Origin of the sequence: Syntrophotalea carbinolica DSM 2380 (assembly GCF_000012885.1) — a bacterium.
Lineage (GTDB): Bacteria > Desulfobacterota > Desulfuromonadia > Desulfuromonadales > Syntrophotaleaceae > Syntrophotalea > Syntrophotalea carbinolica.
Genome location: NC_007498.2, coordinates 3506801 through 3562943, shown reverse-complemented (window position 1 = coordinate 3562943; position 56143 = coordinate 3506801). Strand labels below are relative to the sequence as shown.

Annotated in this window: 59 protein-coding genes and 1 pseudogene (1 of these 60 only partly in view); 40 read left to right on the top strand and 20 right to left on the bottom strand. The window is 54.5% G+C overall.

Annotated features, from left to right (window positions below):
- The 19 genes and pseudogenes from PCAR_RS16485 to PCAR_RS16395 all read left to right on the top strand — a co-directional run.
- Positions 1 to 28, top strand: partial view of a hypothetical protein gene (locus PCAR_RS16485; protein ID WP_011342845.1) — the final stretch only. It extends 422 nt beyond the left edge of the window; 28 of the gene's 450 nt are visible here — the last part of the coding sequence; its start codon lies off the left edge, out of view; it ends in the stop codon at positions 26 to 28.
- Positions 29 to 136: 108 nt separating this feature from the next.
- On the top strand, positions 137 to 505 hold the full coding sequence (locus PCAR_RS16480; RefSeq protein ID WP_011342844.1) for a hypothetical protein: 369 nt from the start codon (positions 137 to 139) through the stop codon (positions 503 to 505).
- A gap of 93 nt (positions 506 to 598) precedes the next feature.
- Positions 599 to 1279 carry an REP-associated tyrosine transposase gene (locus PCAR_RS16475; RefSeq protein ID WP_011342843.1) on the top strand — a complete coding sequence of 227 codons (681 nt, stop codon included), beginning with the start codon at positions 599 to 601 and terminating at the stop codon, positions 1277 to 1279.
- A gap of 33 nt (positions 1280 to 1312) precedes the next feature.
- The gene (locus PCAR_RS16470; protein ID WP_148204373.1) at positions 1313 to 1951 is read left to right on the top strand and encodes a hypothetical protein; all 639 of its coding nucleotides are present in this window, start codon (positions 1313 to 1315) and stop codon (positions 1949 to 1951) included.
- Between the two features lie 128 nt (positions 1952 to 2079).
- A complete protein-coding gene (locus PCAR_RS16465) occupies positions 2080 to 2520 on the top strand; it encodes a VOC family protein (RefSeq protein ID WP_011342841.1) in 441 nt (146 codons plus the stop codon).
- A gap of 72 nt (positions 2521 to 2592) precedes the next feature.
- Positions 2593 to 3339 carry an SAM-dependent methyltransferase gene (locus PCAR_RS16460; protein ID WP_011342840.1) on the top strand — a complete coding sequence of 249 codons (747 nt, stop codon included), beginning with the start codon at positions 2593 to 2595 and terminating at the stop codon, positions 3337 to 3339.
- A 53-nt stretch (positions 3340 to 3392) separates the two neighbouring features.
- Positions 3393 to 4496, top strand: coding sequence for a putative bifunctional diguanylate cyclase/phosphodiesterase (locus tag PCAR_RS16455; protein WP_011342839.1), 1104 nt, complete (start codon positions 3393 to 3395; stop codon positions 4494 to 4496).
- Between the two features lie 186 nt (positions 4497 to 4682).
- Positions 4683 to 4982, top strand: a complete 300-nt coding sequence (locus PCAR_RS16450) for a hypothetical protein (protein ID WP_011342838.1) — start codon at positions 4683 to 4685, stop codon at positions 4980 to 4982.
- A 78-nt stretch (positions 4983 to 5060) separates the two neighbouring features.
- The gene (locus PCAR_RS16445; RefSeq protein WP_011342837.1) at positions 5061 to 5738 is read left to right on the top strand and encodes a DUF1847 domain-containing protein; all 678 of its coding nucleotides are present in this window, start codon (positions 5061 to 5063) and stop codon (positions 5736 to 5738) included.
- A 461-nt stretch (positions 5739 to 6199) separates the two neighbouring features.
- Complete coding sequence (locus PCAR_RS16440) at positions 6200 to 6448, top strand: hypothetical protein (RefSeq protein WP_011342836.1); 249 nt, start codon at positions 6200 to 6202, stop codon at positions 6446 to 6448.
- 85 nt (positions 6449 to 6533) lie between these two features.
- Positions 6534 to 6884 (top strand): hypothetical protein, encoded by a 351-nt coding sequence (locus tag PCAR_RS16435; protein ID WP_011342835.1) that lies wholly within the window; start codon positions 6534 to 6536, stop codon positions 6882 to 6884.
- Between the two features lie 150 nt (positions 6885 to 7034).
- Entirely contained in the window at positions 7035 to 7457 is a 423-nt protein-coding gene (locus PCAR_RS16430) for a hypothetical protein (RefSeq protein ID WP_011342834.1), read from the top strand.
- Positions 7458 to 8056: 599 nt separating this feature from the next.
- Positions 8057 to 8449, top strand: a complete 393-nt coding sequence (locus PCAR_RS16425) for a hypothetical protein (protein WP_011342832.1) — start codon at positions 8057 to 8059, stop codon at positions 8447 to 8449.
- 667 nt (positions 8450 to 9116) lie between these two features.
- Positions 9117 to 9596: a GIY-YIG nuclease family protein gene (locus PCAR_RS16420; RefSeq protein ID WP_011342830.1), complete on the top strand. Its 480-nt coding sequence runs from the start codon at positions 9117 to 9119 to the stop codon at positions 9594 to 9596.
- Positions 9597 to 9678: 82 nt separating this feature from the next.
- Positions 9679 to 10167 (top strand): DUF2321 domain-containing protein, encoded by a 489-nt coding sequence (locus PCAR_RS16415; RefSeq protein ID WP_011342829.1) that lies wholly within the window; start codon positions 9679 to 9681, stop codon positions 10165 to 10167.
- Positions 10168 to 10251: 84 nt separating this feature from the next.
- A complete protein-coding gene (locus PCAR_RS16410) occupies positions 10252 to 10845 on the top strand; it encodes a hypothetical protein (RefSeq protein WP_011342828.1) in 594 nt (197 codons plus the stop codon).
- A gap of 126 nt (positions 10846 to 10971) precedes the next feature.
- Positions 10972 to 11439: a hypothetical protein gene (locus tag PCAR_RS16405; protein WP_011342827.1), complete on the top strand. Its 468-nt coding sequence runs from the start codon at positions 10972 to 10974 to the stop codon at positions 11437 to 11439.
- A gap of 176 nt (positions 11440 to 11615) precedes the next feature.
- Complete coding sequence (locus PCAR_RS16400) at positions 11616 to 13166, top strand: transposase (RefSeq protein WP_011341110.1); 1551 nt, start codon at positions 11616 to 11618, stop codon at positions 13164 to 13166.
- Between the two features lie 203 nt (positions 13167 to 13369).
- Positions 13370 to 14067, top strand: a pseudogene (locus tag PCAR_RS16395) (HEPN/Toprim-associated domain-containing protein).
- A gap of 69 nt (positions 14068 to 14136) precedes the next feature.
- Here PCAR_RS16395 and PCAR_RS16390 read toward each other — a convergent pair.
- Positions 14137 to 14811: an HAD family hydrolase gene (locus PCAR_RS16390; RefSeq protein ID WP_011342826.1), complete on the bottom strand. Its 675-nt coding sequence runs from the start codon at positions 14809 to 14811 to the stop codon at positions 14137 to 14139.
- Between PCAR_RS16390 and PCAR_RS18855 the strand changes: the two genes are divergently transcribed.
- Both PCAR_RS18855 and PCAR_RS16385 read left to right on the top strand, forming a co-directional pair.
- On the top strand, positions 14810 to 15151 hold the full coding sequence (locus PCAR_RS18855; RefSeq protein WP_158447438.1) for a hypothetical protein: 342 nt from the start codon (positions 14810 to 14812) through the stop codon (positions 15149 to 15151). The genes PCAR_RS16390 and PCAR_RS18855 overlap by 2 nt on opposite strands.
- On the top strand, positions 15108 to 15470 hold the full coding sequence (locus PCAR_RS16385; RefSeq protein ID WP_011342825.1) for a hypothetical protein: 363 nt from the start codon (positions 15108 to 15110) through the stop codon (positions 15468 to 15470). Before PCAR_RS18855 ends, PCAR_RS16385 begins: the two co-directional genes overlap by 44 nt.
- 129 nt (positions 15471 to 15599) lie before the next feature.
- Here PCAR_RS16385 and PCAR_RS16380 read toward each other — a convergent pair whose 3' ends face one another.
- The gene (locus tag PCAR_RS16380; RefSeq protein WP_011342824.1) at positions 15600 to 16847 is read right to left on the bottom strand and encodes a hypothetical protein; all 1248 of its coding nucleotides are present in this window, start codon (positions 16845 to 16847) and stop codon (positions 15600 to 15602) included.
- A 665-nt stretch (positions 16848 to 17512) separates the two neighbouring features.
- Here PCAR_RS16380 and PCAR_RS18850 point away from each other — a divergent pair.
- Both PCAR_RS18850 and PCAR_RS16375 read left to right on the top strand, forming a co-directional pair.
- Entirely contained in the window at positions 17513 to 17662 is a 150-nt protein-coding gene (locus PCAR_RS18850) for a hypothetical protein (RefSeq protein ID WP_158447437.1), read from the top strand.
- A gap of 439 nt (positions 17663 to 18101) precedes the next feature.
- Positions 18102 to 18614 carry a hypothetical protein gene (locus tag PCAR_RS16375; protein ID WP_011342821.1) on the top strand — a complete coding sequence of 171 codons (513 nt, stop codon included), beginning with the start codon at positions 18102 to 18104 and terminating at the stop codon, positions 18612 to 18614.
- A gap of 284 nt (positions 18615 to 18898) precedes the next feature.
- On the opposite strand, the gene PCAR_RS16370 is transcribed toward PCAR_RS16375, so the two are convergent.
- The 5 genes from PCAR_RS16370 to PCAR_RS16350 form a co-directional block, all read right to left on the bottom strand.
- Positions 18899 to 20020, bottom strand: coding sequence for a hypothetical protein (locus PCAR_RS16370; protein WP_011342820.1), 1122 nt, complete (start codon positions 20018 to 20020; stop codon positions 18899 to 18901).
- A gap of 178 nt (positions 20021 to 20198) precedes the next feature.
- Positions 20199 to 21344, bottom strand: a complete 1146-nt coding sequence (locus PCAR_RS16365) for a MalY/PatB family protein (protein ID WP_011342819.1) — start codon at positions 21342 to 21344, stop codon at positions 20199 to 20201.
- Positions 21337 to 21999 carry an L-fuculose-phosphate aldolase gene (locus tag PCAR_RS16360; protein WP_011342818.1) on the bottom strand — a complete coding sequence of 221 codons (663 nt, stop codon included), beginning with the start codon at positions 21997 to 21999 and terminating at the stop codon, positions 21337 to 21339. The genes PCAR_RS16365 and PCAR_RS16360 overlap by 8 nt, the downstream gene beginning before the upstream one ends.
- 25 nt (positions 22000 to 22024) lie before the next feature.
- Positions 22025 to 22609 (bottom strand): MarC family protein, encoded by a 585-nt coding sequence (locus tag PCAR_RS16355; protein WP_011342817.1) that lies wholly within the window; start codon positions 22607 to 22609, stop codon positions 22025 to 22027.
- 92 nt (positions 22610 to 22701) lie between these two features.
- Positions 22702 to 23178, bottom strand: coding sequence for a YiiD C-terminal domain-containing protein (locus PCAR_RS16350; RefSeq protein ID WP_011342816.1), 477 nt, complete (start codon positions 23176 to 23178; stop codon positions 22702 to 22704).
- Positions 23179 to 23596: 418 nt separating this feature from the next.
- On the opposite strand from PCAR_RS16350, the gene PCAR_RS16345 reads away from it, so the two are divergent.
- The 4 genes from PCAR_RS16345 (at position 23597) to PCAR_RS16330 (ending at position 26832) form a co-directional block, all read left to right on the top strand.
- Positions 23597 to 24223, top strand: coding sequence for a MarC family protein (locus PCAR_RS16345; protein WP_011342815.1), 627 nt, complete (start codon positions 23597 to 23599; stop codon positions 24221 to 24223).
- Between the two features lie 101 nt (positions 24224 to 24324).
- Positions 24325 to 25233, top strand: coding sequence for a metal ABC transporter solute-binding protein, Zn/Mn family (locus tag PCAR_RS16340; RefSeq protein WP_011342814.1), 909 nt, complete (start codon positions 24325 to 24327; stop codon positions 25231 to 25233).
- 1 nt (position 25234) lies between these two features.
- A complete protein-coding gene (locus tag PCAR_RS16335) occupies positions 25235 to 25978 on the top strand; it encodes a metal ABC transporter ATP-binding protein (protein WP_041531429.1) in 744 nt (247 codons plus the stop codon).
- A gap of 8 nt (positions 25979 to 25986) precedes the next feature.
- Positions 25987 to 26832, top strand: coding sequence for a metal ABC transporter permease (locus PCAR_RS16330; RefSeq protein WP_011342812.1), 846 nt, complete (start codon positions 25987 to 25989; stop codon positions 26830 to 26832).
- A gap of 74 nt (positions 26833 to 26906) precedes the next feature.
- On the opposite strand, the gene PCAR_RS16325 is transcribed toward PCAR_RS16330, so the two are convergent.
- From PCAR_RS16325 to PCAR_RS16290, 8 genes are all read right to left on the bottom strand, one after another.
- Entirely contained in the window at positions 26907 to 27410 is a 504-nt protein-coding gene (locus PCAR_RS16325) for a M48 family metallopeptidase (protein ID WP_011342811.1), read from the bottom strand.
- Between the two features lie 54 nt (positions 27411 to 27464).
- Positions 27465 to 28445 carry a hypothetical protein gene (locus tag PCAR_RS18175; RefSeq protein WP_011342810.1) on the bottom strand — a complete coding sequence of 327 codons (981 nt, stop codon included), beginning with the start codon at positions 28443 to 28445 and terminating at the stop codon, positions 27465 to 27467.
- Between the two features lie 33 nt (positions 28446 to 28478).
- The gene (locus PCAR_RS16315) at positions 28479 to 29072 is read right to left on the bottom strand and encodes a phospholipid scramblase-related protein (RefSeq protein ID WP_011342809.1); all 594 of its coding nucleotides are present in this window, start codon (positions 29070 to 29072) and stop codon (positions 28479 to 28481) included.
- A gap of 201 nt (positions 29073 to 29273) precedes the next feature.
- Positions 29274 to 29696 (bottom strand): universal stress protein, encoded by a 423-nt coding sequence (locus PCAR_RS16310; protein WP_011342808.1) that lies wholly within the window; start codon positions 29694 to 29696, stop codon positions 29274 to 29276.
- A 27-nt stretch (positions 29697 to 29723) separates the two neighbouring features.
- Positions 29724 to 31007 (bottom strand): TRAP transporter large permease, encoded by a 1284-nt coding sequence (locus PCAR_RS16305; protein WP_011342807.1) that lies wholly within the window; start codon positions 31005 to 31007, stop codon positions 29724 to 29726.
- Positions 31008 to 31022: 15 nt separating this feature from the next.
- Positions 31023 to 31538, bottom strand: a complete 516-nt coding sequence (locus PCAR_RS16300; protein ID WP_011342806.1) for a TRAP transporter small permease — start codon at positions 31536 to 31538, stop codon at positions 31023 to 31025.
- Positions 31539 to 31550: 12 nt separating this feature from the next.
- Positions 31551 to 32645: a TRAP transporter substrate-binding protein gene (locus PCAR_RS16295; protein WP_011342805.1), complete on the bottom strand. Its 1095-nt coding sequence runs from the start codon at positions 32643 to 32645 to the stop codon at positions 31551 to 31553.
- 339 nt (positions 32646 to 32984) lie between these two features.
- A complete protein-coding gene (locus PCAR_RS16290) occupies positions 32985 to 33239 on the bottom strand; it encodes a TIGR03905 family TSCPD domain-containing protein (protein ID WP_011342804.1) in 255 nt (84 codons plus the stop codon).
- 171 nt (positions 33240 to 33410) lie between these two features.
- Between PCAR_RS16290 and PCAR_RS16285 the strand changes: the two genes are divergently transcribed.
- From PCAR_RS16285 to PCAR_RS16275, 3 genes are read left to right on the top strand one after another with little or no spacing between them, the layout of a single operon-like run.
- Positions 33411 to 34199, top strand: coding sequence for a TatD family hydrolase (locus tag PCAR_RS16285; RefSeq protein ID WP_011342803.1), 789 nt, complete (start codon positions 33411 to 33413; stop codon positions 34197 to 34199).
- Between the two features lie 31 nt (positions 34200 to 34230).
- Positions 34231 to 34989 carry a tRNA threonylcarbamoyladenosine dehydratase gene (locus tag PCAR_RS16280; RefSeq protein WP_011342802.1) on the top strand — a complete coding sequence of 253 codons (759 nt, stop codon included), beginning with the start codon at positions 34231 to 34233 and terminating at the stop codon, positions 34987 to 34989.
- Entirely contained in the window at positions 34986 to 35741 is a 756-nt protein-coding gene (locus PCAR_RS16275) for a sulfite exporter TauE/SafE family protein (RefSeq protein WP_011342801.1), read from the top strand. Before PCAR_RS16280 ends, PCAR_RS16275 begins: the two co-directional genes overlap by 4 nt.
- A gap of 197 nt (positions 35742 to 35938) precedes the next feature.
- Here PCAR_RS16275 and PCAR_RS16265 read toward each other — a convergent pair whose 3' ends face one another.
- Genes PCAR_RS16265 through PCAR_RS16255 form a run of 3 tightly spaced genes read right to left on the bottom strand, consistent with a single transcriptional unit; the run spans position 35939 to position 38836 of the window.
- A complete protein-coding gene (locus PCAR_RS16265) occupies positions 35939 to 36154 on the bottom strand; it encodes a dodecin (RefSeq protein ID WP_011342800.1) in 216 nt (71 codons plus the stop codon).
- A 53-nt stretch (positions 36155 to 36207) separates the two neighbouring features.
- A complete protein-coding gene (locus tag PCAR_RS16260; RefSeq protein ID WP_011342799.1) occupies positions 36208 to 38388 on the bottom strand; it encodes a PEP/pyruvate-binding domain-containing protein in 2181 nt (726 codons plus the stop codon).
- A gap of 1 nt (position 38389) precedes the next feature.
- Positions 38390 to 38836, bottom strand: a complete 447-nt coding sequence (locus tag PCAR_RS16255; RefSeq protein WP_011342798.1) for a pyridoxamine 5'-phosphate oxidase family protein — start codon at positions 38834 to 38836, stop codon at positions 38390 to 38392.
- A 907-nt stretch (positions 38837 to 39743) separates the two neighbouring features.
- Here PCAR_RS16255 and PCAR_RS16250 point away from each other — a divergent pair.
- From PCAR_RS16250 to PCAR_RS16210, 10 genes are all read left to right on the top strand, one after another.
- Positions 39744 to 41000, top strand: coding sequence for a hypothetical protein (locus PCAR_RS16250; protein WP_011342797.1), 1257 nt, complete (start codon positions 39744 to 39746; stop codon positions 40998 to 41000).
- A gap of 153 nt (positions 41001 to 41153) precedes the next feature.
- The gene (locus PCAR_RS18845; RefSeq protein ID WP_158447436.1) at positions 41154 to 41324 is read left to right on the top strand and encodes a hypothetical protein; all 171 of its coding nucleotides are present in this window, start codon (positions 41154 to 41156) and stop codon (positions 41322 to 41324) included.
- Positions 41325 to 41493: 169 nt separating this feature from the next.
- Positions 41494 to 42504, top strand: a complete 1011-nt coding sequence (locus PCAR_RS16245) for an SHOCT domain-containing protein (RefSeq protein ID WP_041531426.1) — start codon at positions 41494 to 41496, stop codon at positions 42502 to 42504.
- A gap of 420 nt (positions 42505 to 42924) precedes the next feature.
- Positions 42925 to 43890, top strand: coding sequence for an OmpH family outer membrane protein (locus PCAR_RS18170; RefSeq protein ID WP_011342795.1), 966 nt, complete (start codon positions 42925 to 42927; stop codon positions 43888 to 43890).
- A gap of 105 nt (positions 43891 to 43995) precedes the next feature.
- Complete coding sequence (locus PCAR_RS16235; protein WP_011342794.1) at positions 43996 to 45837, top strand: UbiD family decarboxylase; 1842 nt, start codon at positions 43996 to 43998, stop codon at positions 45835 to 45837.
- A 110-nt stretch (positions 45838 to 45947) separates the two neighbouring features.
- Positions 45948 to 46874 carry a PLP-dependent cysteine synthase family protein gene (locus tag PCAR_RS16230; protein ID WP_011342793.1) on the top strand — a complete coding sequence of 309 codons (927 nt, stop codon included), beginning with the start codon at positions 45948 to 45950 and terminating at the stop codon, positions 46872 to 46874.
- A 316-nt stretch (positions 46875 to 47190) separates the two neighbouring features.
- The gene (locus PCAR_RS16225) at positions 47191 to 47610 is read left to right on the top strand and encodes a MarR family winged helix-turn-helix transcriptional regulator (protein ID WP_011342792.1); all 420 of its coding nucleotides are present in this window, start codon (positions 47191 to 47193) and stop codon (positions 47608 to 47610) included.
- Between the two features lie 73 nt (positions 47611 to 47683).
- Entirely contained in the window at positions 47684 to 50134 is a 2451-nt protein-coding gene (locus PCAR_RS16220; RefSeq protein ID WP_011342791.1) for a TolC family protein, read from the top strand.
- A gap of 4 nt (positions 50135 to 50138) precedes the next feature.
- Entirely contained in the window at positions 50139 to 51242 is a 1104-nt protein-coding gene (locus PCAR_RS16215; protein ID WP_011342790.1) for an efflux RND transporter periplasmic adaptor subunit, read from the top strand.
- Positions 51239 to 54316, top strand: a complete 3078-nt coding sequence (locus PCAR_RS16210; protein ID WP_011342789.1) for an efflux RND transporter permease subunit — start codon at positions 51239 to 51241, stop codon at positions 54314 to 54316. The genes PCAR_RS16215 and PCAR_RS16210 overlap by 4 nt, the downstream gene beginning before the upstream one ends.
- Here the strand turns inward: PCAR_RS16210 and PCAR_RS16205 are convergent.
- Together PCAR_RS16205 and PCAR_RS16200 are read right to left on the bottom strand one after the other, a co-directional pair.
- On the bottom strand, positions 54297 to 54833 hold the full coding sequence (locus PCAR_RS16205; protein WP_011342788.1) for a methylated-DNA--[protein]-cysteine S-methyltransferase: 537 nt from the start codon (positions 54831 to 54833) through the stop codon (positions 54297 to 54299). The two genes, PCAR_RS16210 and PCAR_RS16205, sit on opposite strands and share 20 nt — an antisense overlap.
- Positions 54834 to 54891: 58 nt before the next feature.
- The gene (locus tag PCAR_RS16200) at positions 54892 to 56058 is read right to left on the bottom strand and encodes a radical SAM protein (RefSeq protein ID WP_011342787.1); all 1167 of its coding nucleotides are present in this window, start codon (positions 56056 to 56058) and stop codon (positions 54892 to 54894) included.
- Positions 56059 to 56143 lie beyond the last annotated feature (85 nt).

Below are 56143 nucleotides of genomic sequence, written 5' to 3'. Positions count from 1 at the left end.
TATCAATAATCAAACACAAAGCCGGTAGAGACTGCTCATAACAAGTAGGTCCAGGGGCCAGCAAAAAGCGTCGCTCGTTCCTCGCTCTGCTTTACGCTGCCCCTGAGCTAAGTCGTTAAATTTTCTGGAGCCTTATATGGATCTTAAAGATTTTATTAAGGAAACAATAAAGGATATATCCGAAGCAATTTCAGAATCAAACTCTGAACTTTCATCTTTTGGCACAATAGTAAATCCAAAAGATGTACATCCCACTGACAAGAAAGTCGATGTTTACGGCTTTTTACTGAAAAAAGATGAGAGTGCTGATTACAGGCGCCCTGTCCATTTAGTAAATTTTGACATTGCTGTTTCCAGTACAACAAAAAAAGACGGTAAAGAAGGCATAGGAGTCAATGTAGTAGGAATCAAACTTGGAAAAGATGGCGGTCACGCTGATGAGAGCAACATGAGCAGTAAATTGAGGTTCTCAATTCCAGTAGCATTGCCTGTTGGTGAAAAGTAATTTAAGGATAAAATCAACCGGAACAAATAGGGACACTCCCCATATTTCAAAAAATTAATTGCCTCTTAAGTTTCTTTCTTATACTCTGGCTCTATGCCTCGAATAGCTCGCATAGTCGCCCCTGGATACCCGCACCATGTAACCCAACGTGGCAATAATCGCTCGACGACCTTTTTCGATGATGAAGATCGCCTGAGATATCTGAACCAACTCAAAAAATACTCTACACGACACTCTCTACATATATGGGCCTACTGCCTGATGGACAACCATGTCCATTTGCTGGTGGTTCCTGAAAAAGAAGATTCACTGTCTCGTGGGATCGGACTGACAAATCAGGTCTATACCCAGTACTTGAATCGGAAATTGAAACAAAGCGGTCGCGTATGGCAGAACCGCTTTTTTTCGTGCATCGTTGAAGACGATGCGTATCTTTGGAGGGTGGCGCGGTATATTGAAAAAAATCCGTTAAAAGCCGGGATGACCAATCGGGCAGAAAACTATCGTTGGTCCAGTGCCAAGGCCCATATAAAAGGCTCGGATGAAGATCTGCTGGCAGAGTATTGTTGGCTGCCTCTTGAAGACCGGGCGCGTTATGCTGAATTTATGTTGCAAGAGGATGATCAGGCGGACAACATGTTGCGTAAAGCTACATGTACAGGACGGCCTTACGGATCAGAAGCCTTTATCTCCAAAATGGAATTAAGACTGAATAAAACCTTGAAGGCGCAAAAACCCGGAAGGCCAAGAAAGAAAACAGGGGAGTGTCCCTAGTTTTTCTAGTTTTTCCTCGAGAGGAACTCATTGGTGAATCTAGAGCTAGACCACTTTTTTATACTTACAGACAATCCAAAAGAAGCTGGCGATCTTTTAGTCTCTATGGGCCTAAATGAAAGCTTCAGTCGGGACCATAAGGGTCAAGGCACTTCAAATCGACGCTTTGAATTTTCCAATGGGATGATCGAAATACTATACGTGCGTGATAGTGAAGAGGCTGATAACGGTCCGGCTAGAAATCTGAGATTCCCTGAAAGGGTTCAAAAAAAGAGCGCTTCACCGTTTGGAGTAATTCTAACTCGAACAAATGATTCAAGTATGAGCACGCCATTTAGCGGTTGGAAATATCAACCCGCTTATTTTGAGCCACCACATGCACTTCATGTTGGAAATAATTCTGAAATCTTAGAAGAACCCTTATGCATTTACGTGCCTTTCATTGGCCCGGTTAGTAGAAAGGAAGAAATCGGGAAATTTAAGTTTATTAGTAATGTTCAAGTATCTGTCCCACTAGGCGACATTTCAGAAACACTACGCATAGCCCAAACGGCAGATAGACTTCAAATAGAGTGCGGCAGTGAGCATTTAGTGGTGGTGACGTTGGATAATGGCGTTATTGGTTTATCTAGAGACTTTCGCCCAGATTTGCCATTAATCATCAATTGGTAGGTGAGAAAATATAACCAACCGATGAACCGGAGCGATTAACTCGGCGCGCTTCTCGAAAAGCTCGCTGCTGGTTTTACCTGAGCCACGCGCCCGGTTCTCTCAACGTTATGTTACAAAAAGGTGTGCAAATGAAAATACCTAGAATCACAATGGTCTCTCTTGGCGTAAATAACCTAATTCAGGCAACTGAATTCTACAAACAAGTATTGAATACCTCCCCTAATACTTCATCGGATGCCATAACTTTTATCGAACTTCCTGGTGTGTGGTTGGCACTTTACCCACTGGACAAACTCGCTGCAGACATTTCTCCCGATGTCCCTACTACACGCAATGCGTTCAGCGGAATTACGTTAGCCCACAATGCTCAAAGCAAAGACGAAGTCGTTGCCATAATGGAACGCGCTAAAGCAGCTGGCGCCCAGATAGTAAAAGAAGCACAAGATACATTCTGGGGTGGTTTCAGTGGCTACTTCTCTGATCTTGATGGTTACTATTGGGAAGTTGCTTGGGGGCCGATGTTTGAATTTGACGACAATGGAAATATGAAGCTGTCAGAAAGCGTATAACCAATCATCGCGTACCGCGCCCGCTGAATTCACTCGTTAGGTCTTTGCCGAATTCACTAGGAAATTTTCACAATGGACATTCCACGGATATTCAATATTACCGAGAGCGCTCACCGCATCCACAACCCGTTCACAGCCGATAAGTTCGCCACTCTTGGTGCGGCGCTGCGTCTGGAATCGGGGGCCCGAGTGCTTGATCTCGGAAGCGGCTCCGGTGAGATGCTGTGTACTTGGGCACGCGATTATGGCGTCATTGGTACCGGTGTCGATATGAGCCAATTGTTCAGTGAGCAGGCCAGACTCCGAGCCGAAGAACTTGGCGTGGCCGAACAAGTCAAGTTCATCCATGACGATGCAGCAGGCTATGTCTCTGACGAGAAAGTCGATGTGGCGGCCTGTGTGGGCGCCACTTGGATCGCCGGGGGAGTTGCCGGCACGATTGAGCTTCTGGCACAGAGCCTGCGCACTGGCGGAATCATTCTCATCGGTGAGCCCTACTGGCGGCAGTTGCCGCCAACGGAAGAGGTTGCCAAGGGGTGTCTTGCCAACTCCATCTCTGACTTTCTCCTGCTTCCTGAATTTATCGTGTCTTTCGGTCGTCTTGGCTACGATGTCGTTGAAATGGTTCTGGCTAATCAGGATGGCTGGGATAGATACGAGGCGGCTAAATGGCTCACGATGCGTCGATGGCTTGAAGCCAATCCCGACGATGAGCTTGCGAGAGATGTCCGAGCCCAACTGACTACGGAACCGGAACGCTATGCCACTTATACGCGCGAGTATTTGGGCTGGGGCGTGTTCGCGCTGATGCCGCGGTGAAGCGCGATGACGAGTAGTTTGTGTGAGACCTGACACCCTGGGAAAACAGGGGAGTGTCCCTAGTTTTCGCGCGCCTGTCCCACTGTGTCAGCGAATGCGATACCATTGCGCGCATGGGTGGGGATGAATTCGCCATTCTACTGGCTGAGAGCCAAGGCAGTGATGAGGCCGGCCAGGTCGCGGCTCTGATTCTCAGCACACTGGCCCAGCCTTTTTTCATCGAATCTCAGGAACTGTTCATCTCCGGCAGCATCGGCATCGCCTTCTTCCCCCATGACAGCGCCAATCTCGACGAGTTGTTCACCTACGCCGATACCGCCATGTACAGCGCCAAGCACAAGGGGCGCAACAATTTCCAGTGCTACGATCACGAACTCACCCTCCATGTCACCGAGCGGTTGTCCCTTGGCGCCGCACTGCGTTATGCCTGTGCCAACCATGAACTGCAGCTTTACTACCAGCCCAAGGTTCAACTGAAGGATGGGCGGGTTGTCGGCGTGGAGGCTTTGCTGCGTTGGTGGCATCCCGTGCTGGGCATGTTGACGCCGGATCGCTTCATCTCCATTGCCGAGGAGACCGGCCTGATTGTCGAAATCGGCGAATGGGTATTGAAAACCGCCTGCCAGGCGGCGGTTGATTTCAACCGGGATGTTGCGGCCTCGTTCAAGGTTGCGGTCAACCTCTCCTGCCGGCAGTTTCTGCAGAATGATCTGGCGGCTACCATCGAGGCCATTTTGAAAACCACCGGCTGTCGGGGGGAATGGCTGGAGTGCGAGATCACCGAAAGCCTGATGATCGAGGACAACCCCCAGGTAGCGAACACTCTCGAAGCCCTGCGCGCTCTCGGCATCACCATCGCCATCGATGATTTCGGTACCGGGTATTCGGCCTTGAATTATCTCTCCCGATTTCCCATCGACGTCCTTAAAATAGACCGCTTGTTTATCAACCATATCGACACCGACCCCTGCAAGGTCGGCCTGGTCAAGGTCTTCATCGCCCTGGGAACCAACCTCGAAATGCAGATTGTGGCGGAAGGCGTGGAGACCGTATCCGAGTCGGCCTCTCTGCAAAAACTGGGTTGTGGCCTTGCCCAGGGCTATCTTTTCGGCAAGCCCCAGCCTTTCGACGTCTTGATGACAACCCTGTCGCTTTGAAAGTCCTCATCAGTCTCTGACTGCCGTCGATCCCGGAACCCGCTACGCGAAATGAAAAGAATTGGGCGCTTTGTCGACGGATATCCCTGGAACCTGCCTTTTTAACTGTTGTTAGCCGAGCTGTTTATGTATTCTTCATGAATACTTATCCTTGACTAAACCCTCTTTGCCGCCGGGAGAACAGACATGGAGCCTCTTGACAGAGACACAGCCAAGAAACTCTACAAACATTACCGCAAAAACCTGGACGGGATTCGGAATTGCCCGGAGATGGCCTCCATCTGCCTGATCTGTGAATCGATCCATATCGTTCCCGTGGAGGGCAACCCCTACAAGCGGGTCTGCCGCAACTGCGGCTTTGCTTTTTTCCGTTACAAGTGCAGCGCCTGCGGTGCCACCATCGACGGTCGCGATCCCAAAAATCCCCCCTGTGAGACCTGCGGCTTAAGGGTCTGCACCTGTGGGGCCTGCGATTGCCCGACGTAGCCTGAACCGACCGATTCCCTGTAGTGAGTAACAACGGCTGAAACAGCCTCTGGTAAGAAACCGTAAAAGGAAACTTTCATGACTGATAAAGATCCCCGTTGCGCCAGCTGCCCCTATGAATCTTCCGACCGGATCTGTCGGAACAAAGATGGCAAGGCTCCGGCATTCTGCCCGACTTTGAATATGCCCGATCTGGCGCAGGAGAGCCTGAAGCAATACAACGATGACCCGGCTATCAGCAACTTCGCCAAACAAGCCTCCATCCAGGAAGCGGACGGATACATCAATCGCGAGCTTGGTCATGCAGCCGTCCGGGGTTCAAAAACCCGTATCGAAGAGATCATGGAGTTTGCCGCCAAGATGGGCTACAAACGCCTCGGCCTGGCCTTTTGCATGGGGTTGAGAAAAGAGGCCCAGGTGGTGGAGAAGCTCCTATCCTCCCGAGGTTTCGAGGTGGTTTCGGCCATCTGCAAGGTCGGCGGGATCTCCAAAGAGTGCATCGGTCTGAGCAAAGAACAACAGGTCGATCCCAAGGGTGCCGAGATCATGTGCAATCCCATTATGCAAGCCATGATTTTGAACGAGGGCAAAACCGATTTCAACGTGTTGTTGGGGCTGTGCGTGGGACATGATTCCCTGTTCTTGAAATACGCCGAAGCCCCCTGCACCGTGCTGGCCGTCAAAGACCGTGTGCTCGGCCACAATCCCCTTGCGGCCATCTACAATGTGGATAGCTATTACCGATCTCTGAAGTAATACAGGAATCGGGATTCATGGTCTGATATCCATACATGGAAGGGAGTTGAGAGACTCGTATAAACATTAGAATATTTGACAAACTGTTGTATTTGTAGGTATTTATGAAGTGCCTTTTGTTTTTCTGCGGCTAAGGGACATGCCGGGGCACCATCATACCGACAGCAGATAACTAGAGCCGCTCAGCTGAAACAAAATCGCTGGGCGGCTTTTTTTGTTTTTTCAGAAGTCGGTAGTTTGGTGGATGTGGCTTGATTAGGATACGGGTAGTGGTTTTGGGGCCCTACTGTAATTAGAGTACGCTTACTAAAAGCACATGGAAAATACCAGGGGCAATTTTCCACTTTTACCCCTTTAATAATGCAATAAGTGGAAAATTTTGCCTGCTATAAGGGTGTTATGCTGGAAAGTTTTCCACTTAACCACAATGTTATGCTTCCAAATGAAATGGGGTCTTTACGATGAGTAGAGAATATTTATTAATGATAGCTATCTTTGTTGTTGGCACAGGTTCTATCTGGGGATTTTTCAAAACGAAAACAGAGGGCTTTGGCCGTTTTACCACCAGCACACTACTAATCCTTCTTGTTTTAACCATTTCCAGTCTTCTTTATGCTACGGGAAAATTGCAAGGTGACGTTATGGCCAATGTCCTTTTCGCAGTATTTGGTTTCGCAGGAGGTTTATTTACAAGCAAAAATGACAACTAACAATTATATAAACATTAAGTTGAAACTTTAAATCCAGATCCCGACGTGTATCTCCCCAATGCAGGTCGAGAAAAATGAGGACAATATGTCATTCTTGAAAAAAATCTGTGTAATATTCATTCTTATTATGTCAACAAGCAGCATAGTAAACGCTGAAAACTTAACAAATGAGGAGGCTACTAAAATAGCAATTCAGCATTACAGAAATCTAGAAAATGAATCAACTCAGGTAATGATGAAAATTATTCAGCTTAACGACAAGGAATATATATACAATAAACTAAAAACTGCAGAAACAAGAGCAGAGCTAGACGCTGTATTCTCAAGTCTCGAAAAAGATTTTGAAGAAGCAAATGGTGAGCTCTTATTACTAAGTGAAAAAATGTACTTTGTTAAAATACGTGCATTCGCAGCTGGTATCGACCTAAATAAATAATATTAATTTTATCTATAAAAAAGCATATTAATTCAATCAACCGGACGGGGAATTGCAGCGCAGATATTCGAATACTTTGGTGGTACACGCAAGTTCGCGTCGCCGCCGGTTATCAAAACCGTTATGGTTTACGAAAATTGAGGTAATCATATGAGAGATGCGATTATTGCTGGCATATTGTCGGGCTTGCTATCTCCATTAGTGCTTTCTTGGTTGCAACACAAGATAATATGGAAATCACAAAAAAGAGCAGAAATCAAAATGAAGATTTTTGAGGATGCGCTGACTGCTCTAGGTTCACTTGAGACAGATGCCTTGGATGCTGGCCTTCAATCAAGCAAAAAAGAGTATAAAGGCCTAACGCGAATTGTTGAGTTCAGGCCAGAGACCATTGTCTTAAAAGAACGCGCCCGCGGAATGGTTCGAGCCTTTTTCTCACAAGAGACATTCAATAAAGTTGATGAAGCAATGAGAGCACCTATCTCAATTGAAAATACCCCGAATGTAGAATTCGAAGAGTATCGAACACTTGCAATCGCAGCCATGGCAACTGAATTAGGTATAAAAAACTAATTTAAGAGGCATGCCATAACAAAAAAGTCAACCGGACTGTTGATATAGGGGCAATTCACGAAAACTTTTTTAGTATTTTGAGTCATATCGATGCAGCCGGTTACAAAAATCGTTAGCTGGGGTATTATTTGAATGGGCGAGCTCGTAAAAAAATACAATTCAAGAGTACTCTTGGGAGTGATGTTAATACTATCAGGTTCTTACTATAAAAAAACCGGATGGAGTCTACAATATAATCAGCCCGTTTTTAAATGGGTCGGCTGGTTCTGGATTGCTTGTGGTGTTTTTGTTTTAGTCTATGAATTTTACACATTCATGAAAACAAAATACGGTAATTAGAAAAACAATATGTATAAAGCCTTTTACTCAATTTGGAAAATAACATTATATCTATCAAGCCAGATGGGTCATGTGTTTGTGGCTATGGCGACATCAGAACCCCACGAAGAGTGTAACCCATATGCCCGTACCGTACCCGGGACGGCTGCTAACCACACGCTGCACTCGGACGGGGTAGAGAGCGGCGGTTCCCGTTTAGGTCTCTACGAGGCCGGAACGTCCCGTCGCCGCCGGTGACCTTTACGTTGTGCAGCAAGACTATGAGCATCCAAGAAATTATTGATTTTTTGATTAACGGTCATGACGTTAATGCTCAATTGATAGCGTTTGAGCAACTCAAGGCGTCCGCTACCGAAGAGGATTTGCAGCTTTTGTTGCAGACCATCAAGTCTGAATCGTGCGGTTTCTGGGTGCGGGAGCTTTTATCAGAGCCAATTATTGACCTTGCGGGCGCGAAAGCCCTTCCGGATTTATTGGCAGCATTACAGAAAAACTACGAAGAGGGGCATGACAACGATAGCTTTACCGCTGTTTTGATGGACCTGGCCGAAAGTGACCCGATTGGCGTCAAAGAACAACTGGTCAAAATGGCAAAAACCGCTTCACTTTCTGAACTTAAAGAGATCAATTGGCTTCTTGAGCACTGCCAGTAGGGTTGCACAACCAGTCGCTGCACTCGGACGGGTTAGACAGGGGCGGTTCTCGTTTAGTTCTCTACTGGGCCGGCCCGTTTCGACGCCGCCGGTGACCTCAATCGTTAGGGTGCATAGATGCGATTTTGCAAACTTGTCACTACAGTGTTTATTTGGGTCGCCATCCCCCTTGCCGGCTGTAGTGCTATTTATCGCGATGTATCTTCCGTTTCCCCCTATAAAGAACGTATTGGTCAAGTGTGTGAGGTAGTCACACCTATTAGGGCCCACGGATACACGTTTAAGCTGGGGCGCAATAAGGAGACTGACGCGATCTCCATATGGAACCCAGGCTTCAGCGGTCCTGAGGTGACATTTGTTCTCTCAATTCAGCCTGGTACCAAAATCACTCTTCTTGAGGCCCGCGAGTGTGTTAACTGCCCGTTTGACAGATACCCTGAGTATCTGGTTCAGGTCAGCCCTGAGCCACAACAATTCAGCGGTAAACCGGCATATTTGCGCGACACCTCGCTCACTCCCAGGTACCTTCGGTGCGCGAGTGGCGCTAATTTACCCTAACCATCGAGTCCAGCGGACGGAAAACCTGCGGCTGTTTTCGTTTGGGTCAGTGCGGCGCCACTGTCCGCGCGCCGTCCGCTGACCCAAGTCGTTGTGTGTAAAAGAAATCATGATCTACATAATTGAAGAAGGTGAAAATGGACCATTAAAAATTGGATTTGCCGCCGACATCGAAGGAAGAATAAAGACATTACAAGTGGGCAACTCTCAAGAGCTAAATCTTGTCATGTCTTTTGAAGGTAGTTCTGATTTAGAAAATAAAATACACAAAAACCTTTCAAGGCACAGAATTAGGTCTAATGGCGAATGGTTTTATAATAATGCTGCTGTCTGGGAATATCTCAAAACCCTATCAACAGTTGAGCCTGATACTGAGTTTATAGGCCAGACTGAATATCTCGTATTAAAAAGAGAAGCTGTAGATTCAAAGGCAGAGAATTGTCCATTCTGTGGTATTCGCCATACTCATGGAATTGGAGATGGACATAGGGTGGCACATTGTTCAACTAACAACAACGTATTTATCAGAAAATCGGATGGTAAATGCTTTGAACAGAAAAAAGGTTATATCATAAAAACAATAAAATAAATCACACAACCAGGCGTTTGAAGGGACGCGCGTGATCGCGCGCCCCTCAACTTACCGTTATGTTTTTTGCGAAGGAGGTTTGATGAGCGATAGCTATTATGATGTTGCCCAAATCTGCATTAACGGGCATGTGATTAACTCGATGGCAAAGGATTATCCGCAGTCAAATCAGAAGTACTGTTCTGACTGTGGGGAAGAAACAATAACTGCTTGTCCGTCGTGCGGGAGCAACATACGTGGTCATTACCATGTGCCAGGAGTTATCAGTTTTTCCAACTTTCACGCCCCTTCATACTGCTTCAACTGCGGAAGCCCTTATCCGTGGACCGCAATTCGTCTTGAAGCAGCGGCCGAATTAGCAGATGAGTTGGACGGATTGACGACTGATGAAAAAGAAAAATTGAAATCAAGCCTTCCCGATCTTGTTAAGGATGGGCCAAAAACGGTGGTGGCCGAAACGCGCTTCAAGAAGATCATCAAGAAAGCCGGGGCTGACGCCTACGAGGGTATGAAAACGATTCTGGTCGATGTCGTAAGTGAAACAGTAAAGAAGTCAATGTTCGGGGCATGACATAACCAGGCTCTTGCAGCGGATCGCAAAAGGCCGCGCCCGCTGAAGAGCAACGTTAGGCAGAAATTCTGAAAGGACCGTCCCATGGCGGAAGACCAACAACCGCAATCGAATGGCGCTAATAGCTTAACGCACATAGTCGGTAAAATGTGGCGGCTTTCTGCTTCAAATGACGAGCTATTCGCATTGTTAGTTCCAATTTCATTTGTGTTTCTACTTATCTTAGCCCTTTTGGGGAAAGCTGCCGAAATGGGAATTTTTGCCGGTTTTTCAGCTGTTTGCATGGCATTCCTGAAACTTGAAAGATTTTCAGAGTTTAGTGGAATCGGTTTTTCCGCAAAGCTTCGCGATACGGTCCGAAAGGTTGAAGCCATGGAGGTTAAAGAAACAGAGGTCGACCCAGAGGATCTATCCAATCAACCAGTTAGTGAATTCTCCTGGGTTCGTATTTCTGAGATAGAAAGAAGTGCTTTACAGGCTATTGAAGACAGTCCTTTTACTTTTAGAACTGCGACTGGACTTGCGCAAAATCTGGGCATTTCGGTTTCCTCCGTTCGCCAACTCATGGCGGGCTTAGAAGATAAAGATATGGTGGCTCAAATAGTTACGTCACGCAGGACGACTGCTTGGAACATCACAGCCCTAGGGCGTACCTACCTCGCAAGCAGTCCAAGTTGATGGATTCGCCTAACAATGTAATTAACGCGGACGGAAAATAGCTCTGCAAATATTTGAATATTGCGGTGGTACTCGCAAGTTCGCGTCGCCTCCGGTTATCCAAGCCGTTAGGCATCGGGAGAAGTCATGAGTTTTGAACCAGCCGTAGTAAGTGCTGTCACTGCCTTGGTTGCAGTTATAGTTGGACCGTTAGTAAGCATCTTTGTTGCCAAAAATCAGATCAATGCCTCTGTTGTATCAGCAAATCGGCAAACTTGGATTAATCGGCTTCGTGATGAATTGGCAACGTTGGTTGGTATTGTTCATCATTTACCAAACGCCCACGCTAACGGATCAGTTTCCACAAACGAAGCTATCGCAGAATACGGAAGATTTGCAGAGAAATTCCAAGTAATAAAGCTCCTCATCAACCCCAATGAAGCAGACCATCAAGAGATAATTCGTTTAATTAAAATCGCAGATAAAAAACTAATTGAATCAATTAACAAGAAGCAGGCCAGCGCGTCTGAGTTTGAGACAGTAGGTCAGCGTATTGTTGATCAATCTCAGATTGTTCTAAAAAGAGAGTGGGAGCGTGTTAAAAACGGCAAGTAAATATGCCTAACAATAAAATCAAGCCGACGGGTGACAGCGCTGCGGGTTTCGTAAAGCTTTCTACAATCTCGAATTGTCTCTGCGCCGCGGCTTATCAAAACCGTTGAGGCTGTAGGAAAACCCAAAAACGTGTTAGAATGCGAAAAAATTCATGAAATGCTAAAGGGGTTTTTCTCATGGCTCGTTTCAAACCCTACGACTACAAGCAAACCGTTATGTTGCCGGTGGATTTCGAACAGCAGATCCTGCCCGGCACCTTCGAGTATTCCCTGCACTACCTGGTCGACAACGAACTCGACCTGAGTATTTTCAACAGTAAATTCAACAACGACGAAGCCGGCCGTCCCGCCTACGATCCGGCCATTCTGCTGAAGATTGTGCTGCTGGCCTATTCGCGCGGGGTTACTAGCAGTCGCAAGATCGAAGCACTGTGCCGTGAAAACGTGATCTTTATGGCCCTGTCCGCCGACAGCCGTCCGCATTTCACCACCATTGCCGACTTCATCTCCGGGTCTGCCAAACAGATTGCCGATCTGTTTCATCAGGTGCTGATGGTTTGCGATGCCCTGGGGCTGATTGGTCATGAGATGTTCGCCGTCGACGGTTGCAAGATGCCATCGAACGCCTCCAAGGAGTGGAGCGGCACCCACGACGATTTGAAAAAGAAAGCCAAGAAGATCGACCGGGCCGTACGCTTTCTGCTCAACAAGCACCGCGAAGAAGATAAAAAGGGGCCGCCCGATCCGACCATGCGGCAGCGGGAGGAAAAGCAGAAAGAGACTCTGACCAAGGCCAGTCGTAAGATCAAGAAGTTCCTGACCGAAAACAAAAAACGCCAGGGTCGTCGCGGCAAGGAAGTGAAAAGCAACATCACCGACAACGACAGCGCCAAGATGAAGACCAGCCACGGCGTGCTTCAGGGCTACACTGGCGTCGCCGCGGTCGATGCCGAGCATCAGGTGGTGGTGCATGCCGAAGCCTTCGGTACGGGACAGGAGCATGGGTTGCTCGAACCGATGCTTGAGGGCATCCGCAAGGCCTTCAACGGTAACTATCATAACTGTGGTGACGAGATTCTTAGCGAGGCCAAAATCCTGGCCGATAGTGGTTTTCATAGCGGACAGACTCTGGAGCATCTGGAAGCAGAAGGCATAGACGGCTATATCGCCGATCCTGGTTTTCGCTCCCGCGATCCCCGTTTCAAGACCGCGTCACGTCACAAGCCCCAAGACTCCGGTGCGTCAAAGAGCCACCCAAAAAAACGCTTCAGCGTCAGCGACTTTCAGGTCGATCTTGCCAACAAGACCTGCGCCTGTCCGGCCGGTAACCCTCTGTGGCTCAAGTGCGCCAAAGCCAAGATCGGCGAGCGTTTATTCATGCAATTCATGGGCTATCAGGCTGATTGTGATCGCTGTGCAAAGCGGAGCCAATGCTTGCGAGACATCCGCCAAAAAGGAGCCCGCCAGGTCAACGTGCTGCTGGAGACGCTATCGAGTCCCAAGATCGGCATCATCGAGCGGATGAAACAGAAGATCGATTCCGTGTTCGGTCGCCACATTTACGGGCAACGCCTGGGCATCGTCGAACCTGTCTTTGGCAATCTGCGCGAAACGCTTGGGCTGCGACGGTTTTCCCTGCGTGGTCGCACCAAAGTCGATGGGCAATGGAAATTGATGACAATGCTCCACAATATCGGCAAGATTCATCGGTATGGATGGACTTTGTAGGGTAAAAGCGGGAAATCCGGGTCTAGATGGAGTAAAAGCTTCTTCTTTGTACGGTTTGTGGAGTCGTTTTAGAGAGAATAAGGCGAAGGAAACCGAAGAGAACTTAAAATAGGAATCGGGGCCGAGAAGAATAGATTGACGGAAAACAGGTTCAGTCAAAATGGTTTTTCTACAGGCTCGTTAGGCGTTCGAGAGGAGACTACGTGGGTACGGAAATCACGCTTGATTGTGGCGGGGCATCAGTCACTTACAGCAAGAATCATCGTGGAATTGATCACGGGTCTCTTTTTCAGGAGAAAGACCGGAAGCAATAAAAAGCGATCAACTTAACTACGATTGGTACAAAGAAGAGGGGGAGGATCCGACACCTTCTGAGATGGCATTTACTCGCCCACTCAAGGACATCGTCCCGCGTCTAGAACTCCTAGGTTTTAATCTGGAACGTGTTCGCCGTGAGTATGAGTTCGTTGCACAAGACTGGTTGGAGGAGAGGCGGTCACTTCAAGAAGACGATGATGAGCCTACTCCTGAGCTGATGAACTTTGATGAGTTTCGAGAGTTTGCCAGCGCGCACCCGCTCGCGGAGCTCGATGACACCTTCATATCGGGTTTTGACGAAGCAAGCGAAAGGAAGATTCTAGGGCGATTCATCGGATTTCAGCTTGAGCGGATTCCCCTTTACCAATCTTATGATATCCAAGCCTATTCTGAGCGAAGCTTTTTCACCGCTTTGGTGGATATCCTTCACCCATATTCGCTTCTGCGCCTCTTCGCAGAAGCAAAGGCGAATAAGGAGGCCTCCGTAGATTGGCAATATGGGCCTTTGGTGCAAGCGGGGTGGGCAACAGAGAGTGAGTTCATGCCTAATGCTCGGCGAACGGAGACATTCCTCATGAAGTAGGGGACGCCCATGCGATTATGCGTTCCTAAAAAACTAAGTAGAAACACTCCCGAATAGCGCTAATTTCCCTCATCCGTGGTATTCGCTTGCCAGCCAATGATAAAAACTATGAGGATCGGTAAACACTTTATCGGGATTTTCACTTTTTAGGTCAGCGGGATGCTCGGCTCCCCATAGAGCGCCAAGGCTGGCTACTTTGTAGGATGAACTCTTGGCAGCGAGGATATCCGATTTGTTGTCGCCTATGAAAAAGTGTGATCCCGCTTGGGCATTCAAAGACTCTACGGCAAAGTTGATACTATCGGGTGCCGGTTTTTTGTGGGCAACCATGTCTCCACCGACGACAAAATCGATGAGATGCCCCCATTCGAGATCGTAAGCCATATTCGCTCTTTTCAAGGTGCGGGTTGTGACAATGCCGATTTTCATGTACTTGTCATGCTTGAGAAACTCTAAAACTTCTCGGATTCCTTCGTAGGGTTTGACATACTTCGCATGATTTTTTATGTACCAATCTTCATAAAATGAAAACATTGCATCAATCTTGCGGCTGCTGTATTTATTTGCACGTTTGGCAAATCTTGTAAAAATCAAATTTATATCCAATCCCCACAAGTCAATATATTCTTCTTTCGCTACGTTTATACCGAGAAATTCTTTGATGACATGAGGTATGCCTTCAAAAAGCAAATCGCTGGTATCAATGAGTGTCCCGTCAAGATCAAACATCGCCAGATTTTCCATGAATATTACCTTGTTTTTAAGGAGGATTGGGCAAAATGCAATTTTGGCTGTGTCGGGAATTGCACCTGGGAAAAAATTGTTACCCATCATTGATGGGGTATTAAGCTGCTTTAGAGTCAACTCCTTTTTATGTTCCGGCGAGTTAACCTTTTGTTGGATTAATGTAAAACGCCCCTGCGATTATGCGTTTCTAAAAAATCAAATAGGGACACTTCCGAATAGTGCTGGTTTTCTAAAACAGATTGCGTTACACGCGTCCGCTCATCACAACCGTTATGCTTTTGTAGGAGAAGAAAATGGGCGGAATAAGAAAAATCCACAAGGAAATGACTGTCGATAAATCTATTCTTGAAGCTAAGGAAATCGTTTTGTCAAAGCTTCAGCTCCTTAAAGGGAATATTATAAAGTCAGAAAACGATCATATAGAGTGCGGCTTTGGGTCTCTTTTGAAATCAAGATTTCTGGGTGAATTTTTTGTCTCAAAAACCACTCTTCCCAAAAAAGCCGACATTAACTTTACCGATATCGGCAATGGCAACACATTGGTTACCTTAGAAGTTATAGAGACAGATACATATGTTGTAAAAATCGGGATAGTTAAAAAATATGAGGAAGCATTGGAAGAATTATCGGAATCCATAATGTCATGTTTGGAATAGCTGGGGACAACTATGGATTGAAACAAACACAAGGGGCCAATAATTTGCCACGGCAAACTATTGGCCCCTGTGCAGTTGATCCGCATGCACAAAAAATGTGATTAATCCCTTCTGTTTTGTTTGTGCCTGTTACTGTTTGAGAAGAGGGGCTGGTTTCAACATCACCGGCGCAGGATCCAGCACCTCTGTCCGTTTATTATTACGTTCATCGGTTTCCGTAAAGTTGGACAGCGAATCGATCACCGCGGATACCCGGGTTTTCTTTTTGACGGTATAACCGCAGGTATAGGAGGCCGTGCCTCCGGGACGGCGCAGTTTCCGGTCCGGGTCAATAGCGGCCAGCGTCGCTCCGCCCCAGGGCTTGCCGTTGATTTTCAGACTCAGGGAACAGGCGTTTTTCTTTGTGGCCTTCCAGAACATCGGATCTAGGCGGTCGGTTCCGGTATTCTCCACGGTGACGACAATATGGTTCTCTGCGTCCAGGGCCAGTGCGCTGACGGCAAGGTCATTGTTTCTCCCCTGGCCCGGGTCGAGAACCTTGGTCAGCTCATTGTTGTCCTTGCTTCTTTCTCTGACTCCCCCGGAGATGCGGGCGGTCAGGCGGGTCTTTTTGCTGACCCGATAATTCATCACAAAACTGACAGGTTCCCCAACCTTGCGTAATTTTTTCTCCGGGTCAAAAATTTTGAGTCCCGCTCCTCCCCAGAATTTACCATCAACAAGCAGTCCCAGGGTCTCCGCTGCCCTGCCCTCCACCTTCCAGGCTTTTGCAGGAACACCTTCCCTGCCGCTGTTGACCAGGGTGATCACCACGTTGTTTTTCTTGTCGAGGGTCATGTCGGTAATCCGCAGGTCCGGGTATTTGCCGAAAGGGGTGTTCCTGTTTTTTGCCGCCTCTTCCCTGGAACCGGGGTAGCTGAGCTGATAATCCCCCTTGAAGGTGCCGTCGGTAAAATTTGAGATCATCAACTCATATTTGCCGTTGAGCCTTTCCAGCTCGGGGTCGTCGATAAAGTACTCCAAGCGCGCTTTTTTCTGGTCACCGAAACGCATATTTTTCAGCATAAAACTTTTGTTAATTTTTCCGGGCTTTGAATGATTCTTGTATTCAGGATCCAAAAGAAGAAAACGGAAGGGACCGTTCATCACTCCAGTGATTTTCCCCTTCCCGAGGCGGGAAACGTCCATGGCCAGACTGATCCTCCCCGTGTATTTGAGATCCAGGGGGATAACAACGGAATAAGGGTTGTTTTTGCTGACTCTGGGATGAAGGGTCAGAGGTTTAACGACGGTCACTGTATGCCCCTCTGTTGCATAGGTTCCAGCGGCGGAGAAGACAAACAACAACAGAAGCATGAGAACAATTCTCGGGCGCATAAATTCCCCCTTTTTTGGAAAAGATATTTAACGACTTCCCTGCATAATATTCGTGAAAAATATGTCACAAAAAAATGACGAGAAAATTGGGGGCTGATTTGATCCGTGTTGCAACATGCCCCCTGCAATGTCATATGCGGGCAGTTTATTTCCCCCTCTTTTATGTGCTTACCCGCAACAAATCATTACAGATCTATCATATTTTAGAATTTTCTACAAATGCCTGCGGGGCGCGTACTTATCCGTTAATGGCCTATGAAATATCCGCAGCAAGTCAAGGAAAGCGAACATTTAAAAGGTTTTTTGTCTGATTATTAGTTTTGTAATGACCTGCATCGATTCCTATTGTTTCTGAATGGTATTTTGATGAAATATTTTCAGAGGGCGGCTAGTTTCTTGACCAAAGGGCGGGGGTATAGATTGATATATCGTGCAACACAACTTTTTGAAAATTGTCAGAAGTCTCAAAGAAAACAGGGGGGAGTGTTACCAAATACCCCCCTGCCGTGGTTACAATGGCACTCTAAATCATCGGAAGTTGGGGTTTTTTTAGAAAAAAATATTCAAAACGGGGTATAATGATCCTACGTAACTGTATGGTTTGCCGTTTTAGTAAACCAAAAACTTTCCACCTGAGGCAGGAAGACGAGGAAGGAGATATGGTTATGAAACGCGTTAAAGTCCTGTTTGGATTGCTGGTAGCCGCTCTCATTCTGGCCGGTTGCGCGACAACCGGAACCAATATGCATGATGGAATGGTAAAATGCCCGATGTGCGGCCATGAGTTCAATATGCCGAACGATCCCGAGCCCTGATAGAGGATAAATTTCAAAAAGAAAAATGGCGGTCTTGCGCTGCCGCAGATGATAATAAAGTCCTCGCCTCCGGGCGGGGACTTTGTGTTTTGTTGGAGCAGTCTGTTAAATTCCTTTCTTATGCTTTGGCTTTTGCCTAGAATGGCTCGCATAGCCAGTTCCTGGCTACCCGCACCACATAACCTGGCGTGACAATCATCGCTCGACGACCTTTTTCGGTGATGAAGGTCGCCGGGCAGATCTGACGCAACTCGACAAATACCCTGCACGGTATTCTCTGTTTGGGATGACCAAGCGGGCAGAGAACTATCCTTGGTCCGGTGCCAAGCTCCATATTTAAATCCTGGATATCAAATGAAAACAAGCCACTTGTAAGGGGGCAAAAACGGTTGCGCCTTACAGCTGCGGCGTTAGCTTTGAAAAAGGAGAAGATGTCGGAATGAAGAGTATCATGATCTTTTTGAGCCTGGCGGTTTTGCTGTTTTCCGGTTGCAAATACGAATCTCCGTTGACCGAAGAGCACAGCATCGCTATCGACTCTGCTGTACTTGGTTGGTGGGAGCGAATTCCGAAAGAGGGAGAGAAGGCAACGCAGGATGATCGTATGGTAATTCTCAAGTATTCGGACACCGAATACCTGGTTTCCTTCCCTACCGGAAATAACGGAACGTATTTTCGGGCCTATCCCATCAAAATCGGGGGGGTAAATTGTGTGCAACTTCAGGTCATTGGGGATAATGATGGCTCACCAGCCCCATATGACTTGCGTTTTAATGTTGTATCGTATCAACTTGCGGGGGATAAACTGAAAATCGAAAATATCAATGAAGAGCTTGTTGATGATAATCTGAAAACAACATATGAACTGAGGGCATCATTCCTGAAACACAAGGACAACAAAGAGCTTTTCAATAACGCTTCAGTATACAGGAGAATAGAGGAAGACTCTTGAGAAAACAGGGGCAGGTCACATGCCTGCGATCTAAAAAAGGGGGCCTTTTCAGGCCCCCTTTTTATCGTCTTCCGAATCATTTTTTTTCTCCTCCCGAACCGGGAGGCTGCAACTGTCAGACATTCAGGTTTGCACACCGAATTTGGGCAGAACCCAGCGGTTGAGCACGAACCAGATAACGATAATCCCGATAAGCCAGAGAATTTCCACTGAGACCTCCTATATATGATTTTATAAATATATAGGAAATGCCATCTAAGGGCAAGCGGTCCGCTGAAAAAGATTCACAAAACCACCTTCACCCGCGCAAATCCTCCCCCTTCGGTACGCAGATTGGTCACCTGACCGCGATACAGGCGGGCACCGATGCCAACCACCCGGTCGCGGTAAACAAACAACCGCAGATCGGTTTTCATCGGTTTCTCGTCGGCCGCCGCCGGAGTCAGAGAAGGCGCAACCAGTTGCTGTACCAGGGTGGTGGCGGTATCGAGCTCATTGAAGCGTTTGCGCGAGATCTTTTCGCCGACCAGCACTCCGCGACTGCCGAACCGGTCGACGGGTTTGAATACCCACCCGCGCCGCTCTTTCCAGATGACATCCGGATCCTGGGTCTGCAGCAGACGGCTGACCGGTACGCCCTGTTGCAACAGGGCGATATCTCCCTCCTCGACGCCGAGTTCGGCAAGGGCCGCAGGGTCGGACCACAGCACCATGCGCCGCTTGTCGCCCAGCAATCCGTAAACGAAGGGGTTGGGGGTCAGACAGACCCGGCCGGCCAGGTAGGCGGCGCGAATGCCGGCCATGGCGGGCTCTTCCAGATAAAAATCGCAATGCCGGTTATAGATCAGATCGACTTCAGCGCCGTCAAGTGTCACACGCTCGGCATCGGCCTGCAGGCGCTGGGGATCGACCACCTGCGCATCGACGCCCCAGTCGCGAAACAAATCGGCAAAGACCTCCATTTCATGATAGAGGAATTGCTCCTGGGGGGCCTCGTCGATAATGGCGATATGCCGGGGTCGATCCTGACGCCCCTGGGAGAAGGCTTGCATCTCCTGTGCAAAGGGTCCGAGAAAAGCTTTTTTGAGTTTATCGCTCATGCCTTTTCGGGCCGAAGCTTCATCTGCATGATGCGCCAGATAGGACAGCAACGCGCCGCCGGCATTGGTGTTGACCTCGATAAGGCGTGGACCCTCCTCGGTCAGATGAAAATCGTACCCCATCATGACCGCGTTATGTCCCGGATCGAAACGCGCCGCTTCCGGCAGTTGCGGCAACACGGCCTGACGATAGGCGGCCTGTGTGCTGAGGCGATACAGGGCGCGCACCGTACGTATCATGGTGCGCAGATCGCGGCGTGGCAGGTTAACGACCAGTTCGCTGATGGCTTCTCGGTAAAGGGACATGAAATGTAATCCGTTTCAATATTATGGTTCAGGGGGAATGAAGCATACCCCTAAATGATGATCAATAATTCGAATATGTGCTGTTAACCAATATCGGCGCTGCAGAATGAGTCAAAACGAAATGCCCGTTCAGCCGGTTTTGGATGTTAAGGGCTGAACGGCTCAAAACGGGGACCTGTCACCTGCAATTTGCCACCAACGCCTTCCGCATCCGTTCCAGCGCCTGCTGCAACACCACCCTCGGACAACCGAAATTGAGCCGCACAAACCCCGGCGCGCCGAATTCCCGTCCATCGGACAGACCCACGCCGGCCTGTTCGAAGAACCCGGCCGGGTCTTCGAGACCGGTGCTACGCGCATCGATCCAGGTCAGATAGGTCGCTTCGCCGCGAGTGACTTGCAATCCCGGCATGGCGGCCACGGCGTCAAGTACCAGATTTCGATTGTCACGCAGATAATCGAGCAACGCCGCATGCCAGTCGCCGCTGTCGCGATAAGCGGCCAGAGCGCCGACATAACCGAAAAGATTCACATAGGGCACGATCCCGGCCATGGCGCGCTGAAAGCGGCCCCGCAATCCGGCGTCGGGGATAATGGCGAAGGCGCAGTTCAGGCCCGGCAGGTTAAAGGTTTTGCTCGGCGCCATCAGGGTGATGGTACGGGCTGCCACGTCGGCATCGAGAGACGCCGTGGGGATATGCTCGATGCCCGGTTCCAGTACCAGATCGCAATGGATTTCATCGGAGCAGAGCACCAGATTGTGGCGCTGGCAGAAATCGGCCAGCTGTTCCAGTTCCTTCCGGGTGAAAACCCGGCCGGTGGGGTTCTGCGGGCTGCACAGCAACAGCAGACGGGCAGCCGGAGTCACAGCCTTTTCCATGGCGTCGAAATCGATGAGCCACTGCGCACCCTCCTGCACCATGGGGATAGTCACCAGGGTACGTTCCGACAATCCCGGCGCGGACAGAAACGGCGGATAGATGGGGGTCATGGTCAGCACTTCGCTGCCTGTACCGCCCACCGCCCGGCAGGCGACATTGATCCCGACCACCAACCCCGGCAACCAGACCAGCGTTTCGGCCTCCACCCGCCAGTGGTAGCGCTGCCACAGCCGTTCCCGGATGACCTCGACCAGTTCGGTCGGGGCATGGGTATAGCCGAAGATGCCGTGGGCGGCACGCTGCTGCAGGGCGTCGAGTACCGCCGGCGGCGCGCTAAAATCCATATCCGCCACCCACAGCGGAAGCACATCCCGTCCGGCATAACGATCCCATTTGAGGGAGCCGGTGCCGTGCCGATCCGAAATCCTGTCGAAATCAAACATGGTCGGTATCCTTCGGCGACTGGCCGTAGGTTGCAAATTTGGCCAGCACCCGTTCCATCTCCTGGTCCGGGAGGATCACCGGCTCACCCACCGCTTTGGTCTGGTAGTAGATACGCGCCACCAGCTCGATCTCCTCGGCGGTGTTAAAGGCCCGCCCGATGTCGCTGCCGACGGCGACCAGACCATGGTTGGCGAGCAGGACGGCATTGTAGGCGCCGATGCCTTTGGCGACGTTTTGGGCCAGCTCGTCAGTGCCGAAGGTGGCGTAGGGAGCCACCGGCACCTTGTAGCCGGAGAAACCGACCAGATAGTGCACCGCCGGAATTTCCCAGCCGAGGCAGGCCATGGTGGTGGCATATACCGAGTGGGTATGGACCACGGCGTTTACATCCTGTCGCTCACGGTACAGCGCCAGATGGAAACCGAGTTCGCTGGAAGGCTTATATTTTCCTTCGAGTACCTGTCCGTTCAGGTCGGTAATGACCACGTCTTCCGGCTTCATGTCGAAATATTCGATACCGCTGGGACTGATGGCAACACGGCCGCTGGTTCGGTCGCAGATACTCAGGTTGCCGCCCGCGCCGGTGGTCAGCTGCGAAGTGAGCATCTTGCGTCCGTATTTGAGGATGGCTTCGCGTTGTTTATCGATAGTCATGGTATGTATCCTTGAGGGCAGGGGTTCAGGCCAGGAAATTTTTCAAACCGGTAAAGAAAATCTGTGCCGCAATGGCCGATACGAACAGGCCGGTCAACTTGGTCAGAATGGTCAGCCCCTGCTGTCCCACCAATCGCTCCAGGCGGCCGGCCATGCTCAACAACAGGCCGACGGTGGCGATGGCGGCCAGCATGGCGCCGGCCGTAACCAGCCGTGCCGTCAGGCTTTTGGGTTCCGCGGCCATGACCAGCAAAGCACCGATGGTCCCCGGCCCCACGGCGATGGGAATGGCCAGCGGCACCACGGCCACATCCTCGCCGGGTGTCGGCGGTGTCACGGCTGTCGGGCCGCGCACCATGTTGACGGCCGAAAGGAACAGCACGGCGCCGGCGCCAATGCGAAAGGCATCGAGAGTGATGCCGAACAGGGCAAAGATATGTCTGCCGAACAGGTAGATGACGAACACCGACAGGATGATGGCCACCGTCACCTTGCCCGCGGCTTTCTGGCGTTCGGTGGAGCTGAAACCGCGGGTTAGGGACAAAAATGCCGACATCACGAAAAACGGCGTGAGGATGACAAACAACTTGAGATAGATGTTAAGAAACATGGGCACTCTTCGATGTCAGGTTGTGAACGAAACCGGGGCGGTTCGGGTCAGTTGCCAGTGTAACACCTGAACTTGAAAGTTAGCACCAATCTTCATTCAATGGAACCCTGGGAGGGTCTCACCCTCACGGCGTAGCGGCCGCGGTAACGTACTTTTTCTTCCCCATCCTGGAAAATGACGGCGTTCAAGGCCAGTTTGGCGCGGCCCCGATTCTGCAAAGACCCTTTAAACGCCTGCATGGCCTCTTCCTCCGGAACCGGGACCTCTACATAAAAATCCCCGTTAACCGGCAGCAGGTAGCGGATATCGCTTTCAAAGACCGCAGCCTCGCAGGCTTGTGCCGTTATTTTTTCGGCCAGCAGGGTGGCCGCCGCCCAAGCGGCAAAGGTGGCCAGCGTGGCCAGGGATCCGGCAAAGCCGGTGCCTTTGTCGTTGATGTTGGGAGCCAGGGGGGCGTCCATGCGCAACACCTGTCCGTCCCAGGCGGTGATGCGAAGCCCCATATGACGGGTCATCGGGATCTGACGATAGAACCGCTCGTTGAGTTGTTGTGCTGTTTCATCAATCATGCTGCGCTCCTTCCTCCGGCCGGGGCGAGGTTTTTCGGACCCGGTGACCATGCGGCGGCCATCGCTCCGTCCTGCAGAAACAGTAAGGGGCCAGGTCATTTTGACCTGCCCCCGGTCATGGCGATGGTTATCAAGAGCTTTTGGCCCGATGTCGGGTATGCCCTGATACGCCTGAAGGTTCTTTTTTCTAGTCTTTTGCTCCCGGACATGTCAAGCCTTTATCCGGCACAAACACATGCTCGAAAACGCCCCGGTTCCGGGGAGAATTACCAGGCAGTTCGCAGGGGCTGCAAATATATTGCTGTAATGAGAAAAGGGCTATGTTAGACTTTGTTCCATCGTTGCACAAATCGTGTCCGACAGCTTTCTTGGGAAAATATCCGGCCAGACCAGGCCCGATGGCTTCCGGGAGTCCCGTATGCCCAACCTCGGTTTTTTCACCCTGTTGCTGCACGATGCCCTGCTGTTGCTGGCCGTCATCAATCCTCTCGGCAACATCCCGGTCTACCGCGACCTGACCTCGGGGATGGATTTCTCCAAGCGCCGCGCCATGATTCAGCTCGGTGTCGGTACCGCCGCAGCCATGATCATCGGTTTTGCCCTGCTCGGCGACTGGAGTCTGAAAAATCTGTTTGAAGTGACCCTCGACGAATTCCGTATTGCCGGTGGAATTTTACTGTTTATCGTGGCGGTGCGCGGCGTTATGACCGGGTCTTTGAGTTACAACCTGTTGTCCGATGATTTCCGTACCCGCGCCATTTTTCCTCTGGCTTTTCCGATTATCGTCGGCCCGGGCACTTTGGCCGTGACCATTATACTGGCCCAGAATCGACCGCCGCTCCACATGCTGGCCGTATCCTCCGTCAGCTGCATCATCGTTTACCTGATTGCCAGCAGTGCCCACTCCCTGATGCGGGTTATCGGCGGATATGCCGCCATGATCATTCCCCGGTTACTGTATATTTTTCTGGCGGCCAAAGCCGTGGCGCTGATCATGCACGGTCTGACGGGGTATGTGCAGGGACTTCTCAAAGGTGTCGCCTGACCCTTGCCAGGTCTGTAGGACACCGGCAATATTTTATGATACTCAGATTTTTCAACGCTGCCGCATGTAAGCGGGGCGTGTCATAAACGGAGATCGAACTCATGACGCGATGGACGCTGGTGCTGATTGTTTTGTTAAGCCTGTTTCCCGTGGCGACTACGGCCTACGCCATCGAATCGGGCGGCAGGCCGGTACAGGTATTCGTCAGCGTACTGCCGCTTAAGTATTTTGTCGAACGGGTCGGCGGGGCCCACGTCATCACTGAAGTTATGGTTGGTCCCGGCCAAAGCCCGGCCACCTATGAGCCGGCCCCGAGACAGATGAGCCGGCTGGGGCAGGCGGATCTCTATTTTCGGGTGGGAGTTCCTTTCGAGCGGGTCTGGATGCCGCGGCTCGTCGATCTCAACCAACGCATGCGCATTGTCGATCTGCGCGATGGCGTTGATGTGCGCCGCCTCGAACAACATCATCATGACGATGACCATGATACAAAGGGTGCTGCCGTTACGCATCGTGACAACCACCGGGACCCCCATATCTGGACCAGCCCGATAGCGGCCCGCATCATTGCCGAGCACATCCGTGCCGCGCTGACAGCCTTCGACCCGTCCCATGCCCGAGATTACCAGGCCGGCTACGCATCGCTGGCGGCCGATCTGACGCGTCTCGATAGCGAACTGCACAACCGGCTGGACCGGGTTGCGCACCGTAAATTCCTGGTTTTTCATCCGTCCTGGGGGTATTTTGCCGATGCCTACGGATTGCAGCAGATCGCCATCGAAGCGGAGGGTAAAGAGCCCGGACCTCGGGCGTTGGCCGGCATTATCGCCATGGCCAGGAAGAAAAATATTCGCGTGATTTTTGTCCAGCAGCAGTTCAGTCGTGCCACCGCCACCACCGTGGCCCGTGCCATCGGCGGTAAGGTGGTGGCCATCGATCCGCTGGCGGAAAACTATATCGAAAACCTGCGTAAGGCTGCCGATGCCTTCTTTACCGTTCTGGAAAAATGACATGAGCGATGCCATCATATCTCTAAAAGACGTCTCTTTCCGCTATGAAGAGCACCTGGTGCTGAAGGACGTAAGCCTGACGGTGCATGAGCAGGAATTTCTCGGCATTGTAGGGCCCAACGGCAGTGGCAAGAGTACCCTGCTCAAGATTATGCTGGGCCTGCTGGAACCGCAAAAAGGCGAGGTTTCGATATTCGGTACCACGCCGGCCGAAGCGCGCCTGCGTATCGGGTATGTGCCGCAATTCGCCACCTTCGACCGCAACTTCCCGATCAGCGTCCGCGAGACGGTTCTGCAGGGGCGGCTCGGCAAAACCCGCCTGATCGGCGGCTACCGGCGCCAGGATTACCAACGGGCTCAGCAGGCTCTGGAAGAAGTGGAACTTGCCGACCTGGCCAAGCGCCCCCTTACCGCCCTTTCCGGCGGACAGCTACAGCGTGTCCTTATCGCCCGTGCACTGGCCTGCCAGCCGGAGGTGTTGATTCTCGATGAACCGACCGCACACATCGACCCTAAAATCGAGGAGGGTGTTTTCGAACTGCTCAAGCGCCTCAATCAACGGCTTACGGTGCTGGTGGTCTCCCACGATATCGGCTTTATTACCCGCTATATCACCCGTGTCGCCTGTCTCAATCGCACTCTGGTCTGCCACGCCACTTCGGAAATCACCGGCGAGATGATCGAACAGCTCTACGGTGGACCGTTACGGGCCGTGCATCACGATACGATCCTTCATACCCACTGAGAATATTTATGCATACTTTTCTGGAAGCTCTCGTCTCGCAACCTTTTATGCAGCATGCCCTGCTCGGCGGTCTGCTGGCCAGCGTCGCCTGCGGGGTGGCCGGGTCTTACGTGGTGGTACGGCGCATCGGCTATATTGCCGGCGGCATTGCCCACGCCGTGCTCGGCGGTATGGGGCTGGCTTATTTCCTGGGGCGCAGTCCGGTGGGCGGCGCCATCATAGCTGCCCTGGTCGCGGCATTGATTATCGGCTGGGTCAGTATCCGTTGGAAAAAACAGGAGGACACCACCATCAGCGCCTTGTGGGCGGTCGGTATGGCCATGGGCGTGTTGTTCATTGCCCGCACCCCCGGCTATAACGTCGACCTGATGAGTTACCTGTTCGGCAATATTCTGATGATTCCGAAAAGCCACCTGAACCTGATCTTCTGGCTCGATGTCGGTATCGTGCTGCTGGTGGTGCTGTTTTTCAAGCAACTGCTGGCGGTATCTTTCGATGAGGAATTCGCCGAACTGCGACAGGTTTCGGTAAACTTTTTTTCGCAGCTGCTGTTGTGCCTGGTGGCCCTGACCGTGGTGATCCTCATCCAGGTCGTCGGTTTGATCCTGGTTATCGCCCTGCTGGCATTGCCCGCCGCCATAGCCGGTCAGTATGTACACTCCCTGAGCCGCATGATGCTGCTGGCCACTTTGCTGGGCGCACTTTTCACCACCGGCGGTCTGGCGGTGTCTTACCAGTACGATCTGCCCTCCGGTGCCACCACCGTATTGCTCACCGGCCTGGCCTACCTCGCCTCTTCGCTGGGGATCTGCCTCTGGCGGTGGTGGCAGATACGCCGCGCCACCCAGTCCTGATGCCGCCCAAATAAAACGAGGCAGCCACCCCTGCGGATGGCTGCCTCGACACTTGTTGCGGTGCTCCTGCCTTTTCAGTAAAGCTCCCCGAACAGCTCTAGCTGCGTCAGATAGAGGCGCAGGTCGAATTCCAACTGGTGGTAGTCCGGCTCCATGTATCTGCAGAGTTTGTAGAAAGCTTTATTGTGGTCCTTCTCTTTCAGGTGGGCCAGTTCGTGAACCACGATCATTCGCAAAAAATCGAGTGGCGCCTGTTTGAACACCATGCCGATGCGAATCTCGTGTTTGGCCTTGAGTTTGGGACCCTGCACCCGGGAAACAAAGGCATGCACCCCAAGCGCGTTATGCAGCACGTTGATTTTGCTGTCGTAGGTTACTTTGCTCAAGGGCGGGGATTTGCGCAAAAACCGGTTTTTAAGCTCCAGGGTAAAATCGTAAAGGGCCTTATCGGTGGTGATTTCATGAACCTCCGGGTATTTGCTTTTTAAAAAAACACCCAGTTTGTTCTGCCCGATAAGTTGGGCCACTTGCCCGGTCAGTTCCTCCGGATAGCCGGTCAGGTATGTCATGTCATGCATCGATATGGAAGCCTTTTCTGCCTGCGGAGGGGAGGACCTTGCCGGGTGCCCCGCTTACAGGGCGGACGCGTCGATAGGGCCGGTGGGCAGTCGGTAGAGACCGGCACCCTGGCCTTCGGATGTTACCAGCAGGGAGTTGTCGTCGCTGAAGCAGATTGCCTCGCGCTGGGGCAGCAGTTCGGCGGCCGGCAAACGAAGAATCTGCGGGGTGCGGGCCAGGGCCGCCTCCCACGGTTCGGTGCCGTGGCGTAAGTACAGGTAGGCATCCTTATAAGTGAGGATCACCGCCGCCCGACCGTCAGCCCGTATATCGAGAGCCGTGGGCCAGGAACGGAAACGCCCGAAAACCTGCGCCAGGTCTTCGCTGTCGGGGGCGGGAATGTTGCCGATTTCGGCCGTGCGTCGGGCGGTCTGCGGCTGCCCCTCGGCGGTGGGCCGTAGAGGCAATCGGTAGAGGATCGGCGCGCTGGTGCGTTTGCTCAATAACCAGATCTGCCCCTGTTGCGGATCCACCGCCACCGCCTCGCAATCGCGCGACCCGTCTTCAAAACGCACACGAAGGCTCCATGCCGGAGCGACCGTGCCGGAAAAACGTCCGTCCGATCCGGGCTGCGGTTCAGGTACAACATGCAGCAGTACCTCCTGGCGTATCGCCCGGTTGTCGCCGACATCCGCTACCAACAGGTAAGCCTGACCCTGCCAGGAAAAGGATGCCAGGTCTTCCCAGTCGATATTCTTAACGCCGGCCACGCGCACCGTGCCGCGGTCTTCCCCCCGGGGTCCCAGGGCGAACAGCTCCGGCGCATTGCCGCTGTCATTTACCGCCCACAGCACGCCGGCGGTTTGCCGGGAGGCCGCAAGGCCCGAAGCTTCGGTCAATTCTGCCGCACCAAGGTGCCCGACACCGAGAACCGTCTGGTAGCCGGCCGTTTTGCGCTGCACCGGCAGGCCATCGGTAGATTCGGCCTGACCAGCCGCGGAACAACCGCACAGCCCCAGGCACGCTGCCAGGATCAAACTTTGCCATGGTTTCATTGCTGCCACCCCATGATTACTGCCGCGTTCGTTTCAGCGTTTTTCGAAATGCACAAAATCGATAAGAAATACCGCTCCCAGGAGCAGGGCTTTGTGTTCGTTGCTCCAGCCCGGCGGAAAGGTTACCCCGAAGTTGTCCGCATCGGTAAAGCCTTCCTTGAGCAGCCCGCTCCATTTTTTACAGATTTTTCCCTGTTCGATTCCTCCCTGCAGAACCTGGAAAGTCCAGGGACGCAGAATCGGGCCGAACAACTGGCAAAGATCCCTGCCCTGGGCATCGGTTACCGTATAGATGCGCCGCAGCAGAGCAAATTGGCGGCGGATGGTGCCAAGGGGCTTCCCTGCAGCATCGCTGATCTGCGCTTCGTGGAAAAAGAAGCGGAAGGGGCGCCGTACCCGCAGCATACTGTTGTTATCCATGCCCCGCACCTGAACCGTGAACGGGCGTAACGCCTTCAGAAACCAGCGCAGCAGCAGGTTACCTCCCTCTTCGGCGGCGAGCAACAGGTCCTGTCCCTGCGTGTCCATTATCCGGTAGCGATTGCGGGTTTCGAATCCCGTAAGGATTTCGCCCCATTCTTTTTTCTGACTGACGACCAGGCCTTCGGCGCTCGTTAATCGTTCCATGTTACCCTCCCTCCCATAGGACAAACCGGGCGTATATTTGCCGGGTTGCGTTCAAGTTCTATTAACATAAGGGAAAACCAACGGTTTGGAAACAGTTATCCATCATCCTGTGATCGGAAAAGCTTGCCGCTCCAAAGCCAAAACAGCCGCATCCATCGTCAGGAAGCGGCTGCGCACAGGGGCTTGGAGAGCCATGTGACATCAGAACAGCAGAACCGGGCACCGTACCCGATGCAGGGCATGATTCGTCACGCTGCCGAACAGGACATCGCGCACTTCGCCGCTGCTGCGACGCCCGAGTACCAGTAATGCGAAGTTTTCGTCGTTGGCGATCCGCGGAATGACTTCGCGGGGAGCCCCGGTCTCCATACGCAGCTCGACCGTGAACCCTGCCTCCCGCAGCAAAGCGGCCTGCTTTTCCAGCAGAACACTGCCGGCCTCGGCGGCTTGGGCGGAGACCATTTCCAGTTGAAAGTCGGGAATCATCCGGTACGCAAGCCGGTCCATATCGACCACGTGCAGCAGCGTCACGGTGCCGGGCGGCAGCCAGTGAATGCGTTCCGCGAGCCCCTCGATGATCCGCGAGCTGATTTCCGAATGATTGACGGGCAGAAGGATCTTCATAACACTTCTCCTTGCTCTGAAACCAGCTTATCCGTACACCAGGCGCGGCAACCACAGCACCAGTTCGGGTATGTAGGTCAAAAGCAGCAACAAAGTGATCTGGATGAGCAGGAACGGCAGTACCGCGCGGGATACATAGAGCAAATTGCGGTCGGCCACGGCGCCGGAAATATACAGCGACACGCCCAGCGGCGGGGTACAATACCCGATGCCGAGATTGAGGGTCATGAGCAGGCCGAAATGCAGGCTGTCGATGCCGAAGCGGCTCAGCAGAGGCAAGAAGATCGGCGTCAGGATCAGGGTGGCGGATATGATGTCCATGAACATTCCCACCACCAGCAGCAGCAGGTTGACGGCCATCAGAAAAACCCAGGGACTTTGCACGCTGCCGACTACCGCTTGGGCGATATGCTCCGGGATCTGTTCAAAGGTCAGATATTCGCCGAAGACCGAGGCGCCGGAAACGATTACCAACAAGGTTGCGGAGGTGATCGCCGAGGACACCACCACCTTTTTCACGTCCCGCAGGCGCAGGTCCTTATGAATGAAAATTTCCACCACAAACGCATAAAAACAGGCGACCACGGCCGCTTCGTTGGCGGTGAAAATGCCTGAATAGATGCCGCCGAAGATCAATACCGGCAACAGCAGCGCCCAGATGCTTTCACGCAGCACCGCCAGCAGTTCTTTCATGGACGGGCGGCGGCGGGTCTGTTGGCCGCGCTGCCGGCAGAACAGCCCGGCATAAACGGACATGGCCACGATAATCATCAGGCCCGGCACAAACCCGGTAAGGAACAGCGCCTCCAGCGAATCGTTGGAGATCATCGCATAAAGGATCATGGAAATGGAGGGCGGGATCACCACTCCCAAGACCGGTGCGGTGGTCATCAGGCCGACACTGAACGCGGGATCGTAGCCATGCTTGATCAGCGCCGGAATCATGAAGCCGCCGATGGCCACTACCGTCGCTACCGTCGATCCGGAGATGGCGCCGAAAAACCCGCACGCCAGTATCCCGGCCATGGCCAGGCCGCCGGGCAGAAACCCGACCAGCGCATCGGCGGTTTTGATGAGCTTCTGCACAATGCTGCCGCTGGTCATGATGTTGCCGCACAGTACAAAAAACAGCACCACGATCAAGGCGAATTTGTCCATGCTGCGATACAGCACCTCGACAACGATCTGCGCATCGATGCCGGCTACCATCAAGCCGACCAGGCCTGCGAAAAACAGCGAGATGAAGACGGGAACGGTGGTGGCGAGACAGCCCAGCAGCAATGCCAGGATAATAAAAACTTGTGAATCCATAATGCCTGTCCTTGGTCAAGCGGCCGGACCGGGATCGGCCCCGTCACGTTTTCCGAACCAATCTTCGATCATCACCAGCAGGGTATGCACCGCCAGAAAAACCCCCATGGTGGGCAAAACGGCATAGAACCACCATTCGCGAATCTGCAGCGTCGAGGTCCGGGCATAGGGATCGTGAAAAGCGACAAGGGTAAACTTCCACCCGAGGTGTATGATCACCGCTGCAAAAAGCAGCACGCCCAGATGGCTCAATAATGTCAGCGGCTTTTTCAATACCGGCAACAACTGCGGCAGGGCGTCAATGCGAATCAGCGCACGGCGCCGTACCGCGGCACTGCAACCGATAAATGCCGAGAAAAAGATGGCTTTGCGCACCACTTCGTCGGACCAGTAGAGGCTGACAGGTGTTAATTTGCGCAGCGCCACATTGGCCAGGGCCACCAACAAGGCCAGGATCACGCTCAGAAACAGCGCCCAATCTTCGATCCCGCCAACCAGGCGATCAAATTTTTCCAGAATGCGTCGTGTCATGATAAATAGCGTTTATCGGGCCAGGCGCTGGCGTACTTTGGCCAGGTATTCAGCCCCTATTTTCGCTCCCCAGGTTGCATAAACAGGTTCGCTCAACCGAATGAGCTCCGCGCGATCCTCGGCAGCCAGTTCAAAAAACTGTACGCCGACAGCTTCGGCGGCAGCGATCTGCTCCTGCTGCTGCACGCGAGCGCGCTGGCGCGCAGCGGCACTCTCCTCGGCGATGACTTCCAGCAGTATCCGGCGCAGGTCTTCGGGCAGGCGCTCGAGCCAGGCTTTGTTCATGAGATGAATGAACAGTCCCTGAGCGTAATCAACACGTGTGAAATAACGGGCGACCTCGAACTTGTGGGTGATGTTGCAGACCGTCGGAGTATGATCGAGACCGTCGATTACACCGGTCTGCAGGGCCTGAGGCACGTCACCCCAGGGCATGACCGTGAATTTCATGCCCCAGGCGCGATAAAAATCGGTGTTGACCGGCGCCTGGGCGATACGGAAATTAACCTGGCGGGCTTCGGCGAGGGTGCGGACCGGGGTATTGGTGGCCCAGCCGTAGGAACCGTAGCTGGTGATGTCGACGACCATCAGCCCCTGACGCAGGGCGCTGTTGCGGAATTCATCGAACAGTTCGGGATCGTTGCGGAACTGCTCCAGTTTGTCCGCGCTATCGATAACAAAGGGTAGATTGACGATACCCAGGGTATCCGAGATGTTGGCGGCGGCCACCGAAGAGCAGAGTACGCCTTGCACTGCTCCGAGCTTCAGTTTGCTCAGAACGCCCTTCTCCTGACCGAGTTGAGACAAGGGACGGTAATCGACATACAACCGCCCGCCGCTGCGCTCCCATACTTTGTCGCGGATATGGTAGCCGACAGCCACCCCTTCGATGGTCGGATGATCAAGATTGGACAACAGGTAGGTATATTGGGCTGAAGAGGGATCAAACTGCGGCTGCCAACCAACCAACGGATCCTTTTTGGCAGCAGCGGCCTTTTCCGGTGCCGACGGTTCCTGCTGGGATGGGTCCTGCTCTTTCTGGCATCCCGTAAGTCCGCAGAAAACGACGCTCAGGATTAACACAGCCATCATCACGGTTTTCTTCATACTCATCCTCCAGGGAATCTTGCATTTACCGAAAACAAATTTCAAACGGGGGAATCAAACTCTGTTGTTTGCAGGTGGTTGGGAGTCTAGCTGCCACCCAACGGGAAATCAAGGGCAAAATCGGCTGCTAACGTGATCGAAAATGGCTGTTTTTTTGTCGGAACGAGGCGAGGAAGGAGTGTGGTTACGGAGATTTTTTAACAGGTTCGATCCTCCCCGCCGCTCCTTTGTCAGAGCGAACGGGGAGGCCGCATTTTTTTGAAAAACCGTATGGAAGGGTTTATGCAAAGACAGGTCGGATGTTCATTCGAGAGTCTTTGTTTGTGGTTAGCTCTCTCGCTACGATGAAGAGGTACCTGTTTCTTGCAGAGCCTTTGCCAGTTGATCGGGGCAGCTGGTGCCCTTGCCGCCGCAGTCGATACCGCGCAACAGGTCGACAACTTCGCCTATGGGACGATTTTTCACCAGGGCCCCAACACCCTGGGCATTGCCGGAACAACCGCCGGTAAATTGCACGCCGGTTACGATGTCACCTTCAAGTTGAATATCGATAAGTTTGGCGCAGGTTTTTTCAGTTTGATATCGGATGTTCATGTCAATCTCCTGTCATACAAGTGGTATAAAAGTGCCGACAAAATACCACATCTGCAATACATATTACAATATGAATATTTGAATATAGGCGTGGCGCATGTTGCCCACTCTGCGTTTTCGGAACTTGGGTATCTTCCCCGGGACCGGTGCCTGTGCTAGCATATTCGAACCATGGAAAAATATTCAATGCTGTTCGACACCCATGTCCATCTCGATCGCCTGCCGGCGGAGATGGACCCCATATCCGAAGTGGCACAGGCCCGACGCGTGGGCATCGGCCACTTTCTGGTGCCGGGCGTCGACCCCCGGGATTGGCATGCCCTGCTGTCGATGGTTGAATCCATACCGGGCACTCTTGCCGCCCCCGGGACGCACCCTCTGGCGAGCGCCAGCTGGAATTCCGAGTTTGCAGCCGTACTCGAAGAAATGCTTTCCCGCGAGTCTGTCGCGGCCGTGGGCGAGATCGGCCTCGACGGCAGCCCCGGCATGCCGGCGGCTGCGGTGCAGGAACAGGTCCTACGGGAGCAATTAGGTATAGCCATTGCGGCAGATCTTCCGGTGGTGTTGCATTGCCGTAAGGCTACCGGCCGTCTGCTGGAAATTCTGCGGCAGGAATCCGCGCACCGGGTCGGTGGTATCTGGCACGGTTTTTCCGGAAGTCTGGAAACCGCGCGCGCGGCCATGGGCCTTGGCTTCGGCCTGGCCTTCGGCGGTCCGTTGACCTGGCCCGGTGCCCGCCGGGCCCCGCAAGTGCTGCAGGCCTTGCCCGCCGATTGGATCGTGCTGGAAAGCGATGCGCCGGACTTGGCGCCCAGCCCCTTTCGCGGTCAAACCAATCGTCCCAGTTACCTCGGGGTAATCGCCGAGCAGGTCGGCTTTTTGCGGCATTGGTCTCCACAAACTACTGCCCGGATCACCACGGCTAATGCGTTGCGGCTACTGCGCCTTGGTACCGAATGATCCATACCGTTAACTGAAAGGTTACATTTTTATGCAAGAACACCGTTTCGACCGCCTGGAACGACTTATCGGCAGCGACGGCCTGCAAAATCTGAGCGGCAGGTCCGTCGCCGTGATCGGCATTGGCGGCGTCGGCAGTTATGCTGCCGAAGCCCTGGCCCGCGCAGGTGTCGGACGTCTGACCCTGGTCGATTTCGACCGTATCGCGCCGAGCAATATAAACCGTCAGATCCATGCTCTTGAATATACCGTCGGTCGCGCCAAGGTCGAGGTTATGGCTGAGCGCTGCCTGGCCATCAATCCCGAAGTCGACGTGCGCCCCCGCCACGTTTTTTACAGCGCCGAGACCGACGAGGGGCTGCTGGCCGATGGGTATGACTATCTGCTCGACTGCATCGACAGCATCACGGCCAAACTGCACCTTATCGAGAGCAGCAAACGGCGCGGTATTCCGGTGATCTCCGCCATGGGCGCCGCCAACAAGCTCGACCCGACCCTGATCCGCGTCGGCGATCTGTCGCGGACGCAGAAGTGCCGCATGGCGCGCATCATGCGCAAGGAACTCGGCCGCCGCGGCATTCGCAGCGGTATCAAGGTGGTTTATTCTTTAGAAGAGTTCCGCCCCCTTTCCGATGCCCCATCGGCCGCCGCCAGTCTGCCGTCGGCCTCGCCGGAGTCGACGCCGGCGCGACCACGCGTCACCCTCGGCAGTTCCTCCTACATTCCTCCCATCTTCGGTCTGACCATGGCCGGTGAAGTGATTCAGTCCTTGCTTGATCAGGCGCCATGATCGATCCGACCTGGTACCACATGGTTTTTCTGGCTCTGGTCGGGGTTATGGCCGGGATCCTCAATGTGCTGGCCGGCGGCGGCTCTCTGCTGACCTTGCCGCTGTTGATTTTCATGGGGTTGCCGGCAGCCACCGCCAACGGCACCAACCGTATCGCCATCCTGGTGCAGAACCTGTTCGCCATCTCCGGCTTTCACCGGCATGGGGTTTTGTCCTGGCGGCTGGCCATGGTATGCGCCGGTCCGGCCATCGCCGGCAGCTATCTTGGCGCACGTCTGGCCCTGCAGGTCGATGAGGCGCTTTTTCGGCAGCTGCTTGCCGGCATCATGCTCGGCGTGCTGGCGCTGACTCTGTGGGATCCGATGAAAGAGCGACAGGCCCAAGCCGTGCGTCTTTCACCTGGACGACTGGCGGTCTTGCTGGCGAGTTTTTTTATGGTGGGCGTTTATGGCGGGTTCGTGCAGGCAGGCGTCGGATTTCTGATTATCGCGGCCCTGTTGTTTCAGGGCCTTGATCTGGTGCAGACCAATGCCATCAAGGTGACCATCATCTGTTTCTTTACCCTTGTTGCCCTGGCCGTTTTCATGCGTCACGGCCAGGTAAACTACCCCCTCGGTTTATCGCTGGCTGCAGGCAACGCCTGCGGCGGCTGGCTGGCCGCACACCTGGCTGTGAAAAAGGGACACGCCTGGATAAAAAGGATCGTGTCCCTGGCGATCATAGTGTTTGCCGTCAAGCTTTTGTTGGGGTGAGCCTTCAGGTTCACTGTTATTTAGTTTTCATCCGGAAACGGTCCTTTTCCCCAATCTCTGCGTCAATCTTCCCCCTTGCTTGTGCGGCGTAAAAACTACGCCTCCGCGCAAGTGCTCGATTTTCTTGACCTTGGGAAAAATCACTCATTTCCCTTATGAAAACTACGTAGTGTGCATCCTGAGTTTCCGGATGCACACTATTTAAGTTTGAAGGCCACCTTCAGGATGACCTGGTATTCCGCGATTTCGCCGTCATCATTGACGTGACCGCGCATTTCCTCGACTTCGAACCAGGATACCTTTTCCAGGGAATGATGGGCCCGGTGCAAAGCCGCCTTGATGGCATCGTCGATGCTTGTTGGCGAAACCCCGATGACTTCCACTTTTTTGTACACGCGCTCTTTGCCGTACATGGTCGTCTCCTTTTTACGGTTTGCCCGCCGGTGTCCGGCCTCGGAAGAGTTCTTCAGCCCGCCGGCGGGACAGGGTTCAACGTCTCCATGCCATGCCGTATCACAAGGCCCATATAGCCATCGACCGTCAGGCGGTCGCCATTGCGAATACGTTGCGTGGCATCAGGGACGCCGGTAACGCAGGGTAATCCGTACTCACGAGCAATAATGGCCCCGTGAATCAGCATGCCGCCGCGCCGTTCGACCACGGCGGCTGCCAGCGGTGCCACCACCGTCATGACCGGATCGACCGCGTCGCACACCAGGATTTCCCCCCGTTGAAAATCTGCAAGCTGTTCCGGTTTTGTTACCACCCGGGCTCTGCCTCGCGCCAGCCCCGGACCGGCCGGTTGTCCGACAAGTTGTCTGGCGGTTATTTCCTGCCAGGGTGTGGTTGTGTGCCCCGACGGTTCGGCGGCCGCTGTTGACTCCGTGGCGGTTTCGACCGCTTCCAGGGCCTGTTGCAAGGCGGGGCTCGATTCTGTCGCGAGGCGCTGGCGGCTTTTGACCAGAGCCTGCTCGAGGCAGGCCTCAAGGCCCCCGAGGTAGATGTTGTCATCATCCCGCAATCGGTAACTGGCCCGAGCGACCTCCAGCAACCGTGCCGCAAAAGCACGTTGCCCGGCAGGCACTTTGCGCATAAAGGTTTCGGCGTCCATGGGCTGAAAGCTTTGCGCTTGTGGCGATGGCTCAACCATCTGTACCAGTAAGCGCAACAACGCATCGGATCTTTGTGGCGCGGAGGCCCCCGGCCACAAAAGCCGGCCCCAGCGGGTGTCGAAACGCGCCACGGCCTTGGTTAGCGGGTGGTCTGTGGGCAGTTCGGCGCCCTTTTTCAACAGTGGCAGCAACTCCGGCGCCTGTCCCAGCTGTTCCGCAATTTCCAGTAAAGACCGGTTGCGTTGCGTGCTGAGCAAAGTGCCGTCACCCAACAATGGGACAAAAGCGAAGGGATCGTCCGGGCATAGCGTGTCGTTGAAAAACTGGCCGAACAGCCGCATCCCGTGGGCCATGGGGATGCATAACTGCCGGTACGCATGCCGCCACCGCAAAACCTCCCGATGCAACGATCGCAGTGCGTCGCCCAGCGCTTCGGATGACATCTCCGGGGCCAGCTGTTTCTGCCAATGCTCGGCCCGCCTTGCCATGGCCGGCAACAGGTTTTTTTCCAATGTCTGACGCAAACTCTCAAGTTGATCGACACTGCGCCGCAGACTCAGGTACCAACCGCGCTCGTCGTCGGAATCCCCCGCCAGGGCGGTGACCGGACGCGCCTGCAACGCCCACAGGCCTCCTGCGTTGATGGTCCACTCCACATCCTGCGGCGAACCGAAAACCTGCTCGGCGGTTGCCGCCAGTTTCCATACCTGTCGCAGGGTCTCGCCATCGAGGGGCGGTCGGCTGGCGCGATCATGGGGCAGGGCCTGTCGCTGCAAGCTGCCGCCCTCGGGCACCAGTTGATGCATCCGATGCGGGATGACATGCTCGAGGATGGTGCCATCGGCGCGCTTCAATCGCCAGCGATCCGGCTCGACGATGCCATCCACCAGGCCCTGATTCAATCCCCAGACAGCCTCGACCAAAGCCTCATCGGCGTTGCCGGGACTGCGGCTGAAGGCGATTCCGGAACGATCTCCGACCACCAGTGGCTGAATGAGTACCGCCATCCGACTGTGTTCCACGCCCAGCCGCAATTCCCGGCGATACAACAGCGCCCGATCCGACCACAAGGATGCCCAGACCCGTTTCACGGCGTGCATGATTTCCGGCAAGCCCTGCACATTGACGTACGATTCGTGTAACCCGGCAAAGGACTCCTTGCCGCCGTCTTCTTCGGGGGCTGAAGAGCGAACCGCCACCGGCACGGTCCGTATGGTTTCCGGGAGTGCTCTGGTCAGTTCGGTTTCCAGAGCTTCGGGTAGCGGGGTTTTTAAAAACAGGTGTCGGATGCGCAACCCTGCATCCCACAGCTCCTCCCAGCGCATCTCGGTGAAGTCCTTGCGCCCCAGCTCCATGTGCAGGCGATCGGCAAGGCGCGTTTCCCAAAGGAATCGTTCATAGGCGTCGGTTGTCACGACAATGCCACCCGGAACCTGGGCCCCCTGCGCATGCCATTGCGCCAGGGCCCAGGCTTTGCCACCGATCTGCCGCCGGGATAAATCCCGTGCTGTTGTCAGGTCCACCACCATGTTCATGTCAGAAGATCAGCTCCACAACGTCCTGAAAACGGCGTACCAGCGAGTATCGCTCCACCTGCAGGGACATAAGAGCGCACCCGGGTGAACGGGCAAACTCCTCCAGGTGGGGAAACCGTTCAATGTACACAGCCATCATCGCCATATTGGTTTTGGTGTCGATCTCTTTAACCCTGCCTTGGGCCGTCAGTGCCATGGCCAGACGAAAATCCGCGGCTCGATGAGAGCGGTTGTCGATCAGCATGGAGGCACGATTATCCCGCTTCAAATTGCCGAACTTGCGAGTCGCGCGTCCGGTTACGAACAGCAGGCCGCGCATATCCTCCAGGGCCTTGAAGCCAACCAGGCTGGGATGCGGCGCTCCGTCCGCATTTGTTGCCAGCACGCCAAGGTGTTGTTGGGCTAGCAGTTCGCGAATGATTTCTGCCAGTGCCTGTGTACCGTGCAAGGCTCTTCCCCTCTCTTTTTATGGTGCGCCCCTGGGATATTTACTGGTGCCGTTCCTGTTCATTTTTTTCGGCTCTGTGTGGGCACTGCTGATTTAAAGCATAGCAGATCGCTTGGAGAATACCTCTTCGTTGCAATCTCCGGCAGACTGTAAGTCTCGGATTTATAGAACAATATTTTGCAGACATTGAAGGGGCTTGAGGGCCGTGGCGGCATGTGTGGGGACTGCCGGGAAAAATCGGGGCCGGCAAATATTTTGTGGTGTGACATATTGCAACATTGAAACAACCGGTTAAAGTATTGTCTGTAATTTTGACGTTTGAGCGTTTTTATATGATTCCGGCAGGTTATGCGGTAGACATAAGAGTGGCGCCGTTTCGCGGATGCTCTCAGGGCTCCTGGACTCTCCCCGGGGCACCAACGGATACGTTCAACAATGGAACACTGGGTGCCACATAGAGACTCTGTGTTCCATTGTTGAACGCATGTTGGTGGTGAGAGTAATTTATTTGATGTATAAACCGTTGTATTTTGGATTCTTTTTGAATTAACAAAAAACCTGTGCCAACATGGCACTGAACTTGCGCAGGATAAAACAGCTGTTTATTTTTCAAGCCGGGGATCGGAAAGGAGGTGGCTAAACCGCTTAACCCCGCATCTCATATTTCAAGTATTTTGATGGAAGGTTTACCGACCAGAGTTTTTCGATCGATGCAGGCAGGGGAGGCATGCAGGCCACCCCGCTCCGGAACTGCCCGAAACTGACCGGATACCGGCATCAATGCAACAGTCGAAAGGCATGGTTCAAGACAGACCGGGCCCGCAAGGTGCCCAATCCGCTGACCCGTTAGCAGCGGCGGATGGCAACAAACTCTTTTTTCATTCTTGGATTCAGGAGGTAAGACCGTATGAAATCTCGCAGAATAAACATTTTGGCCGCACTGGCCGCCTTGTTTTTCCTGGCCTCAAGTGCCCAGGCCGCCATTGTTGTCGGCGGTTCCGACGGCTGGTCCTTCAGCACGGATGGTATGGTTAACCTGATGGGTGTCTACCAGACCCAGGACGATGCCCCTGTCAATGTTCGTGACAACACCGTCAACGCCGAAGGCTTCCGCATCAAGAGCGGTTTCCTGCCGGGCATCCTTGCCTTCAACATCAAGGCACCGACCATGAACGGCCTCGACATGGCGGCTCGTGTCGGCTTCTATCCCGAGCCCTCCAATAAAAACACCAAGAACACCTTTGACGGCCAGATCGACCTTCGTGAAATCTTCTTTACCGTCGACGGTAATTTCGGTCAGATCATGGCCGGTAAGGGGCTCAGCCTGTTCCTCGGCCAGAACCTGCTGACCGAAATGACCCTCATGGGTATCGGTCGTCTGGGCGGCGCCCTTAATGCCGATGTCGGCCCGACCCTCGGTCGTATCGGCTATGGTTACGTGTATCCCCAGTTCAATGCCCAGTTCCGTTACACCACCCCGGATATGAACGGCTTCAAGCTGGCGGTAGGCGTTTATGACCCCAGCGTTATCAACGGCGTAGCCGGTGATACCGATTTTGACAGCAGCCTTGCTGATGAAACTGCTCCCAGCGCCTCCGAAACCAATATGCCGCGGTTCGAATACGAACTGTCCTATGCCGGCACCTTCGGTGACGGTGGCACCTTCAAATCCTACGTCAACGGTCTGTGGCAGGAAGCCAAGTTTGAGACTACCGGCGACGATGTTACGGCCTGGGGTTTTGGCGGTGGCGTTGTGGTCGGCATCAGCGGTTTTGAATTTGTGGCTTCGGCCTTTACCGGCGAAGCTCTCGGCACCAGCACCATGCTCGACACGGATTCCCTTGACGGCGTCGGTGAAGAACGCGAAGGCTGGGGCTATATCGTCCAGGGTACCTATACCTTCGACAATCCTTACGGCAAGACCAAGCTGGGGCTGAACTACGGTGTCAACGAGATGGACGAAACCTCTTTCGAGAAATCCGTACGGGAAAACACCGGTTATGGGGAGATCGAAGAGCAGAACATGCTGACCTTCGGCATTTACCACGACATCAACCCCAACCTGAAGGTTCTGATGGAAGCCAGCCGCATCGAACACGAGTGGTTCAACGGCGAAGACTGGGAAGTTTACCAGTTCGGCATTGGCACCTTCTTTATCTGGTAAATGGCCACTCTCAGGCCCCTTGCTTAGGGGCCTGAGGTGCTATGTTTATTCGGTGGTTGCAGCTTGTGAGTCTACGCTGGTAACATGAAGAAAAAACGCTCTGTTTAATTTATTTTGAGTCGGTTTTTGTTTCTAATTGAAAGGATCTATACCATGCGTAGAATTATTGCTCTGGCCGGCCTTTTGGCGGTTCTCCTCATGGTCGGTTGCGCTCCGGCCAAGAAGACCGTAAGCGAAAAAACCCTTTTGAAATGCTCCACCTGCGGTGTTGAATTTACCGTTGATGAGGGCATGAGCACCTACGAAGCAGCACATCCGCAATAAAGCGGGTGGGTTGTGATTTTACAGGCGGGCCGCATCCCTGCGGCCCGCTATTTTTGTACGCAATTACGCTCGAATAGCGGCTAAAAAGTGTTTGACCTGCTCGTCCGCAGATTCTATGATCGACCAGGCTTGTTCGATGGCTTTCCCCATGTATTGTCAAGGAGATGAAATGATGCAGAAAAATGCAATTTCCCGGCGGATTGCCGCCGTACGGGTTAAACCCCTCGCTGCGCTGGTCTTGACCCTGGCGATAATGCTTGCTTCGGTGACGGTTCCCGATGCCGAGGCTGGCAATCAAGTGAGACTCTGGAAGCACCGAGATCAATATGTTCGCCTGGAGTCGCAGGACCGAGGCGCTCAGCCGAGTGGGCCCAATGATCATCCGGTCACCCTGGCGCCGGAGCGGATTCGGGAAATGCTCGGGTCTCTGGATGTCCGCTACCCGAAACGGGACAAGATCGAGCCGCTGTTCACCTCGTCGGAACTGAATACCCTGCAGGATGCTGTCAGCAAGGGCCTGGCCAAGGCGACCGCCGGGCAGGACGTGACCTTCGCCATCGTTGGTATTCACAGGGGGCTGATGTCTTTTTCCCACGATCGCTCGGTAACCACCGGGCGGATCTTTTTCTCCAAAGGCAAGCTCAACCTGATTCTCGGCCGACTGCATGAAGAATATAACGAAGAGGAAGATCGTCGCATGCACCCCTTCGTTCCCGGTCGCCGCAAATACAAGGCGCCCCGCTCCTGGGAAACGGAAAAACCCTATGAAATCGTTAAGCAAGGCGGGGTGGCTCTCAAAAAGCAGGGCGACATTGAACGCTACGACTGGTTGATGCTGGATCCCGATCCCAAATTATGGAAAGCCATCCGCGCGGAAAAGAAAGCTGCCAAAGAAACCGCCAAGGCCGCTTTCCAGGAAGCCAGCCAGGTTCGTCAGAAAAGCGCCGAGGTCAGTGCCGAGCAGGAGCGCCTGCGTGCCGAACTGGAATCCTTGAAAAAGGACATGCAGGCCATCAAGCAGGCTCCGGCGGTCGTTCCCGCCGCGACCCAGGCAAGCCGACCCGAGGCAGGGGATTCCGTTAAAGTTCGCCTGCGTCGGCTGAAGGACCTGCGCGACGAAGAACTCATCACGGAAGACGAATACCGGGCCAAGAGACAGGAAATACTCGACAGTCTCTAAGCCGTAGAAAACATTTTCACGTACCATCCGGGAAAGGAGGCAACAGCCTCCTTTCCCTTTTTATATGCCCGGGCTTCCATCCTTATACTGCAGGATTGTCGGACTATCATGACCAGCACGTTGCAAATTCGGCGGCTACCGGCCGACGGAGCGCCGGGCCAATTTGCTTGCATATGTATACGATCTTAATGTATCGTAACGCTGGTTCGCGCCGATGCAGTAACGGGTGCATGAAGGGAAGCCGCGTCCTATGGGGACTGATGTGCCAGCAGGGAAGCGGCCTCCTTTTGCAGGGGCTGACATCCTGTTGTCAGGGTAGTGATGACCAGCGCCAAAAACCGTTTGCCTCTCGCCGATTCAAGTCTTATGATCACTACATTATAATCGACCAGTTATCCATTCCATCGAAGGAGATTTTCAATGAGGCGCAAGGCTGTTCTGGGTAAAACTGCAATGCTGTATGGGCGCATAATTGTCACGGCGGTTCTGGCTCTGTCCTTTGCCGGTTGTGGTGCCAATTTAATGAACGGTAAAGACGCCGAAGTGCAGTCGGTTATATGGAAGAATAAAGATCAGTTCGTGCGTATTGAAAATCAGGATCACGACAGCATTATGGTGGCGTCCAACGATCACCCCGCCAAGCTCTCCCCCAATTTGATACGTAAGACACTTGGTTCACTGGAGGTTCAGTTTGAGGGAGAGGAGAACCCGGTGCCGGTTTTCAGCCCTGAAGAACTGGACATTCTTGGCGACACTCTCAGCCGCGGCCTGGCCCAGGCCGGTCCACGGGAGGATGTCACCTTTGCTATCGCTGGTGTTCACCAGGGGCATGTTGGCCCGGAAATCTCCACCTATCGGTTGTTTGTCGCCAAGGATCGGCTCAATCTGATTATCGGTACCCTTCACCAGGAATATACTCCGAACAGTGATCAAAGCACATATCCCCTCATGCTGGCCGGTCGCAAATATACCTTGCCCAGCAATCGCAATGCGCAAACCGGCTGGACGATTGTACCCCGGGTCGGCATGAAATATAAAACCAACGGTGCTCTTACCAGCGATGTTGTCACGCGGAGGGATTGGCTGATATTGAATCCCACACCGGAGAGTTTCCGTGAAGCGGCACAGATGTGGGAAGACAGCGCACAATTTGAATCAGAACAGCAAAAAATGCAGCGGAAAATCGATAAAATGGAACAGTCTATCGAACAGATGAAGCAGAACTCCATGTCCGGCGCACCGGCGGCGGCCCCTGCGGCGGCCGAACCGATGGGACTGAATAAAATCGAGCAGCGTCTGCAGATGCTGCAGCAACTCAAAAACAAGGGTCTGATCAATGAGGAGGATTTCCTCGCCAAAAAACAGGAAATTCTCGACAGCATCTGAGTTGTGGCAGCTGAGATCTTGAACCGGGAAAGGGGGCATATGCCCCCTTTTCTGCTTTGAACGTGCGAATTTGGGCACGTTGAAAAATACGCAACAGGATACCCCATGGGTTATCGAAATCTTACCGACTGTGTCCGTGACCTGGAGCGAACCGGACAGTTGCGCCGCATCGATGTGGAACTGGATGGCGAATTGGAAATCGCCGCGGTGCAGCGGCGGGTGTTTCAGGCCGGTGGTCCGGCGCTGCTTTTTACCCGGGTTAAGGGCTGCGCCTTCCCCATGCTTGGCAACCTCTTCGGAACCATGCAGCGAACCCGGTTTCTGTTTCGGGATACGCTGCCCCTTGTGCAGCGGTTGCTGGCGTTTAAAACCGATCCCGCGGAATGGCTGAAATCCCCCGGATCCTGGCCCGGGGCTTTGCGGGGGGCGCTGCACCTGCTGCCCCGCAAGGTCGGCGGCGGTCCGGTCATCCGATGCAGAACCCGTATCGATAAACTGCCCGGTCTCAAATCCTGGCCGAAGGACGGCGGCCCCTTCATCACCCTGCCGCAGGTCTATTCGGAAAGTATCGCTCAACCCGGCTGGCGGCATTCCAATCTGGGCATGTATCGCGTCCAACTGGCCGGTAACCGCTATCGGCCCAATCAGGAAATCGGCCTCCACTATCAGCTGCACCGGGGGATCGGCATACATCACGCCGAAGCACTGAAACGAAACCAGCCTCTGCGTGTCAACATCTTTGTCGGAGGGCCGCCGTGCCTTACCGTCGCTGCGGTCATGCCGCTGCCGGAAGGCATGCCGGAGCTCTGCTTTGCCGGGTTGCTCGGTGGGCGACGCATTGCTCTGATAAACAGGGCGGGGCAGTTGCCCATGCCGGCCGAAGCCGATTTCTGCATTTCAGGCACCATTGTCCCGGATAAACTCCTGCCCGAGGGACCTTTCGGCGATCACCTCGGATACTACAGCCTGCAGCACGATTTTCCCGTGCTGGCGGTCGATGCCGTCTATCACAGGCCCGACGCCATCTGGCCTTTTACCAGTGTCGGGCGGCCGCCTCAGGAGGACAGCGTCTTCGGCGCCTTTATTCATGAATTAACCGGCCCCATGATTCCTGAACTGGTGCCTGGCGTGCACGCCGTCCATGCCGTCGATGCCGCGGGGGTGCATCCTCTGCTGCTGGCTATCGGCAGCGAGCGCTACCTGCCTTACGAGACTCTTCGCCAACCGCGGGAACTGCTGACCCAGGCCAATGCCCTGCTCGGCACCGGCCAGCTTTCGCTGGCCAAATACCTGCTGATCGTGGCCCGGCAGGATGCACCACGGCTCAACATTCACGATGTTGCGGCCTATCTGCGGCATTTGCTGGAACGGGTCGACTGGCGACGCGATCTGCACTTTCAGACCCGTACCAGCATCGACACTCTCGACTATTCCGGTCCCGACTTGCACCAAGGGTCCAAAGTCGTCATTGCCGCTGCCGGGCCGCCGATCCGGACACTGTCAACCGAACTGCCATGCGACCTGTCTTTGCCGCAGGGTTTTTCCGACCCGCGTCTAGTTGTGCCCGGGGTGTTGGCCATCCAGGCACCGCCGGCCACCGTAAACCGCGGCCAGGCCGATCCCGCGGTGGAGTCTTTCTGTGCCTTCTTCGGCCCTGAGCACCCGATACGACAAATCCCCTGGGTCGTTCTGGTGGACGACAGCCGGTTCACCGCCAGCCATCTGGATCATTTTTTGTGGGTCGCGTTTACCCGTTCCGACCCCGCCACCGACCTCTATGGAGTCGACGCCGGCACGAAACTCAAGCATTGGGGCTGCAGCGGACCGCTGGTGCTCGATGCGCGCCTCAAGCCACACCATCCGGCGCCACTGGAGGACGATCCGGCCACGATTAAACGTATCGAAGCCATGGCCGCCCGCGGCGGCCCCTTGCACGGCATCATGTAAACGCTATTGTCATGAAAAACGCGTTGTCTTTCGATGGCAGGATTTTGTACTATGGCCTTCATTGCCGGCCGTACGCATATCCATAACCCCGTTACAAGGGCACACATACCATGAAAACCCATTGTTCCATGGGCCTGGTGAACGCCATAGGGAATACCCCCATGGTGGAATTGACCCAGCTCAACACCAATCCTGAAGTTCGTATTTTCGCCAAACTCGAAGGCAACAATCCCGGCGGTTCGGTCAAGGATCGGCCGGCCTGGCATATGCTCCGCAAAGCCGAAGAATCCGGAGAGCTGACCAAGGGCAAAACCATCCTGGAGCCGACTTCCGGCAATACCGGTATCGCTCTGGCCATGATCGGTGCGGCGAGAGGCTACCGCGTCAAGCTGGTTATGCCCGGCTGCGTCAGCATGGAACGCCGGGCCGTCCTGGAAGCCTACGGTGCCGAAGTGCTGCTGTCGCCGCCGGCCGAAGCGACCGACGGCGCCATTCGCATGGCGCATCGCATCCTGGAAGAAAACCCCTACAAATATTACATGCCCAACCAATATGCCAATCCGAACAATCCCATGGCCCATTATCACACCACCGGTCCGGAAATTTTTGCCCAGACCGATGGACAGGTCGATGTTTTTGTGGCCGGCATGGGAACCTCCGGGACCCTTATGGGTACTGGCCTCTATTTGAAAGAAAAGAATCCCGCCATCCGCATCGTCGGTGTCGAACCGGTCATCGGGCATAAGGTCCAGGGGTTGAAAAACATGAAGGAAGCCATCGTTCCGGAAATCTACCATCCGGAAAATCTGGATACCAAACTCGTGATCGATGACGACAAGGCCTTCGAAACGGCCCGCATGCTGGCTATCCGCGAAGGCGTGTTTGCCGGCATGTCCAGCGGTGCGGCGGTTGCCGGCGCCCTGGAAGTGGCGCGCGGCATGGACAAGGGCGTCATTGTCACCCTGTTGCCCGACCGCGGGGACCGTTACCTGAGCACCACCCTGTTTCGTTCGACCTGCGCCTGCTGCCCGCCCTGAGGCCGGCCGCTGCTATCCATACGCGGCCGCCCGTTACATTCTGTGGCGGCCGCTTCCTTTCTTATCCTGCCAGCCTGTTATCCCTGTGTCGACTAAACCCTCCAAAGCATAATCGGATACCGATTGTTCCCTGCCGAATATATCGTTGGGCAGCTAGCCATGCCTCTGTATCCGACTCCGGGTGCCTTGGCGCCTCGATTTTTCTGCGTATTCATCGGTTCTGAGCCAAAACCGTCCATATGGTATTGACAGGGCGTGCGTCATCACTTACTTTGTTAACCTAACTAACCACTAAGCCAAGGTTAACTTTTCAGCCATGGACCATAAACAACGCATCATGGAAATATTTGAGATCGTTTCCCGCGCCCTGGTCAATGCCAAGATGCAGAAACTGCGTAAAATCGGCGCCCGGGAAATCAATCTCACCCAGTTCCAATATATCAACGCCATCAACCATGCAGAGGATCTGACGCCGACCAGCCTGGCCAAAACGCTGAAACTGAGCAAGCCGGCGGTCACCGGTATCCTCAACAAGCTGGTCGAACAGGGATATGTCACCAAGAGCCAGTCTCAAAGCGACCGGCGGGTGTACAACATTCATCTCACCAAGGCCGGCAAGCAGGTGGCCGATGCCTACGAGGAAGCCTGCCGCGAATACATCGACGGTATGGCACAGGCCCTGACCGCGAGCGAATTGGACCAACTCGTGATTTTGATGGAGAAGGCCCTGCATTGACACGCCCTTCAATGCGCACATCATCCAGGTGTCGAGACCTTTTATCACCGAATGAAATCAAGGATCATTGCCCATGGCGAAGTATGGCTCCTACCCTTTCAACACCTCGATCCGTTGCCGATTTTTCGGCTTGCTATGCGGTCTGTTGATTCTGCTGCCCGTCCCTTTTGCCGCCGCCTCGCCGCCGGTACGCATCGGGGTGGTTATGGATGGCCCCTGGGAGGGTAACGCCGGGATCCTGCGTTTGTTTCACGAAGAAATTAATGATCTGCTGGGGCATGAGTTCTCGATTCAGTTCCCCGAACGGGCAAACCTGACCGCGGACTGGACGCCGCTCGCTGTTCATCGCTGTATCGATCGATTATTGAGCGATCCCCAGGTGGATATCGTGCTTGCCATCGGTATGCTGGCAGGGCAGGACCTGGCGCGTCGCGGCCCGCTGCCGAAACCGGGGCTGGCTCTCTTGACGACGGATCGATCGGCCCAACGGTTGCCGGCCAGCAACGGCAGCAGCGGAGTGCACAATTTCACCTACATCGCACCGGCAACCTCTCTGTTGCGCGACCTGCAGCTTTTCCAGGAACTGGTTCCGTTTCGCCATCTGACCATCCTCAGCTATCGTCCCTATCACGAAGCAATTCCCGAAATAGCCCAAACGCTGGAAAAAAAACTTGCCGCAGACGGTATCGAGCTGACGGTGATCCCCCTGGAGGGTCGCGTTGCACCCGCCCTGGCGGCGCTGCCGGTCACTACGGACGCCGTCTATATCACACCTTTGCTGCTCTCCGCCCCTGAGTTTCGGAAGCTGGTCGGGACGCTCATCGAGCGCAAACTGCCAAGCTACTCCTATCTGGGATATGAAGAGGTCCAGCAAGGGGTGCTGGCAGGCAGCGCACCGGCGACCGACTTTTCCCGTCTGGCGCGCCGCACGGCCCTTAACCTCCAGCGTATCCTGCTGGGCGAAGATGCCGCCGATCTTCCGGCGACCATCAACAGGGACGAACGATTGACCGTCAACATGGCAACGGCCCGGGCTATCGGGTTCTCACCGACGTGGGATGCGTTGATCGAGGCCGAGCAACTCTATGCCGAACCGAGGGGCGCAGCGCGACGCTGGTCTCTGGAGTCGGTGGTCAGGGAAGCCGTTGCGGTAAACCTGGATCTGGCCGCGGCCGATCGCAAGGTAGCCGCCGGCCTGGAGGATATCCGCAAGGCCCGCGCCAATCTGCTGCCGCAGCTGGGTCTGTCGGCCACCGGCCTGATGATTGATGACGACCGTGCCGCAGCCAGTTTCGGCACTCAGGCCGAACGCAGTTTGAGCGCATCTTTGGAATTGCAACAATCGCTTTACTCGGAACCGGCCTGGGCCAATTTCGAGATTCAGCGGCATCAACAGGCAGGCCGCCAGGAGGAGTGGCGGCAACTGCGCCTGGATGTCATTCAGGAAGCCGCTAGCGGCTACCTCAATGTGTTGCGCGCCAAGACCCTGCAAACGGTTCAAAAAAACAACCTGCGGGTGACGCGCTCCAATCTCGACCTGGCGCGCATGCGACGGGAAGTCGGCTTCTCCAGTCCGGCCGAAGTCTACCGGTGGGAAAATCAACTGGCCCGCGACCGTCGTGCCCTGATCGACGCTGACGTTGCCCGGACTCAAACCGAAATCGCTCTGAACCGCACGCTGCACCGCCCCCTGGAAGAGGCCTTTGCCACGGCGGATCAGGGGTTGGACGATCCGGTCCTGATTGCCAGCGACCCGCGCCTGTTCGCGCAGTTGGCTACCCCCGCGGCGTTTGCCCGCTTCCGTGACTTTATGGTCGAACAGGGCCTCCGCTCATCGCCGGAAATAAAGCGTCTGGACGCCGCCATTGCCGCCCAACAACGGGCCAGAACCGCGGCCCGTCGTGCCTTCTGGGTACCCGATCTGTCCTTGCAGGCAGGTGTCACCCAACTGCTTGGCGAAGACGGCGAGGGGGTCGACTCACCTTTTAACCGGTTCAAAGGCCTGCTTCCCGTCGATATTCCGGAAGCCGATGATACCAGCTGGCATGTCGGCCTCAAACTTTCCCTGCCGCTGTTTGCCGGGGGATCCCGCTGGGCCGAATTGGTCCAGGCCGAACGTCAGATCGACCGGCTTGAATTGGAACGCAAAGCGCTCTCCGCACGCCTGGAACAGCGCATCCGTTCCGCACTGCAGGACAGTCGCGCATCCCATGCCGGGATCCGCCTGTCCCGTGAAGGGGCGCAAGCCGCGGCCAAAAACCTGGAATTGGTCACCGATGCCTATTCCCGCGGAGTCGTTTCCATCCTCGAATTGCTCGATGCCCAGAACGCTTCGCTGATCGCCGAACAATCCGCGGCTAACGCGGTTTATGATTTTCTTCTCGATTTGATGGCTGTGCAAAGGTCCCTGGGGCAGTTCGATTTTTTCCTCAGTGCCGGCCAGCGCGAACAGTGGTTTCAACGCCTTGAGCTTTTTCTGCAATCCTCGCCAGCGGAATATGACCGGATTCCCGCCACGGAGTAGCCACATGCCCGTACGATTTTTTGCTGTTTTGTTCCTGATGCTGTTTCTTCCGGCCTGTCGCGACGACGGTCCCCCCCAGGCGCCGCCTTTGCGCCCGGTGCGTTCCCAGGTGGTGCAGGCCGATAGCGGGCACACCGAACGCGCTTTTTCCGGTATCGCCAAGGCCGGTCAGGAATCCCGGCTGTCGTTTCGGATTCCCGGCGCTATCGAACAGGTCTCCGTGCAGGTCGGCGACAAGGTGAACGCCGGACAGCTCATTGCGCGGCTCGATGCCACCGATTACGCGCTGCAAAGACAGGAGGCCGAGGCGGCCCTGGCCAAAGCCAGAGCCCAGGCACGTAATGCCGAGGCCAACTATGCCCGCGTGCGTGCCTTATACGAAAATCGCAACGCCTCGCGCAACGATCTGGATGCGGCCCGCGCCGGCAGCGAATCGGCGAATGCCGCCGTAAAGGCCAGCCGGACCCGACTGGAATTAGCTCTGTCGCAAATACGCTATACCCGCCTGACCGCACCGACCGCCGGCGCCATTGCCAGCGTACCGGTCGAAGCCGGAGAAAATGTGGGGGCCGGCCAGGTGGTGGCGGTACTCACCGCCGGTGCCATGCCGGAAGTCAGCGTCGCCGTCCCCGAAAGTCTCATCGCCGACATCGAACAGGGCGGCGAGGTTACGGTGCGGTTCGATGCGTTGCCGCAACGAAGCTTTGTCGGCCGGGTCACCGAGGTTGGGGTGGCCGCCACCACCTACGCAACAACCTATCCGGTGACGGTACGTCTGGCACGCGACAACAGCGCCATCCGTCCGGGTATGGCTGCGGAGGTAACCTTTCGCTTCCGTCAGGCTGGGGAGCAGGGTCGCCGTTTTGTGGTCCCCGCCGAAGCTGTGGGGGAGGATCGCGAAGGCCGGTTCGTATTTATTCTTGAGCCCGGTCCGGCGGGCCAGGGCCAGGTTCGCAGGCAGCCGGTACGCCCGGGCGAATTGACTGCTGACGGGCTGGAGATACTTGCGGGACTGCACAATGGCGATCGTATTGTCACGGCAGGCGTAGCTCTCATCCACGATGGCCAGACGGTCAAACTGCTGGAGGAAAAGGAGCAGGCTCCATGAATATCACCCGGGCGGCTCTCGATAAAACCCGCATCACCTACGTGGCGTTGGCGGTTGTGGCGCTGGCGGGGCTGTTTTTCTTCAAATCCCTGCCCCGCGACGAAGATCCCGGTTTCGTGGTGCGCACCGCCCAGGTGCTGACCTATTTTCCCGGTGCCAGCCCCGAGCGGGTTGAGCAACTGGTCACCGACAAACTGGAAAAGATCATCCAGGAGATTCCGGAAATCGATTACATCGACAGCGAATCGAAACCCGGTGTCTCGGTTATTTTCGTCAACATCCTCGAGCGCTACAAAAATATGCGGCCCATCTGGGACAATTTGCGCCGCAAGGTGGCGCGCGCTACCGGCGAACTGCCCGAGGAGGTGGTGGGACCCTTCGTCAATGACGAGTTCGGGGATATTTTCGGCACTCTCATCGCGATTACCGGCAAGGATTTCAGCTATGCCGAGCTTAAAACCATTGCCGATGACTGCCGCAACGAGTTGTTGCTCAGCGAGGATATCGCCAAGGTCGACATCCAGGGGGTGCAGCAAGAGCGTATCTTTGTGGAATACAACAATGCCCGTCTGGCCGAACTGGGACTGTCGCCCCTGCAGCTTAAAAGTATCCTCGAGGCACGCAATATCATCATCCCCGGCGGCGAGATTTTCACCGATAAAGAGCAGATCGTGCTGGAACCGACCGGCAATTTCGATTCGGTCGAAGACCTCAAGCGCACCGTGATCAATGTTCCCGGCGGTCAGGATGTGGTGTTCCTGGAGGACCTTGTGGCGATTCACCGCGGCTACATCGATCCGCCCAAAGCCAAGGTGCATTACGCCGGCCAACCGGCCTTGACGCTGGCCATACATCTGCGCGAGGGAGGGGATATCCTCAAGCTCGGCGAGGAAGTTCAGCAGGCCCTGGTCCGTTTCCAGCAGGCCTACCCCATCGGTGTCAATTTCGACCTGGTGGCGTTCCAGCCGAAACACGTGGAGCGCAAGGTCAACGAGTTCGTCAACAACCTGCTGCAGGCGATGCTCATCGTGCTGGTGATGATGCTGGTGTTTCTTGGCCTGCGCACCGGCCTGGTGGTGGCCGGTCTGATACCGATGGCGATGATCATGTCGCTGATGGTGATGGGCTTTTTAAATATCGGTATCGACCAGATGTCGCTGGCTTCACTGATCATCGCTCTGGGCATGCTGGTCGATAATGCCATTGTCATGAGCGAATCGATCATGGTGCAGATGGCCGAGGGCAAACCGGCCCGGCAGGCCGCCATCGATTCCGCCCAGGAACTGAAAATTCCGCTGCTGACCTCGTCACTGACCACCGCCGTCGCGTTTTTGCCGATCTTTCTGGCCAAATCGTCCACCGGCGAATATACCGCGCCGCTGTTCAAGGTGGTCACCATTACCCTGCTCTGCTCCTGGCTGCTGTCGCTGACCATGACGCCGCTGCTGTGCACCCATTTTCTGCACCCCGAAAGCAAGGCCGGATCGGTTAATTTTCAATCCCGCTTTTACCGCAGCTACCGCCGGGTGCTGCTGGGCTTGCTGCGCCACCCCTGGATGAGCATTGCCGCCATCGTGGTGGTGTTTATCGCCGCCATGGCCGCCATGCAACTGGTGCCCAAATCGTTTTTCCCGGCCAACGAGAAGGCTATTTTCTACGCGGAATTACGCCTGCCCATGGGCACCCCGCTCAAACGTACCGAGGCGGTGGTGCAGCAGATTGAGGATTTCATGCGCACCGAACTGGTGCGTAAGGCGGACGGTGAAGGCATCACCGACTGGGTCGCCTTCATCGGTGAAGGGGCGCCGCGCTTCATGCTCCCCTACAAGCCGGAGCCGCCCAGCCCGGAGTACGCCTACGTGCTGATCAACGGCACCTCGCGGCGGCACAATCTCGAGGTCTCCCTGCCGCGGCTGGAAGCTTTTTGCCAAAGCCATTTCCCCGATCTGACGCCGCGCATCAGGCCCCTCAACCTCGGTCCGCCCATCGACAATCCGGTGGAGATTCGCCTGTCCGGTAAAGACAGCGATAAGCTTTTCGCCATCGCCGACGAGGTAAAGAAGCATCTCGCCGGCATGTCCGGCATCGTCAATATCGGCGACGACTGGGGCGCCCGCACCAAAAAACTGGTGGTGCGCGTCAATCAGCCCCGTGCCTTGCGGGCCGGCCTCACCAGTCGTGACGTAGCGGTGTCGTTGCAGACCATTCTCAGCGGTATCACCACCACCGAATACCGCGAGCAGGATGAAGTTATTCCGGTTACGCTGCGCTCCACAGCTGCCGACCGGCAGGATTTCGGCAAGCTCGAAACCCACAATATTTATGTTCAGCGCACCGGCCAGTCGGTGCCTTTGAAGCAGGTAGCCGATATCGAAATCGCCTGGCAGCCGGCCAAAATCCTGCGTCGCGACCGTCGGCGCACGGTTACTGTCGAGGCGGGTATGGATCAGACCGGCAACCCCATTGCCATTGCCCGGAAGATGGATAGCTGGCTGCAAAAAGCCCAGCAAAAGTGGCCATTCGGATACAAGTACGAAATGGGGGGGGAATTGGAGACCTCCGGTAAGGCCAACGAGTCGATCGCTGTCAACCTGCCCCTCACCGGTCTGATCGTGGTGTTGCTGCTGGTGGGACAGTTCAATTCTCTGCGCCGCCCCCTGATTATCCTGCTGACCATTCCTCTGGGCATGATCGGCGTCACCGTCGGTCTACTGCTGACCGGCAGTTATTTCGGCTTCATGACGCTGCTGGGTGTGATCTCCCTGGCGGGGATCGTCATAAACAACGCCATTGTGCTGATTGACCGTATCCAGATCGAAATCGAGCAAAACGGTCTGCCGCCGGCCGAGGCCATCCTCGAATCGGGCATGCGCCGCCTGCGCCCGATTCTGCTGACCACCGGCACCACCGTCGGTGGCCTGCTGCCGTTATGGCTTGGCGGCGGCCCGCTGTGGGAGACGATGGCTATCGCCATCATTTTCGGCCTGCTGTTTGCCACTGTGCTGACCCTCGGCGTGGTGCCACTGCTTTACAGCTTGTTTTTCAGGGTGAGTTTCAAGGATGTTCAGGGATAGAACGGATAGTGGGGTGCTCATGAAAGGAGGCCCCTTCCAACTGCAATAAAGCCTGCTTTTTATCCAGTCCGCCGGCATAGCCGGTAAGACGGCCATCCGCGCCGATCACCCGATGACACGGGATCAGAATGGCGATGGGATTGCGTCCGGCCGCACCACCCACAGCCTGTGCCGACATGGATGCCAGCCCCCTTGCTGCAGCGAGCTTTTTGGCGACCTCGCCATAGGTGATGGTGGCACCGTAGGGTACCTGCTTCAAAATCTCCCATACGGCTTTTTGAAAGGGGGTTCCCCGCGGCTCCAGCGGCAGGTTCGGGCGGGGTCTTTTGCCGTCGAAATAATCGTCCAGCCAGGCTCGTAAAGCGACCAGTACGGGATTGTCAGGGCGCTCCGCGCAGTTTGCGGTGTCGGTGAATAAGCCTTTGGGGCCGCAGAACCTCAGTATCGCAAGTTTGCCGTCGTCGGCAGCCGCCGTCATAATCCCCAACGGCGTATCGATGGTGCAGGTATGCAGCATGGCGAACGATCCTCTCCTCACGTATATTTCCTCCGAGCCGGTACCAAAACGCCGGCGATCAGATAAAACGTTGCAGCAGAAGCCGGCAGATTTCTTCGACGTTATCCACCGTGGCGCCCAACTCTTCGCAGAGCGCCGCGGCAGCGGATTCTCTGCCGGAATCCTGCAGATCCTGCAGTCCGCGCAATACCCCGCCCCGGCGCCCGATCAGATAGAGGCAGCGCCTTTCGTCGGGTAGGTCGATAAACTCCCGCAACATCCCTACCAGTCGGGGGATATCATCCGGCAGGGTACCGTTCAAATCCTCGAACAGGTTCAGAGCGTGATCGCTTGCCAACTTGCCGGTGAAACCGTCCAGATTTTCCAGAAACACCAGCAGTTCGAGGGCGATTTCCAGGCTGCTGCACAGTTGGAAGCGGCCGCTGCGCCAGTCGTCATGTAAAGGGATTCCCTCCGGAATGGCCAGGGTACGCAACCGGATAAAGTCGGGATTGATAGCACTCAGGGCGCTTGCGGAATCGCGGGCATGGCGCTCCGACAGAGCCCTGCCGCCAAGGCCCGGCATGAAATATTCGGACAGTTCGAGTTCCGCTTGTCTGATCCGCCGGCCGGCCCGGATGTGAATGTCGCGGGTTGCTCCTTTGCAGACTTTTTCCAATACCTCGTCGCAGCCCGACTCCAGTCCGATATGCAGCCGTGTCAGACCAGCCTTGCGCAGAGCCACCAGCTCTTCGACCTGAAAGCGCAGTACCGTTTTGGAGCGGGTGTAGGCGGTAATGCGAAACGGCCAGGGAAAGGTGCTGCGCAGATGATGGAGAATCGCTGTCAACCTGGCCGGCCCGGTAATCAGACCGTCGGCATCCTGTAAAAAAACCGATTGCAATCCGCCGGACAGCCAGTGTGCAGCAGCGCGGAACGGTGCTTGTTCCTGTGTCGGCAGACGATCGTGCAACAACTGCCACACGCCCTGTGACGCGTATCCACCTTCCTGGCATTGCCGGCGTAAAACCTGCAGATGTCTGGCGACAGCGTCTATGTCGGCGCAGACATCCTCTACCGAACGAAGCGAAAACTTTTGTCCTTTATAGACCGGGCAGAAGGTACAGCGATTCCACGGGCAGTTGCGGCTGATACGCAACAACAGGCTTCGGGCTTCGCTCGGTGGCCGGATAGGCCCCTGCTCGAAATGCCAGTCCGGTGATTTCGATGGTGTTGAATTTTCCATGATGACCTCTTTCCCATCATACCTCCGGCAGTATGGTCGGGTCACTGTTTAGTTTCACCATCTATTTCTATATGCTCCGGCTTGA

What these genes read in the sequence shown, in the direction of transcription:
- PCAR_RS16290 (WP_011342804.1), bottom strand. Translation starts at nt 33,239, where the DNA reads ATGAACATCCGATATCAAACTGAAAAAACCTGCGCCAAACTTATCGAT.
- PCAR_RS16480 (WP_011342844.1), top strand. Translation starts at nt 137, where the DNA reads ATGGATCTTAAAGATTTTATTAAGGAAACAATAAAGGATATATCCGAA.
- PCAR_RS16250 (WP_011342797.1), top strand. Translation starts at nt 39,744, where the DNA reads ATGAAATCTCGCAGAATAAACATTTTGGCCGCACTGGCCGCCTTGTTT.
- PCAR_RS16375 (WP_011342821.1), top strand. Translation starts at nt 18,102, where the DNA reads ATGAAGAGTATCATGATCTTTTTGAGCCTGGCGGTTTTGCTGTTTTCC.
- PCAR_RS16385 (WP_011342825.1), top strand. Translation starts at nt 15,108, where the DNA reads ATGGGCGGAATAAGAAAAATCCACAAGGAAATGACTGTCGATAAATCT.
- PCAR_RS16370 (WP_011342820.1), bottom strand. Translation starts at nt 20,020, where the DNA reads ATGTCCCTTTACCGAGAAGCCATCAGCGAACTGGTCGTTAACCTGCCA.
- PCAR_RS16390 (WP_011342826.1), bottom strand. Translation starts at nt 14,811, where the DNA reads ATGGAAAATCTGGCGATGTTTGATCTTGACGGGACACTCATTGATACC.
- PCAR_RS18175 (WP_011342810.1), bottom strand. Translation starts at nt 28,445, where the DNA reads ATGAAACCATGGCAAAGTTTGATCCTGGCAGCGTGCCTGGGGCTGTGC.
- PCAR_RS18850 (WP_158447437.1), top strand. Translation starts at nt 17,513, where the DNA reads ATGAAACGCGTTAAAGTCCTGTTTGGATTGCTGGTAGCCGCTCTCATT.
- PCAR_RS16330 (WP_011342812.1), top strand. Translation starts at nt 25,987, where the DNA reads ATGCATACTTTTCTGGAAGCTCTCGTCTCGCAACCTTTTATGCAGCAT.
- PCAR_RS16215 (WP_011342790.1), top strand. Translation starts at nt 50,139, where the DNA reads ATGCCCGTACGATTTTTTGCTGTTTTGTTCCTGATGCTGTTTCTTCCG.
- PCAR_RS16260 (WP_011342799.1), bottom strand. Translation starts at nt 38,388, where the DNA reads ATGAACATGGTGGTGGACCTGACAACAGCACGGGATTTATCCCGGCGG.
- PCAR_RS16225 (WP_011342792.1), top strand. Translation starts at nt 47,191, where the DNA reads ATGGACCATAAACAACGCATCATGGAAATATTTGAGATCGTTTCCCGC.
- PCAR_RS16405 (WP_011342827.1), top strand. Translation starts at nt 10,972, where the DNA reads ATGAGTTTTGAACCAGCCGTAGTAAGTGCTGTCACTGCCTTGGTTGCA.
- PCAR_RS16400 (WP_011341110.1), top strand. Translation starts at nt 11,616, where the DNA reads ATGGCTCGTTTCAAACCCTACGACTACAAGCAAACCGTTATGTTGCCG.
- PCAR_RS16365 (WP_011342819.1), bottom strand. Translation starts at nt 21,344, where the DNA reads ATGTTTGATTTCGACAGGATTTCGGATCGGCACGGCACCGGCTCCCTC.
- PCAR_RS16275 (WP_011342801.1), top strand. Translation starts at nt 34,986, where the DNA reads ATGATCGATCCGACCTGGTACCACATGGTTTTTCTGGCTCTGGTCGGG.
- PCAR_RS16265 (WP_011342800.1), bottom strand. Translation starts at nt 36,154, where the DNA reads ATGTACGGCAAAGAGCGCGTGTACAAAAAAGTGGAAGTCATCGGGGTT.
- PCAR_RS16350 (WP_011342816.1), bottom strand. Translation starts at nt 23,178, where the DNA reads ATGATTGATGAAACAGCACAACAACTCAACGAGCGGTTCTATCGTCAG.
- PCAR_RS16435 (WP_011342835.1), top strand. Translation starts at nt 6,534, where the DNA reads ATGTCATTCTTGAAAAAAATCTGTGTAATATTCATTCTTATTATGTCA.
- PCAR_RS16200 (WP_011342787.1), bottom strand. Translation starts at nt 56,058, where the DNA reads ATGGAAAATTCAACACCATCGAAATCACCGGACTGGCATTTCGAGCAG.
- PCAR_RS16450 (WP_011342838.1), top strand. Translation starts at nt 4,683, where the DNA reads ATGGAGCCTCTTGACAGAGACACAGCCAAGAAACTCTACAAACATTAC.
- PCAR_RS16315 (WP_011342809.1), bottom strand. Translation starts at nt 29,072, where the DNA reads ATGGAACGATTAACGAGCGCCGAAGGCCTGGTCGTCAGTCAGAAAAAA.
- PCAR_RS16425 (WP_011342832.1), top strand. Translation starts at nt 8,057, where the DNA reads ATGAGCATCCAAGAAATTATTGATTTTTTGATTAACGGTCATGACGTT.
- PCAR_RS16460 (WP_011342840.1), top strand. Translation starts at nt 2,593, where the DNA reads ATGGACATTCCACGGATATTCAATATTACCGAGAGCGCTCACCGCATC.
- PCAR_RS16205 (WP_011342788.1), bottom strand. Translation starts at nt 54,833, where the DNA reads ATGCTGCATACCTGCACCATCGATACGCCGTTGGGGATTATGACGGCG.
- PCAR_RS16440 (WP_011342836.1), top strand. Translation starts at nt 6,200, where the DNA reads ATGAGTAGAGAATATTTATTAATGATAGCTATCTTTGTTGTTGGCACA.
- PCAR_RS16380 (WP_011342824.1), bottom strand. Translation starts at nt 16,847, where the DNA reads ATGCGCCCGAGAATTGTTCTCATGCTTCTGTTGTTGTTTGTCTTCTCC.
- PCAR_RS16335 (WP_041531429.1), top strand. Translation starts at nt 25,235, where the DNA reads ATGAGCGATGCCATCATATCTCTAAAAGACGTCTCTTTCCGCTATGAA.
- PCAR_RS16220 (WP_011342791.1), top strand. Translation starts at nt 47,684, where the DNA reads ATGGCGAAGTATGGCTCCTACCCTTTCAACACCTCGATCCGTTGCCGA.
- PCAR_RS18855 (WP_158447438.1), top strand. Translation starts at nt 14,810, where the DNA reads ATGAATATTACCTTGTTTTTAAGGAGGATTGGGCAAAATGCAATTTTG.
- PCAR_RS18845 (WP_158447436.1), top strand. Translation starts at nt 41,154, where the DNA reads ATGCGTAGAATTATTGCTCTGGCCGGCCTTTTGGCGGTTCTCCTCATG.
- PCAR_RS16325 (WP_011342811.1), bottom strand. Translation starts at nt 27,410, where the DNA reads ATGCATGACATGACATACCTGACCGGCTATCCGGAGGAACTGACCGGG.
- PCAR_RS16355 (WP_011342817.1), bottom strand. Translation starts at nt 22,609, where the DNA reads ATGTTTCTTAACATCTATCTCAAGTTGTTTGTCATCCTCACGCCGTTT.
- PCAR_RS16420 (WP_011342830.1), top strand. Translation starts at nt 9,117, where the DNA reads ATGATCTACATAATTGAAGAAGGTGAAAATGGACCATTAAAAATTGGA.
- PCAR_RS16410 (WP_011342828.1), top strand. Translation starts at nt 10,252, where the DNA reads ATGGCGGAAGACCAACAACCGCAATCGAATGGCGCTAATAGCTTAACG.
- PCAR_RS16235 (WP_011342794.1), top strand. Translation starts at nt 43,996, where the DNA reads ATGGGTTATCGAAATCTTACCGACTGTGTCCGTGACCTGGAGCGAACC.
- PCAR_RS16280 (WP_011342802.1), top strand. Translation starts at nt 34,231, where the DNA reads ATGCAAGAACACCGTTTCGACCGCCTGGAACGACTTATCGGCAGCGAC.
- PCAR_RS16415 (WP_011342829.1), top strand. Translation starts at nt 9,679, where the DNA reads ATGAGCGATAGCTATTATGATGTTGCCCAAATCTGCATTAACGGGCAT.
- PCAR_RS16210 (WP_011342789.1), top strand. Translation starts at nt 51,239, where the DNA reads ATGAATATCACCCGGGCGGCTCTCGATAAAACCCGCATCACCTACGTG.
- PCAR_RS16475 (WP_011342843.1), top strand. Translation starts at nt 599, where the DNA reads ATGCCTCGAATAGCTCGCATAGTCGCCCCTGGATACCCGCACCATGTA.
- PCAR_RS16345 (WP_011342815.1), top strand. Translation starts at nt 23,597, where the DNA reads ATGCCCAACCTCGGTTTTTTCACCCTGTTGCTGCACGATGCCCTGCTG.
- PCAR_RS16310 (WP_011342808.1), bottom strand. Translation starts at nt 29,696, where the DNA reads ATGAAGATCCTTCTGCCCGTCAATCATTCGGAAATCAGCTCGCGGATC.
- PCAR_RS16430 (WP_011342834.1), top strand. Translation starts at nt 7,035, where the DNA reads ATGAGAGATGCGATTATTGCTGGCATATTGTCGGGCTTGCTATCTCCA.
- PCAR_RS16285 (WP_011342803.1), top strand. Translation starts at nt 33,411, where the DNA reads ATGGAAAAATATTCAATGCTGTTCGACACCCATGTCCATCTCGATCGC.
- PCAR_RS16230 (WP_011342793.1), top strand. Translation starts at nt 45,948, where the DNA reads ATGAAAACCCATTGTTCCATGGGCCTGGTGAACGCCATAGGGAATACC.
- PCAR_RS16305 (WP_011342807.1), bottom strand. Translation starts at nt 31,007, where the DNA reads ATGGATTCACAAGTTTTTATTATCCTGGCATTGCTGCTGGGCTGTCTC.
- PCAR_RS16340 (WP_011342814.1), top strand. Translation starts at nt 24,325, where the DNA reads ATGACGCGATGGACGCTGGTGCTGATTGTTTTGTTAAGCCTGTTTCCC.
- PCAR_RS16360 (WP_011342818.1), bottom strand. Translation starts at nt 21,999, where the DNA reads ATGACTATCGATAAACAACGCGAAGCCATCCTCAAATACGGACGCAAG.
- PCAR_RS16445 (WP_011342837.1), top strand. Translation starts at nt 5,061, where the DNA reads ATGACTGATAAAGATCCCCGTTGCGCCAGCTGCCCCTATGAATCTTCC.
- PCAR_RS18170 (WP_011342795.1), top strand. Translation starts at nt 42,925, where the DNA reads ATGAGGCGCAAGGCTGTTCTGGGTAAAACTGCAATGCTGTATGGGCGC.
- PCAR_RS16300 (WP_011342806.1), bottom strand. Translation starts at nt 31,538, where the DNA reads ATGACACGACGCATTCTGGAAAAATTTGATCGCCTGGTTGGCGGGATC.
- PCAR_RS16245 (WP_041531426.1), top strand. Translation starts at nt 41,494, where the DNA reads ATGATGCAGAAAAATGCAATTTCCCGGCGGATTGCCGCCGTACGGGTT.
- PCAR_RS16465 (WP_011342841.1), top strand. Translation starts at nt 2,080, where the DNA reads ATGAAAATACCTAGAATCACAATGGTCTCTCTTGGCGTAAATAACCTA.
- PCAR_RS16295 (WP_011342805.1), bottom strand. Translation starts at nt 32,645, where the DNA reads ATGAAGAAAACCGTGATGATGGCTGTGTTAATCCTGAGCGTCGTTTTC.